This is a genomic window from Dactylosporangium roseum, assembly GCF_025264685.1.
GTDB classification, from domain to species: Bacteria; Actinomycetota; Actinomycetes; order Mycobacteriales; family Micromonosporaceae; genus Dactylosporangium; species Dactylosporangium roseum.
Genome location: NZ_CP073721.1, coordinates 2,907,632 through 2,965,302 on the forward strand (window position 1 = coordinate 2,907,632; position 57,671 = coordinate 2,965,302).

Genomic DNA, 57,671 nt, shown 5'->3' on the forward strand with positions numbered 1-57,671 from the left:
ACCAGTGTCGAGACGGCATGCCGGATCGTGGACCGCGCTCTTCAGGTTCACGGCGGAGTCGGCCTGACGCACGAACTGCCGCTCGAATACTGGTACCGCCAGACGCGCAGCATGCGCATCACCGAAGGAGCCCACGAGGTCCTGCGCTCCACACTCGGACGCAACCTCACGAGGAAATAGCCGCACCACCCGAACGCAGGTCGCCCGCCGGTAACGCCAGGACCGGGTCGACCGCCGCGAGCCCGCATGTGCGCGGACATCGCCGTCCGCTCGACGGGAACACCGACAACGACTCTCAATGGACACCGTACCACGGCCAGATCCCCGTCGGTGGTTAGGGCATCGTCGAGGACGAATCGGTGGCCGGCCGAGCCAGGGCTCGGCCGGCACATCGGGCACGACATGCTCGGCGGCGCCCGACCGGGTCAACAGAAGGAACTCGCACTCATGACATACATCTCAAGCTCGAAGGTCGTGCACAGCACCGACGACGGTGACGTGCCGTTCGCGCCGATGTTCCACTCCGGGACGTGGCAGGAGGGGCAGTCCGGTCGCCGGCTCGCCGTTCACGAACCGGCGACCGGGGTACTGCTCGGGCAGGTGCCGGACGCGACCGCCGCCGACGTCGCCGCGGCCTATGCGTCAGCCAAGCGCGCGCAGGTGGGCTGGGCCCGCATGGCACCGTCCGAACGGGGCAAGCTCCTGCACCGCGTGGCGGACGCCATCGAAGGCTCGCTGGAGGACCTCGCTCGGCTGGAGGCGACGGACTCCGGCAACCCTGTCACGGCAATGCGTCGCGACGTCGCCAAGGGCGCGGAGATCTTCCGCCACATGGCGGGCCTGGGCTATCTGCTCAAGGGCGAGGTCATCCCGATCTCGACCGAGGGACTTCACTACACCCGCCGGTATCCCTACGGCGTCGTGGCTCGGATCGTCGCCTTCAACCATCCGTTCCTGTTCGCGTGCGGGCGGGTCGCGTCGGCACTCGTGGCGGGCAACGCCGTGCTGCTCAAGCCGTCCGAGCACACCCCGTTCGCCGCCCTCGCACTCGCGCGGATCACCCAGGACATCCTTCCCCCCGGAGTGCTGAGTGTCCTCACCGGCGGCGCGGAGCTCGGTGCGGCGCTCACCTCGCACCGCGGCATCGAGCGGATCTCGTTCACCGGCAGTGTGCGCACCGCCCTGAAAATCTCGGAGCAGGCCGCGCGGAGCGGGCACGTGAAGTCCATGAGCTTCGAGCTCGGCGGCAAGAACCCGATGGTCGTCCTCCCGGACGCCGACCCCGAGAAGGTCGCCGCCGCGGCGGTGCGGGGCATGAACTTCATGGCGGTCCAGGGCCAGAGCTGTGGCTCGACGACGCGGCTGTTCCTGCACCGTGACATCGCGGCGCGAGTACTCGAGCACCTCGTGCCTCGGGTCGAGGCGATCCGGCTGGGGCGCCCGGACGACCCCGACACCGAGATGGGCTGTCTGATCAGCCATGAGGCGCGGGACCGTTGCCTCGGGTTCATCGAGCAGGGCGTCCGGGACGGTGCCCGCGTCCTCGCCGGTGGTTCGGTGCCCGACGACCCCGGCCTCGCAAGCGGGCCGTACCTCCGGCCGACGGTGCTGGTCGATGTCCCGGACACCTCTGTCTGCGCGACACAGGAGATCTTCGGACCGGTGCTGAGCGTGCTGGAGTGGTCCGACCTCGACGACGTCGTGGAACGCGCGAACTCCCTTCCGTACGGCCTGACCGCGGCGGTGTGGACCGACGACATCCGCAGCGCTCTGCGAGTCGCCGACGCCCTGGAGTCCGGCTACGTGTGGATCAACGACGTGGAGTTCCGTCACTACGCCGTGCCGTTCGGAGGCTGGAAGGACTCGGGTATCGGAGACGAGTACGGCCTGGACGAGCCGATGTCGTTCACCCGCAGCAAGACGATCGTCGCCACGTATTCCTAGTGCGGCCACCGGCGCGCGTGCGTCGGCGGCCGCGTGGATCACACCTTCGACAGGAGCTGTTGTACATGTCGCTCGAGATTCGCAAGATCGTCTCTGTCACCGAGGACCTGCACCGGGAGGGCGTTCGCGAGGTCGCCCCACCGACCCACTCGGCGATCGTGAGTGCGGTGATCCGCAACCCGTGGGTAGGCATGGGATTCGTCGAAGACCTCGACCCCGTGATCCAGGAGGTGGCACCGCGGCTGGCTCGGATCGTGGTGCCCGAACTCGTGCGCATCATGGGTGGCCCCGAGAACATCGAGGCCTACGGCAAGTCGGCGACCGTCGGCCTCGCAGGTGAGGTCGAGCATGCGTCCGCGCTCATTCACACCTTGCGGTTCGGCAACGTTCTTCGCGACCAGGCCGCCGGCACCAGCTTCCTGAGCTTCACGAACAAGCGCGGTGCGGCCGGCGCGACGATCACGATTCCCCTGGTGCACAAGACGGACCGTGCCGAGCGCTCGCACTTCCTGACCGTCGAGACGGTGGTCCCGGACGCGCCGATGGCCGACGAGATCGTGGTGTCGATCGCCGCGTCGTCGGCCGGAAGGCCGTTCGCCCGGATCGGCAACCGGCGCCGCGACGTCGAGGTCGGCGCGGTCTAGCCGGCACTCCTCGCAGTCCGGCCCATCAGCTCGTCCCGACCCGCTGAACGGAGGCGCAACATGTGGTTCGACACCGCGGGCTACGGTCCGTCGGCGGTCCGGTTCGCGATCGGGGCGTCGAGGCTCGTGTTCGGCGCGAACCATCTCGAAGACGCTGTCGACCGGTCGCATGCCTGTGCCGGTGACGCGGAAATGCAGCGCGCGCATCCTGTCCGCCAACGCGGCCGAGCTTTGCGCTGTGCAGGCACCGATGGGCCGAACGGCCGGGTTGGCCGTGATGGTCGCCCATACAGGAAGAGGTGACGGCGATGTCCGTGACTACCACTACGACGGCGGCGGGCGTGCCGCGCAACACGTCGACGCAGAGCAAGTACGTGAGCTACCTGCTCGCCACCCTCAGGTTCACGCTGTCGAGGATTCTGCAGGCGGTCGGCCTGGTGTTCGGTGTCGTCGCCGTGATGTTCGTCCTGATCCGCATGGCACCGGGGGACCCGGTGCAGGCGATGGTCGGTGACTTCCCCGTGCCCGACGAGTACCGGGCCCAGATCGAACGTCAGTACCACCTCGACGACTCCCTGCTCGTCCAGTTCCTCGCCTACCTCCGCAACATCCTGCGCGGCGACCTCGGGTACTCGTACGCGAGCCACCAGTCCGTGCGGGACCTCATCCTCGACCGCCTTCCCGCGACACTGCTGCTCACGGTCGCCGGTTTGGCGGCCGCGGCGGTCATCGGCATCGTGGTCGGGACGTGGAGCGCCGTGTCGAGCCGCCGCAGTACGAGGGCCTTCCTCGACACCACGGTCCTGTTCGGCTTCTCGATCCCGACGTTCTGGCTCGGCGAGATGCTGGTCCTGCTGTTCGCGCTCAAGCTCGGCTGGCTGCCGAGCGGCGGCATGTCCGACCCGCGCGCGGAGACATCCGGACTCGGGTCCCTGCTGGCGGTCGGTCCTTACCTCATCCTGCCCGCCGCGGCACTCGGCATTCGCGAGCTCGCCGCGACGGCCCGGATCGCGAAGGGCTCGACGATGGGAGTCCTCAGCGAGGACTACATCGTGACGGCGCGCTCGAAGGGCTTGTCGACCGCGGCGACGATTCGCGGGCACGTACTGCGTAACGCCGCGCTGCCGATCATCGCCTCGCTCGGCTACCGAGTCGGGCTCGCACTGGCCGGTGCGGTGACGATCGAGGTGGTGTTCTCGTGGCCGGGGATCGGCCGGTTGCTGTACCAGGCGATCATCGCGCGTGACAACAGCGTCGTCGTCGGCGTGATCCTCGTCATCGCGATCCTGGTGATCGTCGCCAACCTGCTCACCGAGCTGCTGTACCGCGTGATGGACCCACGTATCAAGGGAGCACGTCATGGCCGCTAGCACGAGCGCGCTCCGCGCTCCCCGGAAAGCGCGGCGGCTCGCGTGGGCCGGCAGTCTACGGTCCGGCTACGGTCTGGTCGGCTCGGTGACGCTCGGCATCCTGGTACTGGTCGCGGTCTTCGCCCCACTGCTCGCACCCGAAGACCCGCACGCGATCACGTCCGAGTTCCTCAGCCCGCCGTCGGGCGCCCACCTGCTCGGCACCGACCTCGTCGGGCACGACCTGCTCAGCCAGCTCGTCTACGGCGCTCGCGTGACGCTGCTCGTCGCGGGCACGGCCGCCGTGATCTCGTTCGGCCTCGGCGTGCTCGTGGGCAGCGTGGCCGGCTACTTCCGCGGCCCGGTCGACACCCTGCTGATGAAGGTCACCGAGTTCTTCCAGATCATCCCGAGCCTGGTGTTCGCGCTCGTCTTGGTCGCGCTCATGGGGTCACACCTGTGGCTGGTGACGCTCGCCATCGGTCTGACGATCTGGCCGCAGCAGGCGCGCATCGTACGAGCACAGTTCCTCACACTTCGCGAACGCGAGTTCGTGCAGGCGTCCCGGGCGCTGGGCTTCTCGGACCGGCACATCATCTTCCGTGAGATCTACCCGAACGCGCTCGGGCCGGTGTTCGTGCAGGCAACGCTCGACGTCGGGGTCGCGATCCTGCTCGAGACCGCGTTGAGCTTCCTCGGTCTCGGTGACCCCAACAAGGCGAGCTGGGGACAGATGCTCTTCGGTGCGCAGGCACACCTCGAGCGGGCCTGGTGGCTGGCCTTGTGGCCCGGCGTGGCGATCGCGCTCACCGTGCTCGCTGTCAACTTCGTCGGCGACTCGTTGAGCGAGTGGTTCAACGCCCGCTCGGACGTCGGTCGCGTCAGCCTGCAACGGCACAAGCCGTCCGTCCGCGCGGACCGGCCGAACGGCGGGCGACCCGACGTCGGTGCCGACGGCCGGTCCGCACAGGCCGAGTCCGCGCGGGCCGAGTCCGCACAGCCCGAGAACCCGTTGCTGCGCGTCGACGACCTCACGGTGCACCTGAGACGCGGTGCGAAGGTCGTCCGGGCCGTGGACCACCTCGAGTTGGCCGTGCGGCCCGGTGAGCGGGTCGGGCTCGTCGGCGAGTCGGGTTCGGGCAAGTCGATGTTCTCGCGGGCCGTCCTGCAGATGCTGCCCTCAGCGAACGTCGAACGGTTCAGCGGCGCCATCGAGCTCGCCGGCGTGGACCTGATGCGGCTGGGTGAGGACGCCATCAGGGGCGTCCGTTCACATGACCTGTCGATCGTCTTCCAGGATCCGATGACGTACCTGAACCCGACGATGCGGATCGGTCGTCAGATCGGCGAAGCCATGGCCGGGTGCACTGGGAAGGAGCGGCGCGAACGGGTTCGCGAGATGCTCACCGCGGTCGCCCTGCCCACGACCAACAAGTTCCTGCGTCAGTACCCGCATGAGCTCAGCGGCGGGATGCGGCAACGCGTCATGATCGCGATGGCGCTGGCCAGCCGGCCACGGCTGCTCATCGCGGACGAACCGACGACTGCCCTGGACGTGACCGTGCAGGCGCAGGTGCTGCGCACCATCGTGGCGGTACACGAGGCGCGGCAGATGGCCATGCTCATCATCACCCATGACCTCGCGATCGTCGCGGAGGTGTGCGACCGCGCGTACGTGATGTACGGAGGGCAGATCGTCGAGGAGGCGCCGGTCGGCCGGCTGTTCAGCGCGCCGCGCCACCCGTACACGCAAGGACTGATGGCCAGCATGCCGGGACGGGCGCGGCACGGCACCGGTGAACGGCTCAGGGGATCGGTGGTCGACCTGACGAACGTCCCGACCGGATGCCGGTTCGCGGCCAGGTGCAAGCTGGTCCACGATCGGTGCGCCGAGGCACCACCGTTGGTGCGCGTCGGCGACGAGCGGGTGCGCTGCTGGCTCTTCAGTGACAACTCCGAACGTCACGACCACGCCGACGGTTCGGCGAGGCAACTGGAAGACACCGGATCATGACGACACCACTGTTGCGGCTCGACAACATCTCGAAGACGTTCGAGCGCAGATCGATCTGGAGCGCCTCACGCACTCCCGCGTACGCGGTCCGGAACGTGAGTCTCGACCTGCACGAAGGACAGACCATCGCCCTCGTGGGCGAGAGCGGGTCCGGCAAGAGCACGCTCGGGCGGCTCGCGATGAACCTGATGAACCCCTCCGAAGGCGCCGTTCGGTTCCGCGGCCGCGCGGTCAGCGAGCTGTCGGCGTCCGGCCTCGCGGTGTTCCGGCGCACCATGCAGATCGTCTTCCAGGACCCGTCGGCGGCCTTCAACCCGCGCCGGACGGTGTACGCGACACTCGCACAGCCGCTCCAGCTACACACCGACGCGTCGGACGCCACGATCAGCAAGCGCGTCGACGAGCTCCTCGACACGGTGGGCCTCAACCCCCCGGCCGCGTTTCGAGACGCACTGCCGCATCAGCTCAGCGGTGGCCAGCGCCAGCGGGTGATGATCGCGCGGGCGTTGTCGGTCAACCCGACGTTCGTGGTCGCCGACGAGCCGTTGTCGGCGCTCGACGTCACAGTGCAGGCGCAGATCCTCGACCTCCTGCTGCTGCTGCAGCGTGAACGCGGCATCGGCTACCTGCTGATCACCCACGACCTCGCGCTGGTCGGAGAGGTCGCCGACCAGGTGGCGGTGATGTACCGCGGTCGCGTCGTCGAGTACGGACCGGCGGCGAAAGTCTGTGCCGCACCAGGCCATCCCTACACCCGGCTACTGATGGCCTCGACCCTCAGCGCGGATCCGGCCAACCGTCGGATCATCGGTGGCGGGCCGGTTCACCTGCCGATCCGCCCACCCGACACCGCAGGAAGTGGCTGTAGCTTCGCCGCCCGATGCCCTCTCGCGGAGGAGCACTGCGCGGTCGAAGTGCCCGTACTGCGGAGTAGCGGGGATCCCGAGACCCAGGTGGCGTGTCACGTCACCAACCGTGGCGCACAGCACGTCGCTCCTAGCGGTCCCCGCGTCGAACGTCACCAGATCGGCCAATGAGCAGCACCTTTCCGAAGAGAGGAATTCATGGCTACGCACTACAGGAAGTTACGCACACTTGCTGTCGCTGTAACCTTTGCGACACTGCTTGCCGGAACTGCGTGCACCTCTGGCAGCGGGGACGGTCAGAAGCAAGGCGCCGGCAAGAACACCCTCGTCGTAGCGATCAACGACGACCCGACCAACCTCAACCCGATCCTGTCGACGTCCCCGAGCACGATGACCGTGTCCAACGTCTGGGCAGAGGGCTTGTGGTACCTGGACGGAAACTTCAAGCCGGTGCCGGTGCTCGCCGAGTCGTGGGACATCGGATCGGGCGGCAAGGAGGTCACGCTGCATCTTCGCAAGGGTGTGACCTGGCATGACGGAAAGCCGTTCACCTCCGCCGACGTCGTCTTCACGCTCACCAACACGGCCAAGCTGTCCGCACGTGCGGGCTCCTTCCTGGCCGCGCTGGACTCCGTGAAGGCCGTCGACGAGAACACGGTGAAGATCACGCTCAAGCAGGCGTACGGGCCGATGTTCGCGGTGCTCGACGAGCGCATCCTGCCGATCCTGCCGGCGCATGCCCTGTCCGACGGCGACGTCACCAAGAGCGCGTTCAACACCGCTCCGATCGGCACCGGTCCGTTCAAGGTGACGGACTGGCAGCACGGCCAGTCGATCACCGCGGTGGCGAACCCTTCCTACTGGCAGAAGGGCAAGCCGAGCATCGAGAAGGTCGTCTTCAAGATCATCCCGGACGAGGCCTCGATGACCAACGCGATGCGCACCGGCGAGATCGACGTGATCGGGAACGCGATCCTCAACGGCAACACCAGCAAGACGCTGGCGGAGGCCGGAGTTCCGGTGACCAAGCTGCCCGGCACGCCGGCGCTCAAATACCTGTTCCCGAACACGAAGAACCCCATCCTCGCCAAGCCTGAGGTGCGCAAGGCGCTGTACGTCGCGATCGACCGGGCGGCGATGATCAAGGCCGCGTTCGAGGGCTACGCCGAGCCGGCGACCGGCATGATTCCCGACGCGTACGCGGCGCTTCGGGACGGCGGCACCAACTACGACACGCTGTTCGCGCACAACACCGAGGCGGCCGCGAAGATGCTCGACGAGGCCGGATACCCGGCCAAGAACGGCTCACGGTTCAAGCTGTCGCTGCTCTACTCGCCGTCGACGCACGGCGCGGAGAGCGTGGCCCAGATCATCAAGGCCAACCTCGCCAAGGTGGGGGTCACGGTCGAACTGCAGTCGCTCGACCAGCCGACGCTGCTCGCAAAGGTCTACAAGGACCGCACCTTCGACCTGGCGCACATCGGCTACTCGACGTACGAGGACCCGAACCTCGGCATCGATCGCGCGTACCGGTGCGACGACTCGGGCAAGGCGTACCAGAACCCGACAGGGTACTGCAGCGCCGAGCTGGACAAGCTGCTGACAGATGCGGCCGCGCAGGTCGAGAACCCGCAGCGGCAGGCGCTGTACCGGCAGGCACAGGCGATCGTGACGCGTGACCTGCCGGTCTTCCCCCTTGCGGTGGTCCCGAAGTACGAGGCGTACTCCAAGCGGATCCAGAACGTCGAGGCGGAGTTCGACTTCTTCGGCAGCGGCGACCCGACCTGGGCCCACGCGACGTTGAAGTGACCGGCTGAGCCTCGGGCCGCACGGTCGGGGTGAGTCTCGACCGCGCGGCCCGACAAGCCAGCACCAGCGATGAGCGAGCGACGAGTGAGTGGGGTTGACATGGCAGGCGAACGGCACGCCGAGATCTGCGGCGCAGGGCTCGCGGGTCTGACCACGGCTACCGTCCTGGCGCGGGCGGGGTGGTCGGTGTCGGTGCACGAGCGAGCCGACGAGATCCGCGAGGTCGGCGCAGGTATCTACCTGAAGAACAACCTGCTGTCCGTCCTGGAACACCTCGGCGTCGCCGAGCAGGTGCGCACCGGCGGTATCGTCCTCGAGCGGTCACAGATGCGTGACGGCCGCGGGGCGATCCTGCAGGACCACGACCTCGCGGACCATCGGCGCACCTGGATGTGCCCGCGGGAAAACCTCATCCGGGCCTTGGCCGGCGCCGCGCGGCAGGCGGGTGTCGAGGTGCGGCTGGGGTCACGGGTGGTCGCGGCGCGGCCCGAGGGCGTGGTCCGCAACGAGCGCGGTGAGACGTTCGAGGCGGACGTCGTCATCGCGGCCGACGGTGTCTCGTCGGCGGTCCGGGAGTCGCTCGGACTGACCGCGCAGTACCAGCGACTGGCGACGGTCGCGACACGATACCTGTTGCCGACGCGGAGTGTCTGGCCCGAGCCGATCACGGCGATGCACTGGTCGGGACGCCGGCGAGTGGGCGTGGCGGCCGCCTCGCGGGACCAGACGTACGTCTACATGATCTGTCCGACCGACGACGGCCGCGGCGTCACGGTACCGGTCGACGTCGCGAGCTGGAGTGCGTCGTTCCCCGCGCTGGATGCGATCTTCAAGGAGATCGAGCGCGGCGGGTCGGAATCGATCCAGCACCAGTACAACATCGTTCGATGCTGTCGATGGGTCGCCGGTCGGGTCGCGCTGGTCGGCGACGCCGCGCACGCGCAACCGCCGACGCTGGGGCAGGGTGGCGGTCTCGCGCTGGCCAACAGCTACGCCCTCGCCCAACACCTCGTGGGGAACCCCGGCCGGGACGTCACCGACGTCCTGCGGTCCTGGGAGCGCGAGTGCCGACCGCTCACCGACCGCACCCAGCGGTGGGCGATGGGGCTCGACCGCATCACGAACCGGTGGCCGACGGCGTTGCTTCCACTGCGCACGGGACTGCTGTGGGTGATGGGCCGGTCGTCGTTCATCCAAGGGCGCATGCGTGCCGCCGAACGATTCGACGGCACCGTCCGCACCGCGCGGGCGCGGCTGGGGTGAAGTGTTGAAGTTCGAGAACTCTGGAGCGGCTGAGATGGCAGTGTGGGACGAGTTCGTCGGGGACGCCGACAAGGCGATCTATGAGCGGGCGGGCATCGGCGCGCGGGTCGGCCGAGGTAGCCGGCCCGCAGTGATCATCATCGACGTCACCTACAGCTTCTGCGGCCCGGGTCCGCGGCGGCTGCCCGCCGCGGACCCCGGACCGGCGGATGAGGTGTCCGCGCATCATCACGGAATCGACGCGTGGGACGCCGTTCGCGCGACCGCCGACCTGCTCGTCGAGGCCCGGGCCAGCGCCGTGCCGGTCTTCTACACCGCCGGGATCGACTACCGTGCCGACGGTCGCGACGCCGGCCGATGGCGGGACAAGACCCCGCGCCTGGTATCGGACTCGGTCCGGCGAACCGAGGCCGGCGACTACTCCGGCAACGAGATCGTCGCGGAGCTACGTCCGTCGGACGGCGACTTCGTGATCCGCAAGGCGAAGCCGAGCGCCTTCTTCGGAACGCCGCTGCAGGCGTACCTCACCGACCACATGGTCGACACCCTGCTCATCTGCGGCGTGACGACGAGCGGCTGTGTGCGCGCGACCGTCATCGACGGGTTCTCGCACAACTACCGCGTGAACGTCGTCGAGGAGTGCGTGTTCGACCGCTGCCGGCCGGTCCACGCGATGAACCTGTTCGACATGGACCGCAAGTACGCCGACGTGACCTCCGTGGCATCCACCGTGGAGTACCTGCGGTCGTTGCGTGGCGGCGAGCATCCGGCGGACGCGTCGTGACCGGCCGACTGGGAGGGCACCGCCGATGACTGGTATCCCACAGGGATCGCCGGCGACGCAGCCGGTTCCGCTCGCGGGGCTGCGCGTCGTCGAGCTGGGCCGGTTCGTCGCGGCACCGTACGCCGCGCGGCTGCTCGGCGACCTCGGCGCCGACGTCGTGAAGGTGGAGGGGGTGGCCGGCGACCCGTTCCGCACGTTCGTGCAGGGCCGGCCGGGCGGTCTGAGCTCGAGCTTCACCGCGTTGAACAGGAACAAGCGCTGCCTGGCGGTGGACCTGTCGACCGAGCTGGGACGGCGCGCGGTCGCGGACCTCCTCCGCCGGGCCGACGTGTTCATCGAGAACTCCCGCCCGGGAACGATGGACAAGCTCGGCCTCGGCTACGAACAGGTCCGAGCCGACAATGCTCGGCTCGTCTACTGCTCGATCAGCGGGTTCGGCGAGACCGGTCCGTACGTGACCCGGCCCGGCTACGACATGATCGGCCAGGCGGTCAGCGGCATGGCGAGCCAGCTTCTGGACCCCGAGGCGCCCCAGGTCGTCGGCCCGAACCTCGCCGACTCGATCACCGGCCTCACGGCGGCGTACTCGGTGCTGGCGGCGATCCACGCGCGTGCCACGACGGGTGAGGGCCAGCGGGTGTCGCTCAACCTGGTCGGGAGCGCGCTCGCGTTCCTCGGCACCGAGGCACAGCGGTACCTGGACACGGGGGCCGTTCCCGGTCACCTGACCCGGCCTTCCAACTCGCTGTCGTTCGTCCTGCGGTGCCTCGACGACCGGCTGCTGGCGATCCACCTGTCGTCGCCGCCCAAGTTCTGGACCGGCCTGCTCGACGTCATCGCACGCCAGGACCTCGCCACCGACCCGCGGTTCGATACCCATCACCACCGGCAGGCCCACTACCTGGAATTGCGTGAGGTGCTGGCACCGATCATCGGGCAACGCACCGCCGCCGACTGGACGGCCGGGCTCGTGGCGGCAGGTGTCCCGTTCGCGCTCGTCAACGACATGCGCCAGGTGTTCGAGGACGAACAGGTCCAGGCGCTCGGCCTGCTGCAGACCATCGGTGCCGGTACGGGCGACGAGTTCGCGACGGTGGGTGTGCCGGCCCAGTTCAGTGCCAGCCCCACCGAGCCGATGCTGCCGCCGCCGCGCCTGGGCGAGCACAGCGTGCAGGTGCTGCGAGCGCTCGGGTACTCGGCTCGGACGGTCGACGCGGGCATCGAGTCCGGGTGCTTTCTGACGGCGAGCCCGGCCGCCGGCTCGACCAGTGCCGCGCCCTCCGTGGCGGTCGTCAACGGCTGATCGCCGTCGACCGCGGCCCGTGCCCGGACCGCGGCGCCGAGCGCGAGTTCGCGGTCGTCGGCGTCGATGGCGTTCACGTCGGCGGGGTGGGCGCTGCACCGCCCACCTGCGGCGCGGATCTCCTCAGCGACCCCTGTCGAGCTTGTGGGCGGTACGTCCGACGAGGTGCACGTTCGTACCCGTCTCGGCCAGGGTCAGGGGCGGCGGCCCGCCCATACCCTGGCCGGCGCCGACGATGACGGCGGTTCGGGTGGCTGCCGCATGACGGACGGATCGTGTCCGATCCTGGCGGCTCCGATCCAGCGCAGACAAGGACCGGCCGAAGCGCACGGGAGTCGGGCGACCAGTCTCATGATCTTGGAGCGTTTTTGCAGCCAGGAGTGCAAAAACGCTCCAAGATCATGAGCGGATGGGGTTGCCTCCGCGATGCGCGTCGAGGGCTCGCGACCGGCCGCCGGTGACGGTGAACGGACAGGGGCCGTAGTTTTTTCGTCAAGGCATCTACCGGCGGCACCGGTGCCGGACCCATCATCGGACGACTATGGGTTCGTACCCGCGGCTACGGGGGAGTGGGTGTCGTGGCGCTGAAGTCCGCCGAGCTCGCCAAGGTGCGGTCGGTCAAGACGATCCGCGTCTCGAAGGAATGAGGCCGACCGCCATGGTCGTCTGCCCCGAAGGCCGCGAGTCCGCCGCCCTGGACTACTGCGACGAATGTGGCGGCCGGATCGGCGCCGCGAACCCGTCCGCCACGTCGGCGAACGTCCCCGACGGGTCGTGCCCGGACTGCGGGACGCCGCGTGGAGGCCGGTTCTGCGAGGTCTGCGGACGCGATTTTGTGCTGGCAACCGGCGCGGCCGCCACCACGGGGGCGGCCCTCGAGGCCGCCGAACTGTCTCCCGGCCCGGTGGCGCCCCTGTCGGGGGTGGCAGTTCGTCGCCGTCGCCGACGCTGAGCACCACGGCCGGATCGGCGGCGAGATCCCCTTCCCGGCGTTCTGCCCCGATCGGCGGTTCGTCCTGACCGGGACCCGGCTGCTGACCGGCCGGCGCAGCCGGTCCCGAGGCATCGAGCCGGACGTCGACCTGTCCGGCCCGCCGGAGGATCCGGGCGTCTCGCACGCCCACGCCATGCTGCTGGCCGGGGCGGACGGTGGGTGGAGCGTCGTCGACCTCGGCTCGGCCAACGGCACCTATCTCAACGACGGCACCGACCCGATCGAGGCCGACCGGGCGCACCCGCTACGCGGCGGGGACCGGCTCCACATCGGCGCGTGGACCACGCTGATCCTCCAGGCGGCTGCCGGATCGTCAGGAGCGCGACCGTAGGGACGGCGCGCGATCGGGACCGTCGAGCAGCGTCACGGTGAGGCCCACGGAAGTCACCGTTGCGACCTGAGGCGGATCACCCGGCATCGCTCGGCGGTGGGGTGCGCATCCACCGCTGGCCGCGGCCGAGCAGCGCGCCGAACGCCACCGGCAGCGTGGCGCTGACCACCGCCGAAACCACGCTTCCTGCGAGCGGTAGGAGGGTAACCGTCATGGCTGCCGCGAGGGTGGTCATTGCCAGGGCGGCCCACCGAGCCGTGACGAGTGCCGCGCAGAACGCCGCTGTCGTGGCCATGACGAGGATCCGGGCGGCGCCGTTGTGGGCGGGGACGAACGCGCCGGCCGCCACCGCGCCCGTGACGAGGGTGAGACAGCCGGCGAACGCACCATGATGGGACACAGACCTATCGCAGCAGGCCGCGGCGGCTCCGCCAAGGCGCCTTGACGATATCCATACGGTCAGCACGCCGCGGCGGCCGGGAGTTTCAGCAGGGAGACCTTGGCGCCCGCCGGAACCGACGGTGCCGACACGCTGTCGGGCGGTCCCGGTAGCCGGCAGGCAGAAGGCAATGACAACCGGCAGCGGTGTCGTCGTACACCTTGACCGCCTTTAGGTGCCGCGACGCCGCCGAAGGTGACGGTCCTGACGCGCCAGCTTATACCCCCTGGGGTATATTGGCGCCGGAGGCGAACGTATGCCCCATAAATACCCCCCGGGGTATAGTGGGAGGAGGTGTGTGATGACCGTCCGCGAGATCAATGTCAGGGAGCTGCGGGCACTCGGCAGCCGGTGGCGCGCAGGCATGGCTGAGGGCCGGCAACCGGTGGTCCAGGGTGCCGACCGCCGCTGACGCCGGCGGCAACGCCCGGCAACAACGAAAGGTGACAATCGGAATGACGATCGACGTGGAGGTCGTGGAGACCTCGTCCCTGGGCGACCGCAGCTACCTGGCCCATGACGGGCAGGTGGCGGTGGTGGTCGACCCGCAGCGCGACATCGACCGCGTCCTGGCGCTGGCCGGCCGGCTCGGCGTGCGCATCACGCACGTGGTGGAGACCCACCTGCACAACGACTACGTCTCCGGAGGGCTGGCCCTCGCGAAGGTGGCGGGCGCGGCGTATCTGGTGGCGGAGGCCGACGAGGTGGCCTTTCATCGGGTGGCGGTGACCGACGGCGACGAGGTCGTCGTCTCGGAGCGGATGCGGCTGGCCGTGGTGGCCACGCCGGGACACACGTTCCACCACCTGTCGTACGTGCTGCGCGGCCCCGACGGGCCCGTCGGGGTGTTCACCGGCGGGTCGCTGCTGTTCGGGACCACCGGCCGCACCGACCTGCTCGGCAAGGAGTATGCCCATACCCTGGCCCGGCACCAGCACGCCTCCGCCCGCCGGCTGGCCGACCTGCTGCCCGACGGCGCGCAGGTGTGGCCCACCCACGGGTTCGGCAGCTTCTGCTCGGCCACCCAGTCCGACGCGTCGGAGTCCACCATCGGCCGGGAGCGCTCCGCCAATCCGGCGCTGCGGCTGGAGGCCGACGACTTCGTCACCACGACACTGGCCGGGCTGGACGCCTACCCCGCGTACTACGCGCACATGGGCGCCCGCAACGCCGACGGCGCCGGCCTGATCGACCTGACCCCCGTCCAGCCCGCGAACGCCGACGAGCTGCGCACCCGGATCGCCGCCGGCGAGTGGGTGGTGGACCTGCGCTCTCGCAAGGCGTTCGCCCGCCAGCACCTCACCGGCACGCTGAGCTTCGGCCTGGACGGGCCGATGTCCACCTGGCTGGGCTGGTTGGCCCCGTGGGGCGCCCCGATCACGCTGTTGGGGGAGTCACCGGAGCAGGTCGGCGACGCCCAGCGCGAACTGGCGCGGATCGGCATCGACCGCCCCGCCGCCGCGGCCACCGGCGCCCCGGAGCAGTGGGCCGGCGACGACGCCGCCCGGCTGGGCGAGCTGGCCACCGCCACCTTCGCCGACCTGGCCGCCGCCCGCACCGGTCGTCCCCCGCATGGGCTGCCCGCCCCCGACGTCGTGCTCGACGTGCGCATGGGTAACGAATGGCGCGCCGGCCACGTCGACGGCGCGGTGCACATCCCGCTGCCCGACCTGCCGCACCGCCTCGACGACGTGCCCGGCGGGGTGATCTGGGTGCACTGCGGATCCGGCTACCGGGCCGCGGCCGCCAGCAGCCTGCTCGTCCGCGCCGGCCGCCGGGTCGTACACATCGACGACGCCTACGCGAAGGCCGCCGAGGCGGACCTGCCCATCGTCACCATCGACAAGGAAGACGCCTGATCGTGGACAGCACCACCAGCATCCTGCCCGCCGACGACCTGCGCCACCTCGTGGAATCCGGCGGCGCGCCCCGGCTCGTCGATGTGCGCACCCCCGGCGAGTTCGAGACCGCCCACATCCCCGGCTCCTACAACGTCCCCCTCGACCTGCTGCGCGAGCACCGCGACGAGCTGCGGGCCCACCTCGACGAACAGGTCGTCCTGGTCTGCCGTTCCGGACAGCGCGCCAGCCAGGCCGGACAGGCCCTCGCCGCGGCCGGGCTGCCCAACCTGCGCGTGCTCGACGGCGGGATGACGGCGTGGCAGGCCGCCGGCGGGCCGGTCAGCCGCGGCCGGGCCCGATGGGACATCGAACGCCAGGTCCGGCTGGTCGCCGGCTCGATCGTACTCGTCGCGGTCCTGCTCACCGTGGTGGTGCCGCCGGCGAAGTGGATCGCCGGGCTCATCGGCGCCGGGCTGACCTTCGCCGCGCTGTCGGGCACCTGCGCGATGGGGATGCTGCTGGCCAAGCTGCCCTACAACCGAGGACCCCGCACCGACCTGGACAGCGTCATCCGGGCGTTGGCCGCCGACCGGCCGTGACCGTCACGACGTCGTCCACCGCCACGGCCGGGCGCACCGGCCGCGGCGGTGGACGCACCCCGAAACCGGCCGTCCACACCCGGCAAGCCGCCGCCGGCGACGAGATGGTCCCGCGCGAAGGTCCACGATGATCGCCGCACTCGGACTGGGTGCCCTGATCGGCATCCTGCTCGGGCTGCTCGGCGGCGGCGGCTCGATCCTGGCGGTACCGGCCCTCGTCTACGGCGTCGGGCTGCCGCTGGACGCCGCGGTGCCGACCTCCCTGCTCGTGGTCGGGATGTCCGCGGCCGCCGCCGTGCTGCCCAGGCTGCGCGCCGGACAGGTGCGCTGGCGCGTCGCCACCGTTTTCGGCGCCGCCGGCGCGGTCTCGGCGTTCGCCGGCGCCGCGGTCAACCGGCTGCTCGACCCCCGGATCGTGCTGATCGGGTTCGCGGTCATGATGGTCGCCGCCGGGATCCGGATGCTGCGCCGGCAGGGCGGCAACGGCGGGGACTGCGCCCTGCCCGGCGGCGGGGTGAACTGGCGCGGCTGCCTGCCCAAGTCCGTCGCCGCCGGCGTGGTCGTCGGGTTCCTCACCGGCCTGTTCGGCGTCGGCGGCGGATTCCTCATCATCCCCGCCCTCGTCCTGCTGCTCGGCCTGCCGATGACCGTCGCGGTCGGCACCTCTCTGGTCATCATCGTGATCAACTCGGTGGCCGGCTTCGTCGCGCACGCCGGCGACACCACTGTCGACTATGGGATCGCGGCCGGTTTCACCGCTGCCGCGATCGTCGGCTCGCTGGTCGCCGCCCGCGTCGCCGCCCGGCTGCCGGCCGCCCGGTTGCGCCGCTGGTTCGCCTACCTCGTCTTCGTCGTCGCGGCCTTCGTGGTGGTCCAGGTCCTGCTCCACCCAGCCGCCGGATGAGGTCGTCGCGCCCGGTCGGACGGTCACGAGCGGGCGTGGGGGCGTGACCACCGCCAAGATGCATGGAGGCCGGCGCGATCGACGGGGTCCGGCGCATCCCGCGACCCGCCGCAGCCTGATGCCGGACGCGGCCGGGACGCTCAGCCTGGGGCAATCCCGGGTTCGCCGGACAGCAGGTCCGCACGCACCTGCCGGCCGCGCTCGTCAGGTCGCGTCGTCAGGCCAGGGACAGGAACAGCTTCTCCAGTTGGGCGACGTCGACGGTCGACTCCCGGTCGCCCGCCTCGGCGGTGACGCACTGCCGCAGGCCGGTTGCGATAATCTTGAAGCCGGCCCGGTCGAGCGCCCGCGACACGGCCGCGAGTTGGGTGACCACCTCCGCGCAGTCCCGGCCGTCCTCGATCATCGCGATCACGCCGCGGATCTGTCCCTCGGCACGGCGCAGCCGCTTGATGACGTCGCCAAGGGCGTCCTGGTCGATCTGCATGCCCGCTCCTTACGCCGCTCTGCCGTCCACGATACCCCGTGGGGTACGCCGCTCGGCGTGCCGGCGGTCACCGCAGGGTAAGGCCGACCCGGGGCGGCTGGACGAGCGTGTTGTGCACGGTGCAGTGAGAGGCGACCGCCTGCAGCGCCGCCCACCGTTCCCGGACCGGAGCGGGCCAAGGCCACCCCGGGTGTGCTACCGCGAGACTGCGGTTACAGCGGGGGCCGGGAACGTATTCGGAACTGGTCGGGGTCCCGCGGCAGGGATGAGCGGCGTGGACCGGCCTCCGGAGTCGAGCTGGGCAAGTCTGTCCTGGTCGGCGGTTACCGCCCGCTGAAGATGGAGTGTGGCATTGTCATGCCGACGTTCCAAACGCCCGCGTCGACGATTTCGAAGATGCGGAGGTCGCCGGCGAGACTGCACACCAGGTAGGCGTCCTCGGCGGGCAGGTCGTGCTCGTCCGCGAGGATTTCGATCATGGCTCGGGTGGCTTTGCGGGCGCCCTCCATCAGGTCGGTGTCGATGCCCATCGTGCCGTAGTGGCCGTCGGTCCCGTCGGCGGTGAGCGGCTGGGCCGGGACGGTGAACCGCGGGGCGCTGATGGTTCGGTTGGAGAGGGTGAACCTGAGCGTGGCGGTCATGTCGGTTTCCAGGGCGTTGACGCACACCTCGCCGTCGCCTTGGGCCGCATGGGGGTCGCCGCAGGAGAATATCGCGCCGTCGCGCAGGACGGGCAACCGCAAGGTTGAGCCGACGACGAGGTGCCGGGTGTCGATGTTGCCGCCGCCCTGGTGCGGCGGGAATGGTGAGGCGTTGGTGATGGTGCGTTCGAGCGTCGCCATCACCCCGAGGAAGGGGCGGATGGGGATGTGGACGCCGGCGGCGATCTCGGTCGTCGGTGCGGTGAGGTCGAAGTAGCGCAGAAAGGGTTTGTCGGCGAACTCGGGTAGTAGCCCGAGGCCCGGCAGGACCCCGCACCAGCCCCAGCTCCCGGGCTTCAGCTCGAGTACGTCGATGGCGAGGGTGTCGCCGGCCCGCGCTCCGGCGACGTGGATCGGTCCTTGGAGATGGTAGAGGGTCGCGGGGTCGAGGTGTGTCGTGCTGAAGGGTTGTCCGTGGCGGATCTGTTGGTGGCCGGCCATGCGCAGGTCGAAGTGCACGATGTCGCCGGAGTTGATGGTGAGGGCCGCGGGCAGGGTCGCGTCCCATTGGTGGTGGACGATGCTCGGGTCCATGAGGTGCTCGGCCATGGTGGTCTCACACCCGTACGCCGGTCGAGAAGGTGGGGCCTCGGTTCAGGGCCGTGGCGAGCGCGTCGAGGGCGTTGGCAAGTGTGGGGAGGTCTCGGGCGTTGCCCAGGCAGAGGCGCACGCCGCGAGCGAGTTCGCTCGGGGCGTTGGTGGCGTCGACGTGGAAGAACGAGGTCGGTCCGATCTGGATGTCGAGCTTCGCGGCTGTCGCGATGACCTCGGTGGGGGTCCATGGGTCGTGCAGTCGCAGCCAGGCGTGCAGGCCGGCGGTGCGTACGGCGCGGACCGCGGCGCACGTGCCCAGCCGTTGGTGTGCGGCAGCGAAGCGCCTCCGCATTTCCTGGCGCTGCCAGTCCAGCATCTGCCCGGCGGTGCCGTCGGTGAGCCAGCGGCGGGCGATGTCGATCGCGACGGGTGCGGGGTTGAAGACGCTGGCGCGGACGAGGGCGCCGAGCCGATCGGTGAGGTGGGCAGGGGCGGCGACGGCACCCCAGCGCAGTCCTGGGGCGAGCGTCTTGGACAGACTGGTCAGGTGCAGCGTTCGTTCCGGGGCGAGCGCGGCGAGCGGTGTCGGGCGTTGCTCGGCGGGGGCGAGCAGCCCGAACACGTCGTCTTCGATGAGGTGCAAGTCGTGGTGGCGGGCGATCCGCGCGATCTCGCGGCGCCGTTGTTCGGGCAGGGTGATGGCGGTGGGGTTGTGGGCGGTCGGCATCAGGTACAGCGCTGCCGGGCGGATCTGTGGTGTGGTGGTGCTCGCGCAGGCCTCGTCGAGGGCGGCCGGGTCGATGCCGTCCTCGTCCATGGCTACGCCGCGGAGTCGCAGGCCGAGCATCTGGGCGGCGGTTTTCAGTCCTGGGTAGGTGAGCTCTTCGGTCAGGAGCAGGTCGCCGGGTTTGAGCAGGGTGCTCAAGGCGAGAAGGATCGCGTGCTGGCCGCCGTGGCAGATGACGATCTGGTTGGGGTCGAGTTGCAGCCGGCTGTGGGCGAGCCAGGCGGCCGCCGCTTGGCGGTCCGCGGTTTGGCCGATGTCGGCTTCGTAGCCGAGCAGGTTGGGCAGGCTGGGGTCGTCGGCGGCTCGGCGCAGTGCGGCGCGCAGGTGGTGTTCGTGGTCGCCGCGGGCGGGTGCGTTGACGGAGAGGTCGACGTGGGTCGGGATCGTCGCGGTGTCCGCCTGAGGCTGGCGCAGGGCGGGAAGGCCGCCGACGAACGTGCCGCGGCCGGTGGTGCTGGTGATGAGGCCACGTTGTTCCGCTTCGCGGTAGGCGCGACTGACGGTGGGCACGGCGACGTGCAGGTGCGTGGCGAGCGCGCGGTGGGTCGGCAGCCGATCGCCTGCGCTGAGGTGACCGGCGGCGATCGAGTCGGCGATCGAGTCGGCGATGCGCTGGTACATCGGCGTGTCGCGGTCGTCGTGGTCGCGTGCCAGGTCCAGTTGCGTCTGCAGGAGTGCCGCCGGCGCCGTTGTGGTTGAACGGGCGGGAGTCGTCATCCGGGTCACAGATCGATCATGACGCTTGTGCGTGGGCGAGTACAGCACACGGCGACCTTGCCGGGCGTCACGGGATCCATGGGTTCGATGACGTAGTCGACCTGCCCGTCGTCGATGCGGGCGACGCAGGTGTTGCACAGCCCGGTCCGGCAGGAGGCGTCGGGGCGCAGGCCCGCCTGTTCGGCGCAGGCGAGGAGGCTGAACGTGTTCTCGCGCCAGGCCACGGTGATTCCCGAGCGGGCAAACGTGACGAGGATGGGCCGTCCTTCGCTGTCGACGGCCTCGGAGCCGGCGTCCTGGTCGTCGGGGTCGCCGAACAACGAGCTCGCGGCACCGAAGAATTCGTAGTTGACCTGGCCTTGCGGCACGCCGAGTCCGACGAGCCCGGCGGCGATGTCGGCCATGAACCGGGTCGGGCCGCACAGGTAGAAGTCCGCATCCAGGTCCGGCACGATCTGCTGCAGGGTTTGCGCGGTCAAGCGGCCCGCGGCGTCGTAGTCCCTGCCCTGTATGTCCTCGGCTCGGGGTCGGCTGAACAGGAGGTGACTGTGCAGATGAGGTCGGTCGGACACCAACTCGCGCACGCGTTGGCCGAAGGTGAGTTCCCGCGAGGACCTGGCCGCATGGACGAAGTAGGTCTTGCGCGGGTCCGGGGTGCGGGCACCGTTCGTCGGGTCGGCGGTGGCGAGATGTTCGAGCATCGCCATCATGGGTGTGATCCCGATTCCGGCGCTGACCAGCGCCACGGGACGCCGGCCCGGTCGCAGCACGAACTTGCCGCGCGGCGCCCGAGCGGTGATGGTCGCGCCGACGGCGACGTTGTCGTGCAGGTGTGTCGATGCCAGCCCGGGCGGGACGTCATCGCGCCCCTCGGGGGACGGTTCGCGCTTGACCGCTACGCGGTAGCCCGACGAGTCGGCGGTGCGTTCGGCGATGGTGTAGGTCCGCACGACCGGCTGCTCGCGTCCGGGAACGTCCAGGACGAGGGTGAGGAACTGGCCGGGCTCGAAATCGGGTAGCCGCTCACCGGCGGGGTCGACCAGGTCAAATGCCACCACCTCCGATCCGTACGGCGTGCGCGCCGTCACCAGCAATGGACGGTCACCGCTCCACGAGCGTGCCTGGGCGGCGGCCCTGTCGAGCAGCCGGGTGAGCTTGGCCCGCACCAGCTCCGGCAGCACCGTTGCCTGGAGAACACGTCCGACCAGGGCCGGGTCGGGTTCGTCGGAATGCAGGACCGCGGCCAACTGGGCCACGGTGAGCTCGTCCGGGCCGCGCCGCACCAGTTCGATGCCGTCGCCGGCGCGCACGTCACCCGGTTGGAGAACCTTGCAGAAGAAGCCGACGCGACCGCTGCGCATGTACCGCACGGGCATGTCGTCCTGACCGAGACGCACGGCCATCTTCCGGCACGGAATCCGTGGCTGGGTGACCGCCAGCAGAGCAGAGCCGACCCGGAGCAGGTCGCCGACGCGGATGTCGGCTTCGGCGGGACCGTCGATGGTGAGCTGTTCACCGAACATGCCCGGGGCAAGCTCGCGGCCCAGCTCCTCGCTCCACGCGTCGTAGTGCCGCCGTTGGTAGCACAGCACCGCCCGGTCCGGATCGTCGGCGTCATCGACATGATCGTCTCCGGCCAGACCGCCCACCTCGATCCGCCGGACCTGGTCGGTCGGGGTTTTCACGAACCCGCTGACGATCGTGTCGCCCTGAACGCGCATCGGCGCCGCCGCTCCGGCGTTGACCGACAGCACCGCACCATAGTCACCCATGCCGCGAGCGTACTGTTACAAAGGTAGAACTCTCAACTTATGTAATATGACAATCTAGTTTCCGTCGAGTGTGGGCCGGTGGCACCAGGTAGGGCAGGGAGGCGTGGCCGGACCCAGGCTCAGGTAGAACGGTCCGGGGAACCGCGCCCGCAGCCGTGCGGCACCGGCCGCGAGCGCAGCGGGTCGCCTGGCTGACCTTCCGGGCCGTACGCGACCCGCGTCAAGACTCCAGTCTTCCCGGACGGGGTGATCCGGCCAGTAGGGGCGGCCGCCTCGATCAGGAGGCGTCGAGCATCCGCCGAGCCAGTTCGCCGTACTGCTCGCCGATCTCCTGCGGCGTCCACGCGCCGTCCCCGCGGTACCACCGAGCCACGTCGATGCCGAGGGACAGCAGGGCGAGGGCGGCCATCCCCGGGTTCGTGACCCGGAACCGGCCGGCGTCGACGCCGGCCCTGATGAGGCCGCGGACCGTCGCCTCGATCTCGCGCCGGATCCGGGCGATCTCCTCGGTATGCTCCGGCGCGAGCGCGGCCATCTCGTACTGCACGACCCGGGCGTGGATGTGCGCGCGGGCATGCCAGGCCGTGTACTGAACTTCGCGGCTTACATGATCATGGAGTCTCGAGGAACTCAGGAAAGCCGGTCGAGCCTCCGTGGAAGACCCAAGCGGGGGAAAAGGCCGCGTTCGCCGAACCAGGTGATGGCCGACACGAGGTCCCCCTCAAGGGCGAGGACGGTCATTCCATAGCTCTGCGCGATCCCAGATTGGGAGTCGGGCAGGTAACAGCCGAACGCGGGCTGGCCGTTCACCCGGGTGGCCACCAGTCGCAAGCGGCCACCGAGCAGTGGGGCACGGTGGCGGAGGAAGGCCGCGATGGCGGCAGGGCCCTGGTACTCGTGGGGCTCGGGTGGCATCGTGAGCCAGGCGTCGTCCGTCAGGAGAGCGACGACGCCGCCGATGTCGCCGTTTTCGAGTGCGGCGACGAAACGGCCGACCACCTCGCGTTCACGTGGGGAGCGCGGTAGCGGCGCGCCGCCGCGGTTCGGGGCGGGTCGGCCCGCGTCGAGCGTCGCCCGGGCACGCTGGAGGCCAGCTTTGACCGACGCCTCGGTGGTGTCGAGCATGGCTGCCGCCTCGGCCCGGTGGTACCCGAGGACGTCGCAGAGCACGAGTACCACCCGCTGGCGCGGTGGCAGGCGTTGGAGTGCCGCGATGAACGCCAGCCCGACCGCCTCCACGGTCTCGTACCGGACGTCCGGGCCCGGCGCGGTCGAGGGAACGCCGTCGAGCAGGACGTCAGGGTACGGCTCCAGCCAGATCGGTTCGCCGCGGCGGGTCGGCTCCGGCAATTCGACCATCGGTTCGGACGGGGACGGCCGGCGCCTGCGGTCGCGCAGCGCGTTGAGACACCGATTGGTCGCGATGCGATACAGCCATGCGCGCAGCGAGGCCCGCCCCTCGAAGTCCTCAAGCCCGCGCCAGGCGGCCAGCAGTGTCTCCTGGAGCGTGTCCTCGGCGTCCTGCAGCGAACCGAGGATGCGGTAGCAATGCAACTGGAGCTCGCGGCGGTGCGGAGCGACGAGCTCCCCGAACGCCGCCTCGTCGCCCGAACGGGCGCGAGCGAGCATCTGCTCGGTCAGGTGCTCGGTCCGCATGGCCACAGCCGTGCCTCTCGCTTCTGGTCCATCACAGGTTTCGTCCATCACATGCGATGACACCGAACATATGCGAAGAGGACCGGTCCGTCTCCCCGCTCGGCGGTGTCTCGACTGATGACCGGGCACACGAGCCGAACACGGAGGTTCTACGATGGCGAGCCAGTTGATCGACGAGTACCGCCGCACCAGCCACGAGATCTCACAGGCCATCGCGCCCGGCTGGGAGCGTCGGCGAGCGAAGTTCGAGGCGGCCGTGGCCCCGGTGCGCGAGTGGATGGTCCGCGAGTTGGCCCCCCGACCCGGGGGGACGGTGCTCGAGCTCGCTGCCGGGGCGGGCGACACCGGCTTCGAAGCCGCCGAGGCGCTGGGCGACGACGGCCGGCTGATCTCGACCGACTTTTCCGCGGCGATGTTGGACGTCGGCCGCCGCCGGGGCGCCGAACTCGGAATCCGAAACGCCGAGTTCCGGGTCATGGACGCCGAGCACCTCGAACTCGACAGCGGCTCGGTCGACGGCGTCCTCTGCCGGTTCGGCTACATGCTCATGGCCGATCCCGCTGCGGCGCTGGCCGAGACGCGCCGGGTGCTCCGCCCGGGCGGGCGCCTGGCGTTGGCGGTGTGGGACGCACCCCAGCGCAATCCGTTCTTCACGGCCGTCGTCGCGGCCCTCGCCAACGGAGGTTTCCTGCCGCCCCCGCGCGAGGACGTCCCGAACCCGTTCAGCATGGCGAACCCGGCCCACACTCAGACCCTGCTCCAGGCCGCCGGGTTCGGCGCGGTCAAGGTGGACCAAGCCCGGGTCGAGTTCCGCTTCCGCGATATCGACGACTATGTCAGCTTTATGGCCGACACCGCCGGTCCCCTCGCCGTCGTACTGCGGAAGCTGTCGGAACAAGACCGCAGGACCGTTGCGGCCACGCTCGAAGATGCCTTCGGCACCTTCGCCACCGATGGCGGCTACACGGTCCCTGGTGCCGCTCTCGTCGCGGCCGCGAGCTGAGCGGCCCGAAGCGCTGAACGAGCACGCTGATCGCGTCTCCGCTCATCCCACCGCGCACCCGCCGCGGCTCACCAGGCGATCATCGGCCGGGACGCGCGGAGGTGCCCTCATGGCGCCGGTGCTAACGCCGAACGACATTCATGGAGTTTCCCGCATACCTCACCATTTACAGTGGTCGAATGCGGTCCATCTCCGTCAGCGCGGCCATCGTCCTGTTGGTCGTGGGCATCGGGGATTTCATCGTTGCCGGTACATGCCGTCGCCGTGCCGCAACGGCGCAGAGCGTGGGTGAGCTGTTCGGGGCGTTGGAGTTCGACCGCGATGCCCATCGAGTGGCGCTGGTGGTCGTGGGAACTGCGCTGGTGGTCGTCATGGTGTCGATGCGGCGAGCGCCGCTGTGGTGTCTGCTGCTCTGGGGCGCGTTCGTTGTTCGGGTGGGCTTCGGGTACACGCTGGCCCCGGACTCGCCCGGGGGAGAACAGGCGTTGCTGGACGCTGCCGCATCGCCGACGGCGGGCATGCGGCGCGAGGTGCTCGGTCAGTTGGATTCGATCGTTCCGGTTGCGGTGGATGGTCTGGGTCTGGTGCTGCTCGTGGGGGCAGCAGCGGGGCACCTGTTCGTCTTCGTCCTCATGTGGAGAGTCCGCGAGTCGCCATAGCCGCAGAAGGTAGCGCTCGATCTTCGCGTCGAACGCGACCCGGTCGATCCGCGCCGCAGGGTACGCCTGTTCGACTGGCCGTGGTTGTCGAGGGTGGAGACGGCGTTCTGACCGCGCTTCCTGAGTGTCAAAGGGCGCGGAGGATGTCCTCCACGCGGTCCTTCGCGTCGCCGAAGAGCATCGCGCTGTTCTCCCGGAAGAACAGGGGATTCTGCACGCCGGCGTAGCCGGAGGCCATCGAGCGTTTGAACACGATGACGTTGTCGGCCTCCCAGACCCTGAGCACGGGCATGCCGGCGATCGGGCTGGCGGGGTCCTCGGTGGCCGCGGGGTTGACCGTGTCGTTGGCCCCGATGACCAGTACGACCGAGGTGCGCGCGAAGTCGTCGTTGACCTCGTCCATCTCCAGGACGATGTCGTAGGGCACTTTGGCCTCGGCGAGCAGCACGTTCATGTGACCCGGCAGGCGGCCCGCCACGGGATGGATACCGAAGCGGACGTTGACACCCTTCTCACGCAACCTGCGGGTGAGCTCGGCGACGCCGTGCTGCGCCTGGGCGACCGCCATGCCGTACCCGGGGGTGATGATCACGGAGTCGGCGGTGGCGAGCAGCTTGGCGACCTCCTCGGCCGTGACCTCCCGGTGCTCGCCGTAGTCGGTGTCGTCGGCGGGTCCGGCCTCGGCGCCGAAACCACCGGCGATCACGGAGATGAAGGACCGGTTCATCGCCTTGCACATGATGTACGACAGATAGGCGCCGGAGGATCCGACGAGGGCGCCGGTGACGATGAGCAGATCGTTTTCGAGCAGGAAGCCCGAGGCGGCCGCGGCCCAGCCGGAGTAACTGTTGAGCATTGACACGACCACCGGCATGTCGCCCCCGCCGATGGAGGCGACCAGGTGCCAGCCCAGGAGCAGGGCGATCACGGTGACGACGATCAGCAGCCATAGCTGCGGCTCAATCACGAACCAGGCCGTGAGCACGCCGAACGCGGCGAGCGCACCGAGGTTGAGGATGTTCTTGCCCGGCAGCATCAGCGGGTTGGACTTGATCCGGGCGGACAGCTTCAGGAAGGCCACGATCGAGCCGGTGAACGTCACGGCGCCGATGAAGACGCCGATGAACACCTCGGCGCTGTGGATCCCGAGCAGGTCCTGGCGGCGCAGCAGCTCGGCCTCGGCCCCGCCCAGGGCGGCCTCCACGTGCAGGTACCCGTTCCACCCGACGAGTACGGCGGCGAGACCCACGAAGCTGTGCAGCAGCGCGATGAGCTCGGGCATGCCGGTCATCTCGACCTTGCTCGCGCGGTACAACCCGATCGCGGCGCCGATGACGGTCGCCACAATGAGCAGCGTCAGACCGAGTCCGCTGATCTCGCCGACGACCGCGAGCGCGATGGTCGCCGCCAACGCCAGGGCCATGCCGGCGATGCCGAAGGTGTTCCCCGCCTTGGCGGTCTCGTGCTTGGACAGACCGGCCAGTGCCAGGATGAAGAGCAGGGCGGCGACGATGTACGCCGCCTGGGCAGCCGTTTCGACGGTCATCAGTTCAGCTCCTGGAGAACATGGCGAGCATGCGGCGCGTCACCGCGAAGCCACCGAAGACGTTGATGCTGGCCAGCAGGATCGCGATGAACGACAGCGCGGTCACGACGGTGTCACCGTGTCCGAGCTGCAGCAGGGCGCCGACGACGATGATCCCCGAGATCGCGTTGGTCACCGACATCAGCGGCGTGTGGAGGGCATGGTGCACGTGTCCGATCACGTAGTAGCCGATGATGATCGCCAGCGCGAAGACCGTGAGATGACCCCGCAGCGCGGCGGGCGACAGCGCCACGACCAGGAACAGCGCGGCCGAACCAGCCCCCGCCAGCGCCAACCGCCTGGGCGCCGAGACCGGTCGCTGCTGGCGAGGTTCGACCGGGGCGGTCGCCTGAGGGGCGGCGGCCGGGGCCACCGACACCGGTACCGGCGGGGGTGGCCAGGTCAGCTCGCCGTCGCGGACGACGGTCATCGAGCGCTGCACGACATCGTCGAAGTCCAGGACGAGCTGTCCGTCCTTGCCGGGGGTCATCAGCTTCATCAGGTTCACCAGATTGGTGCCGTAGAGCTGTGACGCCTGCGCGGGCAGCCGCCCCGCCAGGTCGGTGTAGCCGATGATCGTTACGCCGTTGCCGGTGACGACCGCCTCGCCCGGAACGGTGCCCTCGACGTTGCCACCGTTGGCGGCGGCCATGTCGACGATCACGCTGCCCGGTCGCATGCTGGCCACCATCTCGGCTGTGATCAGCCGAGGCGCCGGCTTGCCGGGGATGAGCGCCGTGGTGATGATGATGTCGACGTCCCGGGCCTGCTCGGCGTACATCTGGGCAGCGCGCTGGTTGTAGTCGTCCGACATCTCTTTGGCGTAACCGGTCGCGGAGACCTCCACGTCGGCGGTCTCGATGGACAGGTACTCGCCGCCCAGCGACTTGACCTGATCGGCTACCTCCGGCCGCGGATCAGTCGCCCGTACGATCGCGCCCAGGCTGCCGGCGGCACCGATCGCCGCAAGGCCGGCGACACCCACACCAGCGACAAGCACCTTGGCCGGAGGTACCTTGCCCGCCGCGGTCACCTGCCCGGTGAAGAACCGGCCGAACACATGCGCCGCCTCCACCACCGCCCGATAGCCCGCGATGTTGGCCATCGACGACAGCACGTCCAGCGACTGGGCTCGCGAGATCCGGGGTACGGCATCCATCGCCAGCGCCGTGATCGGTCGCCGGGAGAGGTCCGCGACCAGGTCCGGGTTCAGGCGCGGATGCAGCATGCTGATCAGCACGGCGCCCCTGGACAGCCGGTCTAGCTGCCCGGTCGACGGCGCGTCGACGGCGAACACGATGTCCGCCTTCAACGCCTCACCGATCATCGCGCCCGCCTCGACGTACGCATCGTCCGAAAACGAGGACAACAGACCGGCGCCGGCCTCCACCACCACCTCGTAACCCAGCTTGACCAGCTCCACCACCGTGGCCGGCGTCGCTGCCACGCGCGTCTCGCCTGAGCGCGACTCCCTGAGCACACCGATGATCATCACGAGCTCCGCAGTTGAGGATTGAAGGTGAGGATATAGAGCGACGGGCCGTCGGTACGTTCCCTCGACGAGCGCCCCGCTCGGATCTTGTTGGCGTCGAGCGATTGTTACCTGCCGCGACGCCGAATTTGAAGATAATCAACGTCACATCGTGCGGCGGCCCCGGGGGATTGATGTCTCACGGACAACGGATTGTCGGGCCGGTTCGCGAGGATACATGTGTCGTTGAGCGACCCGGCTCGGCCAAGGAAGCGTGCCACGTCGACTGACGAGCCGACACCGTCAGGTGTCCACAGGTGACGGCCGGTCCGCAGCGGAAACCGGGTGCGACGGCACGGGGTGGTCGGCCTCCACGACCGCCGCAGTTGTGATCTGCGCGCCTGTTGGACACAGAATTGGTCGGCCATCCCGATTCCGCAAGCTGACGAAGGACACCGTTCGGCGGTGTGCTGTCGCAAGTGCCGCATCAGGGCCGGCGACACCGGCTGCCAGCGGCGATGTACGCGTCGTCCAGGCCGGGGTTGCTTCGGCCTCGTCGTGTCGCCGCTGTACTGCGCTCACGCCGAGGTGCAGCTAGTTCGCTACGGCAGGGCCTGCGGGGCAATCTCGCAGGCCCTGCCCCAACCGGAAAGAAGCCACGTGCCGACTTCTGTGCGTATTGTGTGGGCGGATGCGCACTGCTGCTGTGTGCGGCGTCGGGCCTTCTGGGATGGCGCCTCGCCTCCCGGTCGTTGTCGCAGCGGCTGTCGGCGAGCGCCGGGGACGGTGTGGCCCGGCTGGCCCGCACCGGTGCCCGGTTGACCTGGATCGTCGCCATCGTATTCGCCGCGCTCGCGGTCATCGCCCTTGTCGGCAGCGCCAAGGTTGAGCTGATCGCGGGGCTCGCCCTGCTGGCGGTGCTCCTTGTAGTCGCGTGTGTGGCGGTGGTGATGGTCGCCCGGGCCGGCGCGGGGCGTGACTCGGCCCGCCGGTGAAGGGCCGAGGAAGCCGGCGCTGATCAGGCGTCCGCGACTGCCGGTTTCCACTGCGGACTGACCGCCCCTGCGCACAGGTGGCGGTCTCGGCTCGCCAGTCGACGTGAAAGTCTTCCTTGGCGAAGCCGGGTCGTCCAACGGCACGCGGGTCCTCGCGGACCGGCCCGACAATCGTCATCCCATAAGCCCGATCCGCGTCGACCTGACTGTCGAGCCGCACTCGATCGGTCGGGGTGCGGGCAGGTGTGGGCCCGCGATGGTGGCATCTGTGCGGGTGCCACCGCCGCGGCGCGTGTCGGATCCGGATGAGCCTCGTGCGCTCAGCAGCAGCCGGTCGCTGCGGTCGCCGGCTGGTCGTCCTGGATCCCGCAGGCGCAGTCACCTTCCTGGCGAGCCTTGTCGAGGGTGTCCGCGTCGCCCTTGACGACATAGACCTCCCACGGCTCGGCGCCGGGGCCATGGACCCACACCTTGTCCTGCAGTGCGTAGCAGCAGGCGGTGTCGGTCTCCTCCAGGGTGACCAGGCCCGACTCCCGCAGGCGGCTGGCTGCGGCGGCCACCTCGTCGGTGCTGGACACCTCCACGCCCAGGTGGTCCATCACGGTGGGCTGGCCGGCGTCGCCCTCGATGAGCACCAGCTTGAGTGGCGGCTGTTCGATCGCGAAGTTCGCGTAGCCGGGACGGCGCTTGGCCGGTTCGGCGCCGAACAGCTTCGAGTAGAACGCCACCGACCCTTCCAGGTCGGACACGCGCAGGGCGAGTTGGACGCGGGACATCCCGCACCTCCTTGACTAGATGGGTGTCTAAACAGCAGCTTGCCACGCTGACTAGACATGCGTCAAACTAGACGAGTGTCAAGACAAGAACCGTCGGTGCTCGCCAATGATGCCGCCTGCTGCACGCCGATGGTCACCGAGGCGCTCACCGAGGATGCCGCCGTCGACCTGGCCAGAGGCTTCAAGGCCCTCGGCGACCCGGTCCGGCTGCGGCTGCTGTCGCTGATCGCCGCTCGCGCCGGCGGCGAGGTGTGCGTCTGCGAACTGACCGATGCGTTCACCCTGACCGGCCCGACCATCTCCCACCACTTGCGGGTCCTGCGCGAGACGGGCCTGGTCGACTGCGAACGGCGCGGCACCTGGGTCTACTACCGGGTCGTACCAGCCAGGCTCGCCGTCCTGTCCCAACTCCTCGACGTCTCGCCCGTGGCCGCCGGCACGCGGGCATGAGCTGGCCCGCCGGGACCGGCTTGCTGGTAGCCGCTGTGGTCGGCTAGGGATCGCCGCGACCCGGCTCTCGCCCCATCGGGTCGGGCTGCGTTTGCTGGAGAACACCCGCTGCCAAGGCCACGCTAGACCACCGGAGGCGGGTAGGACGGCGGTGTGCCACGCGACGGGTGGGGTTGACTCTCCCATCGTGGGAGACACGATGGTTGGCGGCGTGCCCGACGAGGATGCCGTCTTGTTGAGTATCGGCGAGCTGGCGGCGCGGACCGGTTTGTCGGTGAAGTTGATTCGTCACTGGTCCGACATCGGCGTCGTGCCGCCGGCCAGCCGCAGCGCGGCTGGATACCGGCGCTACGACACACGAGCGGTGGCCCGCCTCGAACTTGCCCGGACCCTTCGTGAACTTGGGTTAGGCATGGCGGCGATACGGGATGTCCTCGACGGCGAACACAGTGTGGCCGAGGTGGCCGCACTGCACGCTGACGCGTTAGCGGTGCAGATACGCGCCCTGAGGGTGCAACGTGCGGTGCTGCGGTCGGTCGCCGACCGTGGTTCCACAACCGAGGAGCTTGCCGTCATGACGAAGCTGGCACGGCTGTCCGCCGCGCAGCGCACCGCGATCATCCATCAGTTCGTCTCCGACGTGCTCGGCGACCTGAACGTCCCCGGGTACCGGGAGGACCTGTTGGCCGCCACCCCGGATCTGCCCGACGAGCCCACCGACGAGCAGGTCGACGCCTGGCTCGAACTGGCCGACCTGCTCGACGATCCCGAGCTGCGCACCGCGATGCGCCGCATGGCGGAGTACGCCGCGCGGCACGCCCCAGGTCGGCACGACGACCACGAGGTGCGGGCGGTCCAGCAGGTGACCGACTTCTGGGTGCGGCGGGTAACCGAGGCGATCGACGCCGGTATCCCCGCGGACTCGCCGCTGGCCGACTCGATTGTGACCGATATCGTCGGTGCCTGGCTGCCCACCCAACCGGGCAGCGACCTGCGAGACCGCGGTGACGGCGAGCACGCGCGCAGCCGGCTGCTCGAGCAACTGGAGATCGCCGCCGACACACGCGCGGAACGGTACTGGCAACTGCTGTGCATCATCAACGGCGCGGCCGTACGACCGAGCCTGGCCCCGGCCGGGCAGTGGCTGATGACCGCGCTGCGCGCCAACCCCGCACCGCGTGTCCGCGCCGCGAGCATCGATGCCGCCCTCGGCGAAGCCACCCAGCCCGACCCGGTAGGAGTTCTGAACGCCTACGCCCGGGTCCTGGCCGAGGTAGACACGATCGTGGCCACGGTCACCGCCGATCGCTTCGACGACCCCACACCCTGCGCCGACTGGAACGTGCGTGCCCTGCTCAACCACCTGGTCTACGAGAACCTGATGTGGACCAGCCTGGCCAACGGCAACCCCCGAACCGACTTCACCGCCGACCACCTCGGCGATGAGCACGTGGCCGCATTCCGCGCATCAGCCCAAGGCGCGCTGACCGCCTTCCGCCGACCTGGCATGCTGACGCAGCGGTACGGGCCGGCCCCAGGGTGGCGGCTCGTCGAGCAGGTCGTCATCGAGATGCTTGTCCACGGCTGGGACCTGGCCAAAGCAACCGGTCGGCCCACCGACCTCGCCCCCGACATCGCCGCCACGACCCTGGCCACGGTCCACAAGATCTACGGAGAGCTGCCCCGAACACCAGGTGGCTCGTTCGCCCCTACCCAGCCGGTCCCGGACCGGGCGAGCACCACCGACCGCCTCGCCGCGTACCTGGGCCGAAACGTCGACTGGACTCCCCACGACTGATCGTTGGGACCTCGCTCCTGCCAGGCTCGCGTCCGCTCCTGCCCGGCATCACCTGAACGACTTGCCGGGGCCCGGGATGTCGAGCACCCTCTGTCTAGGCACGCCGCCACCCATGGAGAGGTGACGGAGCGTTACGAATGAGGCATGATGCGTAGATGCACGATCAATTGGTCGTAAGGCGTTCGCTGATTGCGCTAGCACTGTTATCGTTCGCCGCTCTGATTGGCGCAGGCGGCCTCTATCTTGCTCACCGGGGGCTTGATAACGCAGATAAGATCGCAAGCGTAGGCAGCTTCCTTGTCGCCCTTGTGGGCCTTCTTCAACTGATCGAGCCGGGTCGACGACTGTTGATTTGGCTACGCCGAGGGCCTGGGAATCACGACGTTCCCAGCCTCATCGATGGCATCCCCGGCGCCGCACCTCCCGTGAATCCGAAATTCACCGGGCGGGCGGAGCAACTTGCTGAGCTCACGCGAGCATTGAAGCAGGACGGGCGGGTGGCAGTTGAAGGAATCGGCGGTGTCGGGAAGACCGAACTCGTAGCCAAGTATGTCGAGATGTCAAGGGGCCGCTACAAAAAAATCTGGTGGATTCGCGGTCACAACGACGAGGTTGCATCCTCTGACGTCGACGCGATTGCCTGCACTATTTCGGATGCGGAAACGCCGCGTGCGCGACTGGCGGCCTATTTCGACCTGCTACGAACCGAACGTCGATGGCTGCTGGTCATCGATGACGTCGGCTCGGAGACGACCGTCGCACCCTTCCTTTCGAGCTCCCTGGTGGGACACGTAGTCGTCACCAGCCGGCAGCGCATCGGCCTGGTTCGGGCGAGTATTACCCTGAGCGACTGGGACACGCACGAGGCGATTGAGTTTCTACGTCTGACACTGACGGCAGATGAAAGCAGCCTGGACAGCTTAGCTGCAAGACTCTTCTTCGTGCCGTTGGCCATCTCTCAAGCGGCAAACTTTATTCAGGTTACTGGCATTTCGATACAAGACTTCCTCCAACTTTTCGAAGCGCAGAAGGGAAAGATGCTCGCTGCTGGCAGGGCTTTCAACAGGACCGACACCGTGGCAACCATGTTGCATATTTCCGTTAAGGCTGCCGAGAGCGCGGAGCCCGGCTCCACCAAGTTGCTCCGGATGTGTAGCTTGTACGCTGTAGGGGCAATTCCCGCAGAGTTGCCGCATGCGCTCGGGAGCACCCGATTCAAAGGCGGCTTCGGTCTCCCAAGCCCCGTAGCTGTCCGATTCCGGCGACGACTCCGCGATCCCCTGTCCTACTCCAAGTGGATCGAATCTCTCGCAAGGCAGAGGCTGATCTCGACTGACGCGGGCAACATTGTCATCCATCCCCTAGTCGCAGAGATCGTGAAGAGCGGCCTCACGAAGAAGCAGCTAAGAGAATTGACCTATTTCGGTGCTGTCGGGCTGGTTACCCTCATTTCCAACACGAGCGAGCCTGAAGCAAGGGCCCGACTCTGGCAGACCCTGCTCCCACACGTGGTGGCGATCGGGGATCTTGCTCGGGAACTGAGGCCCCCGTTCGCTGGAACAAACTTCGCGGCCCGAGTGACCTGGTATGCATGGCGTGAAGCGTCGTTGCTTCTCTCGGCAGCCAGCCGGCAGGTGTATGAAGACCATGAGAATAACGAAGGTGAGCGGCTCGCAAGCTTAAGCCTGGAGTTGGCCGAGAAATGCTATGCCCCATCGATGGCTTTCCGTGGAGCCGGTGCCCCCTATTCGTGGTACGCCATGACCAAGGCTCTTGAGGCATGTGCGGCATATGCATACCGAAGAAACGACTTCTCTTTATCCAAATCCTTGCTGATCCGTGCGCTGAAATGCACTCACCACCTCCATCCCCAGGGCAGGGCCGCCATCATCACCGGGCTGGCCAGCACCGAAATCCGACTAGGCGATATTGAAAGCGCCTCAGCCCTGCTCGAGAAGGAGTTGTCGTCGCTCCGTCGAAAGTTGCCGGACTCCGATCCGGCATTGAAAGATCTTCTAGTTCTCGACGAAGAGATCCGCGGCCGCACCTGAAGAGTAACCGCCCGGGAAAATCTTACTCCAGGGGCTGCCGCCGATGCCGGCGGCGCTGCTCATCGTCAACCTCGGGGCGCCGTTCCGCATCCGCGGCGGCACCGACATCGAGACGGCCCAGTACGCCGACGGCTGCGTGGTCACCATGCCCACCCGCGCGTTGGAGTTCGGCTACCCATTCCGGACCCGGTCCGTCGGCGTGCACTTCAGGCCGTGGGGCCTGGCGCCGTTCCTGCCGATGCCCGCGGCCGAGCTGTGTGACCGGCCGGTGTCAGCAGCACTCATCTGGCACAGCGGTTCAAGGAGCTCATCGGCGTCACGCCGAAGCGGCTGGCCCGTACCTACCGCTTCAGCGCCACCGTGTTCGCGATCGACCCCGCCGGGCCGATCGACTGGGGCGACCTCGCCGGTGGCGCGGGCTACTTCGACCAGGCCCATTTCGGCCACGAGTTCCGGGCGTTCACCGGGTTGACGCCGACCCGGTACGTCGAAGTCCGGCGGCGGTTCCTGCGCGAACATCCCGGCCACGTGTTTGACGGCTGGCCGCTGCCGGCCGATTGATTTCTTACAAGAGCGGCAGCTCACGACACGCTACTTTGGGGGTACTCAAGCAGAGGAGCGCCCCGTGGGCAAGGTGGTCATGTACAGCTCGGTGTCGGTGGACGGCTTCGTCGCGGACGAGAACGACCAGCCCGGACCGCTGTTCGACTGGTTGTCCGGCGGTGACGTCCCGTTGGACGACAGCGGCGAGCTGAAGGTGTCGCAGACGTCCTACGACTACACCCGGCCGTACTGGGACCAGATCGGCGTCACGATCGTCGGCCGCCACGTCTTCGACCTGACGGACGGCTGGGACGGAAAGCCGCCGGGCGGGATCGACCACGTGGTCGTCGTGACGCACCGGCCGGCGCCCGAGGGCTGGAACCGGCAAGCGCTACTTCGGGTCGGTCGACGCGCAGCACCTGTTGGAGGATCCCGACGTGGTGATCCAGGGCGACCGGGTGCTTCACCTGCGCTACCGGGTGCGCCGTTGACCGAGCCAGGACGAACCGCAGGGCGCTGAGCTGCCACCCGAGGTCGGTATGCGCTGCCCGCGGTAGGTAGCGATCTCCCCGCCGGTCCAGTTTGTTCTACAGTTCGTGACCATGCGCCGCATCGCCCTCCTGGTCGTCGTCACGGTGTTGCTCGCCGGGTGCTCCGCGCCCGCCGGTACCGATGGAAATCTCACCGACGGGTGGGAGGTGCCGCCCGCGCCGTCCGTGCCGGTGCCCGCGATCGGGACGTGTCTCGCCACGGGTGGGAACGTGGCGTACAACGACAAGGGCGATCCTGCGGCTACGCCGGTCGACTGCGGCACACCGCACAAACTCGAGGTGGTGCGGGTTGCCCGGTTCCCCGACGATGCGCAGCCGCCGGCCTGGGGCAGCCCGGCGATGCGGGCCGCATACGCCGACTGCGGGAAGGCCGCCAGCGGATATCTCGGTGGCGACTGGCATACCGCGTGGCTCTTCGTGCACGTCGGCCGGCCCTCCAGCGCCGCTTGGGCAGGCGGTGCCCGGTCCTACGTGTGCGGCGTCGCCGAGTTCGAACGTACCGACTGGGCCAGCCCGGCGGTCGAGCGGATCGGCTCCCTGAAAGGCTCGCTGACCGGCCGCCCGCCACGGTGCGCGACGCTGATCGGCAACCAGCCGGACAAACAGGGCTTCTACCTTCGCATCGCCGGCGAGCGGCGCACCGACTGCAACGAGGCGCACGACGCCGAGCTCGCCGCGGTCTTCGAGCTGCCCGACGGCGCATACCCGAGCTGGCAGGCGCAAGGCGACTACCTGCTGCCCCGCTGCATCACGGCGGTGACGGCCCTGCTCGGGCTGTCCCGGCAGGCCTTCGACCGGCGCGCCGAGTTGTGGGTGCACTTCACCTGGCTCGACGACCAGAGCGAGTGGCAGGCCGGCGAGCGCGCCAGCCTCTGCTACGTCACGGTGCCCATGGCCCACAAGGTCCGCGGAAGCCTGAAGGGCGTTGGCGCTGGACCGCTGCCGTACTGATCCAGAACCTCACCAGGTGGCCGTACGGCATGGGGCGGCAGCCGGGAGAGACCGGCACCTTCGCCCGGCCGGCCGATCCGTTCCGGGCCAGGCCGGAGCACCACCCGACGGGTGACCCCTGCCAGACTCCTCGCCGCCGCGGCCGTCGTGTTCGCGCTCGCCGGCTGCGGCTCGGACCCGAAACCGAACACCGACGGTGTGCACGCGGTCGTCGCGTCTCCGTCGGAGTTGCCGAGCCCCAGCCCGTCACCGTCGCCGAGCCCGTCGGTGGCCGTGCCGAGCGACGCCGCCGTGCCCGGTGCCGGCGTGCCGACGCCAGCGCGGACCACGACGAAGGCGGCCCCGCCGAAGACCACGAAACCCGCCGCACCGAAGACGACGAAGCCGGCGTCCGTGTACTACGCCAACTGTGCCGAGGTGAAAGCGGCTGGCAAGGCGCCGCTGTACCGGGGGCAGCCCGGCTACCGGTCGGGCCTCGACCGTGACGGTGACGGGAAGGCCTGCGAGAAATGATGCTGTCGTCGGCATGGGTGCGGACATGAGCATCATTTTCGACTCGCAGTGCTGGACCTGCCGGCACTGGCGATCCGGCCTCGAGTCTCCGAGCGACACCGGTCCCGGGTTCTGCTCGGCGTTCCCCGCCGGGATCCCGCGAAAATCCTTACCTGCGGAGCGGGCCGCCGTAAGCCGTGGCCGGACGACAACGGTGTCCGGTGGTGACCGTGTTGCAGTACGCGGAGCATCTGACCGACCGGCAGGCCGCTGAGGCGGTACGTACGCGTATCGCCTGGAAGTACTGCCTGGGGCCGGACCTGGCCGATGGAGGAGACGGCGTCCGGTGCGGAGTCGCTCGTCCGACGAAGGATGTACCCGGAATCGGCACCGTGAAGGATGAAGAGGGACCGAACCCCCGCCATGCTGGGTCGAGCCGAATTCATGGGGGGTTGCCGATGGATGTGTCGACGACGGACGGGCAGGTGGCCGAGACCGGCCGGACGCACAAGCCGGCAGGACGGCTGATGCTGTTGGATGTCCTGCGCGGAGTCGCGATCCTTGGCACGCTGGCCACCAACGTCTGGATCTTCACCCACCCGGCCGCCGAATACGGCGTGCTGATCGACACCGCCGACATGGCGGCCCTTGCCGACAACCCGTTCGAGACCGCGTTCCGGTTCCTGGCCAACGGCAAGTTCCTGGCGATGCTCACGATCCTGTTCGGGGTCGGTCTGGCGATCCAGCACCGGTCGGCTCTCCGGCGAGACGGGCGTTGGCCCGGTCGGTACCCGCGGCGCGCCGCGCTCCTGTTCATCGAGGGGACCGCGCACTTCCTGCTGGTGTTCGCCTTCGACGTTCTCATGGGGTACGCCGTCGCCGCGATCGTGGTGGCCTGGCTGCTGGCCCGCTCCGCCCGGGTGCAGGCCGTGGTGATGTGGGTCAGCGGCGGACTGCACCTGGCGCTGATGCTGCTCGGCACCGCCGTTCTGCTGGCCGCCCCGGCTCCGGTCACGGAGGCCGATCCGCGCCTCGCGCGGCTGTTCACCGACGGCAGCTACCTCGACCAGGTCCGCTTCCGGATGGACAACGCGCTGTTCCTGCGAGCCGAACCGATCATCACGTTCGGCCTGTTGGTCTTTCTCTTCCTGCTGGGCGTGCGGCTGTTCCGCGCCGGCGCCTTCGACGCCGGCGCGACCGGCCGCCGGATCCGCCGGCGCATGCTCGTGCTGGGGCTGGGCGCCGGCCTGCCGCTGAACCTGGCCACCACATTGGGCGGCGCGGACCTGTTCCTGGTCGACCGGTACGTGGTGCCGCCCTTGGTCACCCTGGGCTACCTCGGCCTGATCGGCACCCTGCTGGACCGCCTCGCCCGACCCGGACCCGTCACCGCCGGCCTGACCGCGGTGGGCCGCACCGCACTCTCCTGCTACGTGCTACAGAACCTCGCCTGTGCCGCGATCTGCTACGGCTGGGGCCTCGGGCTCGCCGCCGCGCTCGCCGACGCCCGCCCCTGGTGGATCTTCGGACTCTGGGCAGGTGCCTCCGGGGTGCTCGCCCTGGCTGCCTCGCTGTGGCTGCGCCGCTTCCGGCAGGGCCCGCTGGAGGCACTGCAACGGCGGCTGCTGAACGCTGGCACGGCAGGCACCGCCGGGCACGCGTAGCGGCCGGCACACGTGCTCCAGGTCACCTCGAGGTGGTTGGGCAGGATTGGGTACCGACGGCGCCGGACGGGTTGACTATTTCGGGTCAGCCCGAAATAGTGATGCTGTGCAGGTCGTGGAGAGCGAGATGGACGAACTCCTCCGCGCTCTCGCCCACCCGGCCCGGCGCAAACTGCTGCGCCTGTGCTGGCGGACGGCGCGGCCCGCCGGTGCGCTGTCGACGGCGCTCGGGCTGGCCCCGGCGAGCACCTCCGAGCACCTCAAAGTGCTGCGCAAGACGGCCCTGCTCGTGTTGCACAAGCAGGGCACGTTGCGTTACTACCAGGCGAACCCGGCCCGGGTGGCGCAGCTTGGTGCCTGGCTGCTGTCCTTCGACGACTCCTGATGGGAGCACTGTGATGACAAGTCCGATCGTGCACTTCGACATCCACGGCGGCGACGAGCCGGGGCAGCACCGGTTCTACGCCGAACTGTTCGGCTGGCAGGTAGCAAGCCAAGGCCCGGGATACGCGCTCGTCCAGACCTCCGAAAATGGTCTCCACGGCGCGCTCGTCGACGCCGACGCGCCCAGCGTCTCCATCGGGATCGCGGTCGAAGACCTGGCCGCGGCGCTCGACCGGGCAGTCGCGCTCGGCGGGACGGTGAAGATGCCACCCACCAACAACGGCTGGGTGACCAAAGCCCAGGTCGCCGATCCCGCCGGCAACCCACTGACGCTGATCCAGCGGTGACCGCCCAAGGGGCGGCGAAAATCGCGTAGCGAGAAGACGGTGGCCGGCGCGGGCACAAGCAGTTCATCCACGCCCGGTTGCCGCCACGCCGGATGCTACGTTGGTGAATATCGACCAAGATCTGTGTCGAAGGCCTCGCCGGGCTGCCGGACCGGCCCCGCGGCGGCCGGCTCCGGCTGGGCGGCCCCGGCCTCGGCGACCCCATCCGACGGCTCCTAACCACCCCGAAGGCCTGGACCACCGCTCGGATCTGGCGGGCGCTCGAACGGCCGACATGAGCCCGCGCACCATCTACCGCCCCGGGTGCGAGCCGTCATGCGCCCGCTCGCGTGCTGGCGCTCGACGGTGGACCTGCTGCCGCCCTCTGCGGCGCTGGCCAGGCGTTGGTGGAGTGCGGCCAGCTTGTCTGCCGTCGATGGCCGGGTGGGTCGGCGGAGGGCCGGTCCGGTACTCGTAGGGTGAGTACCTCGCCGCCCGAGACGCGGGCCGGATCGGCCGCCCATCGCCGTTGCTGAATGTGTGCGAAGTGAAGAAACTGTGCAGATGGTGATCGAAAACCTCAGACGCCGGCACGGCATCATAGCGATGGTTTCGCGTATGCAGGAAGACTGATCCACGTTGACGCGAGCTGATCCGGAGTTGGTGTGATGTCGCGCCGAAACGGAGATCACGAGCCGAACAAGTGGGCGGGACTCGCGGCGCTCCTCGCGGGGTTCTTCGTCATCCTGCTTGATGCCACAATCGTGGCGGTTGCGAGTCCGAGCGTCCAGGATGATCTCAAGCCGGATGTCTCCGGCTTGTTCTGGGTCACGGCCGGGTATCTGTTGGCCTTCTCCGTCCCGCTGCTCATCGCCGGCCGACTCGGCGATCGGTACGACCCCAAGCGTGTCTTTCTCGCAGGAATGGGCGGTTTCGCCGTCGCCTCGGCGTTGTGCGGACTGGCCCCCTCGGTGGGCTGGCTCATTGCCTTCAGGGTTGCCCAGGGACTCGCGGCGGCGGCGATGACTCCGCAGCCGCTCACGCTGATCCGCCGCCTTTTCTCCGCCGACGAGCGTGGACGTGCCCTCGGCGCCTGGGGCTCGGTCGCGTCAGCCGGCACGCTACTCGGCCCGACTCTCGGGGGCCTTCTGACGGCGTCCCTCGACTGGCGCTGGATCTTCTGGGTCAACGTCCCGGTCTGCGCCATCGCAATTCTCATGGGATGGCGATGGATCCCGAGCAGTCCGGTGCACGCGACCCAGTTGGACCTGCTCGGAGCGGTCACCAGCGCGATCGGTCTCGCCGGTCTCGTCTGGGCACTGCTTGCCTGGCGCAGCGTCGCAATGCCGGCCATTGTCATCGCTGTTGCTGTCTCGGTGATATTGCTGGCCTTGTTCGTCTTCCATGAGCGGCGCATGGGTGCTGTGGCGCTGGCCCCGTTGAGGCTCTACCGGTCGCGGGGCTACCGCACGGCGAGCGTCGCGATGGCGGCTCTCGGCACCGCCGTCATCGCGATGGCGCTACCTACCATGCTGTATCTACAGGAGACGCGAGGCCTCGGGCCGATGGAGGCGGCACTGGTGATGGCGCCGGACGCTGTCATCGCCGCCGCGTTGTCCCCCGTGGGCGGCCGATGGGTCGACCGCGTGGGGTCTCGCCGACCGGCGATCACCGGAATGGCGTTGCTCGCGGCAAGTCTTGTCATCATCGGGCTCGTTGTCACCCTGAACCCGCATCCCTGGTGGGCGGCGCTCGGCGCCGCGGTGCTGGGTGTCTCCAACGCCGTGGCCTGGTCGCCCCTGTCGGTTGCCGCGATGGCGTCGGTCGACTCGGGAGTGGCTGGTGCCGCCTCGGGGATGTACAACACCGTCCGCCAGGCGGCGGCGGTGGCGGGTGTCGCGGTCATCGGAGCAATCCTGGCCGGCCTGGGGCAGCGGCCGACTCTCGCCTTCGGTGTCGTTTTTACGTTCCTGACTGTCATAGCGATCATCGGCGTCATGGCCGCATCCGGTCTGCCCAAGAGCTCGGCCGGAGATGACTCGGATCCTGGCACGGCGGCGGGTCCGGGAGCGGGAGACGAGTATCCAGAAGCCATCGATCACGTGGCGAAGGACGCTCAGCCCCAGTGATCACCGGTGCGTTGCACGCCGTCGTGGTTACCTCAGCATGTCCGCACCGACCTCGGGCCGCCCGCAACCGGCGGTGGGCCCTGTTCCCGCCCCATCCGCTGCTCCACGTGACGGCCAGCTCGATACGAGACTTCCCGCCGATCTTCTTGAAGATCTTGCGCAGGTGGAACGCCACGGTGTGCCGGGACGGGAACATCTGCTTGGCGACCTGGGCGTCGGTAAGGCCCTCCGCAACCGGTTCGGCCACGGCGTACTCGGTGTCGGTGAGGACCGGGACCTGGCTGCTTGGCCAGAATCTGGCCGATGCCATGGAGTTGTCACGGCCGCGCAGCTTGCTTCGGACCCGGGACGAGTCGCGTGGAGAGCCGGCCGCGTTCAGAGGGGGACTTCCAAGCTGCCCACGGCATGTCCGTCGCTGTCGGTTGCCTCGATCGTCAGCAGGGAGGCGTTGGCCGGGACGTTTGGTTCGTAGTGGCGGTGCACGCGCCAGTCTGTACCGGTGCCTCCCGCGCCGCCGCTGACCATGTGGTAGCCGGTGCCGAGGTCATCCCGGAGGCGAATGTTCACGTCTAAGAGGCGGTGGCCCCGTGGCAACGGTGGGCTGAGTGTTGCTTCACCGCTGCGGCCTTCGCGGCGTGCGGCCGCCCACTCGTCGAGTTTCGCTTCCTGCGCCCGACGATGCTGTTCGGCCTCGGCGGTCGGCATTGCGACGACATAGAGATCGACGCGGTTGGTCCACAGCTCGACGCTGGTGAGCACGAACGGCATGCCGTCGACCTGTGCCAGTGGTTGCGCGACGGCCAGGACCCGTGGCAAAGCAGGATCGGCGAGCGGTTCGAGTTGCATGCGGCCCGGCGGGCGGACATCGAATTGAGCGCGCCGTCGAGCGGCCTCGACGGCCTGTTCGAGGCGTTGCCGGGCGTCGGCGTGTGCGGTGTCGTCAAGCACGCCGCAGTCGTGCAGCGCGGCGAGCTGTCCCCGCAGTTGGTCGGCGTCGTTGCTGTAGGCCAACGATTCCCGGCCGAGTGCCGGCGTGAACACGGTGGCCAGCCACTGTTCTGCATCCATGCTGTCGAGTCTGGCGCAATGACCGCGCCGGTGGGTGCCGCATGCGGGGTTACGGCGCATCTCCCGGTTCGCGGCCGGTCGGGGTGTCTTCACGCTTGCCGAGTTCGGTGCGGAGCCCGGCCTTGAAAAGGGCTCATTGACCCTCGTCGCGCGGCGACCCGGACGACTGTTGCTCCGACAGGAAGGCGAGGCCATTTCGCATGCGCAGCTCCTCCTCGCCGGTCTGCTCGATCCGGCCGGCCGCGTAGCGCAGGATCGGCGGGGCCATCAACGATGTGGTGATGGCGACCAGCACGACGATCGTGTACGAGGCCACGTTGAGCACGCCCAACCGTAGGCCGGCCATGGCGACCACCACCTCGACTACCCCGCGGGCGTTCATCCCGGCGCCCAGCGCGAGGGCCTCCCACCGGTTCAGCCCGCTGGTCGCGGCGCCGATGTAGGCGCCGACGAACTTGCCGGCGATGGCGACGACCAGCACGACGAGGCCGGTCAGCAGCACCACCGGGCGCCCCAGCGTAGTGAGGTCGATGCGCAGGCCCGCGGTGGCGAAGAAGAGCGGCCCGAAGACTGCGAACACCGACGTACGCAGGGGGGCGAGCCGCTTGTTGACAGGGACTCCGCTGGTACCGATCAGGATGCCGCCGACGAAGGCGCCGAAGATCGCCTCGAGGCCCAGCGCCTGGGTAGCCGCGGCGGAGCCGAGCACGACCACCGCCGAGACCGCGATCGGCGGCCCGGTTTCGTCTCCGGCCATCGACCAGGCCAGCGCCCGCCTGACGAGCGGCCGGCCGACGAGGACCGCGGCCAGGATCACCAGGAGCAACCAGAGCAGGGACAGCCCGACGTCCCGCGCGCGGAGCGCACCGGTGGCCATCGCGGACACGATCGAGAGCATGAACCAGCCCAGCGCGTCGTCGACCATGCCCGCGCCCAGCGTGAGCTGGCCGACGTTGCGGTGCAGCAGGCGCATGTCGGCGAGAGTCTTCGCGATGACGGGAATCGCGCTGACACACATCGTCACACCCAGGAACAGTGCGAACGTCTCCCGGTCGCCACCACCGGAGAGGACGTCGGCGGGCAACAGGTAGCCGAGGCCGACGCCCAGCCCGAGCGGCAGCAGGAAGCCGGCGGCGCTGATGCGCACGGCGGTGCCGCCGCGGCGCCGGATCATCGGCAGGTCGATGTCGACGCCGGTGAAACCGACGAGCAGCAGTACGCCGAGCTGACCGGCCGCGTCGAGCAGGTGGTACTGCTCGGCCTGTGGCGGGACGAGCCATCGGGAGAACGAGGGCAGAATCTGGGCGAGTACGGTCGGTCCGAAGAGCACACCGGCGCACAGTTCGCCCACGATGGCGGGAAGGCCGATCCGCCGAGCCAGCCTCCCGAGCAGCAGCGCGGCGAGAACCAGCACCGTCACCTGCAGCAGGAAGAGGGAGAGCGGCCGGGCCCCGAGCGGCGCGATCGGGGCAGCCAGGATGACCTCAGAAGTCGACACGGCGGCGAGAGTCCTTCCTCATCGCGGGAGAGCCCGATCGGCGTCCCGCAACGGCGGCCTGCGCAGAGGTTCCGGCAGGCGATCAGCTTCGGCGCCCGCCGGTGGTGCCAGCCGCAATGTCTCCGCGATCGTTCGCGCGCCCCGTGGAATCAAACCTGAGGTGCGTTAGAACCGGAACCTCACGATCCTGCTCGATCGTTTCAAGCCCGGCAGGAGGTTCAACAGGCGATACGTGCGGCGTATGTTCGGGGGTGCCTTGGCCATGAGCACCGGTGCGTCGTACATCGGCGCCTCGTCGACGTATTCGAGCCGCGGGTGCCAATCGGCCAGCGTGGCGGGGTCGTTGAAGCCGCAGTTGAACTGGGTGTCGTATTTGCGCAGCATGGGGTTCCACTTTGAGCTGCGCCACGCCCAGACCGACACCGTGTCGATCTGTATTTGTCCGGTGGGAAAGGCGTCGATGCCGCTCGTCACAAGCCGCCGGGCCTCGGTCTCGGTCAGATAGGGCACCAGTCCCTCGGCGATCATCAGCAACGGGCGGCCTCGGGGGATGCGTTCCAGCCAGGTCAGGTCGGTGACGCTCGAGCCGATCTGGGTGTAGTGCTCGCGCGGCGGCAGGAATCGTTTCCGCAGTTCGATCACGGCGGGGTAGTCCAGGTCGTACCAGTCGACGGTGGCCGGCGGGTCGATCCGGTGGACCCGTGCGTCGAGCCCGCAGCCCAGGTGCAGCACCACCGCATCAGGATGATCGGCGAGGAAGCTTCGGGCCCAGTCATCGTGAGCCTTGGCGCGCACCACGGCGACGAGGCCCATCTGACTGGTGCCGGATCTGCCGTTGTCATAGTCGGGGTCGAGGCGGCGCATCACCCGCTCAGCGTATTGATCGCCGAGGATCGGGTCCGGAAGCCGGTTGTCCAGTGCTTTGGCCTTGAGGACAGGGGTGAGTGTCTTCTGCGCTCCGACGAGCTCAGTGTCTTTCACGACTCCCAATCCCTTGAAGCAGGAGGACTCCGCTACGCGGCTCGATGCTACCGCCGTGAACCGTCGCCGTGCCGGGTCTGGTCAACGCGCGGCGGCGCGGCTTGGGCGCGTGGTCCGGCCTCCACTCTATCGGGGCTCGAAAAAACCGTCACCGCCCTTGGGAGCTTCGTATCGCCGCTATTCGGCTATACGGGTTTGATAAGTCCACCGGAAGATCACCGCGTCGTTGGTGACAGCCTCCACCGGCTCCCTTTCAAAATGCTCGTACCCATTACCGTGCAGGACCTTGATCCGGTCGGTCTCCCGGGAGACGCGGCAGGTTCGCAGCTCGATGGGAAAGCTGTCCGGACCGCCCTTGAGAATGGCCTCGACGACATCAGTTCCAACCGGAGACGACTCCCTCATCACACGACCTCCGTCAGCGTCCTATGGGCTTTCGGTCACGATTGACCGTAGCGAGATCACGTCGGTCGGACCACCCTTAATGACCCCCTAACGACCGAAACCGCCCTTGACCGGCGGCGGGCAGGCGGTTTCCCGAAATAGGAGGCGAGCAATGCGGACAGGTTACTCTCGATAGGGCTTTGGCTGAGTGGCGGCCGCGTTCGTGATGACGGTCTCCGGTGGTTGGCCGGGAGCATTGTGGGCGGCGCGCGAGCATCGCCTCGGACCCGGCCGCCCGGACGAGGCTAGCTCGCCTTTAGCTCAGTTGTCGACGCTGTGGGTGCGACGACGGATGCCGACATTTCGAGCTGACTCAAGGTCCAGGGGTCACCATGACACGCAACGCAGAGCTGTTGTTCAACCCATTCGAGCCGGGCTTCGCCGAGGATCCCTACCCGGCCTACCGGAAACTGCGTCAGGCGGAACCGGTGCACGAGTCGCCCATCGGTGTCTGGCTGATCAGCGGTTACGCGGACGTAATGGCGGTGCTGCGCTCGCAACTCTCCGTCGATCCTCGCAACATCCAGGACGGGCCGTTCAGCGTGCGGCTCATCGAGGGCCGGGCCCTGTCCATGCTCGACCGCGACCCGCCGGATCACACCAGGCTGCGCTCGCTGGTCGCGAAGGTGTTCACGCGGCGCTCGATCGCCGCGCTCGAGCCGCTCGTGACCGGCCTCGTCGACGACGCGCTCAACCGCATCGCCGTCGACGGGCGGGCAGACCTGGTCGACGCGCTGGCGTTTCCGCTGCCGTTCGAGGTGATCTCGCGCATGCTGGGCATGCCGCGGACCGACACGGCGTACATCCGCGACCTGAGTGGCAAGATCGTCCACACCCTCGACGTCGTCGCGGACGAGCAGGAGTTCCGGGAGATCGAGCGGGCGACGGCCGAGCTCGACGCGATCGTCGCCGACGCGATCGCGTGGAAGCGCACCCATCCCACATCCGACCTGCTCACCGCGCTGGTCGAGGCGGAGGACCAAGGCGACCGGCTCTCGGACGATGAACTGATCGCCCAGGTGGAGCTGCTCTTCGTCGCCGGGCATGAGACCACGGTGAACCTCATCTCGGGTGGGGTTGAGGCGCTGCTGCGGCATCCCGCGCAGCTCGCCCTGCTCCGCGACACTCCGGACCTCGCCCCCAACGCGCTGGAGGAACTCCTCCGCTTCGTCAACCCTGTGCAGCAGAGTCGGCGGATCACCATCAAGCCGTGGCCCGTACGCGACGGCCGGGTGATCCCACCGGGAACCTTCGTCATCGCGATGCTCGCCGCGGCCAACCATGACGAGTCGTTCTGGGGGCCGACCGCCGAGCAGCTCGACATAACCCGGCCGAACGCCCGGCAGCATCTGGCATTCGGCGGCGGTCCGCATCATTGTCTCGGTGCCGCGCTGGCCAGGCTCGAGGGCCGGATCGCGGTGACCAGGCTGGTGCAGCGGTTTCCGGGTCTCGCCTTCGACCCCGCCCAGGAGGTGACCTGGAACGGCCGGATCAGCCTGCACGGCCCGGCCCGGCTGCCCATTGTGGTGTAACCGCCGGACGCTGCTAACGGGAAACTCCGTAAGCGCTGGCATGCCCGGACAGAACGGCCCGCTGGGCATCCTGGAGAGCTTGGCACGGCTCCAAGCCCAACTCGTCACGAAGCAGCCTCCGGACCGACCGATATACCGCAAGGGCGTCGGCCTGACGATCGCAGCGGTGCAGCGCGAGCATTAGCTGACCATAGAACTCTTCGTGCAGCGGGTACTCGGAAACAACCGCATGAAGCCGCCCGACGACCTCGTGATGGCGGCCGAGCCTGAGCTTGGCGTCGACCAGCAGTTTGATGGCCTCCAGGCGCTGCTCCTCCAGCCAGGTCATGAAACCCTTGAGGATCGGACCGTTGCCCAGGTTGGCCAGCACCGGGCCACGCCACAACGCCAGTGCCGCCTCGAAGCATTCGGCGGCTTCATCGTCGCACAGCCGCCGGGCGTATCCGCGGCCCGTCTCGATGAGCCGCAGGAAGGCGTGGGAATCGAGCTCGTCGGATCCCATGCGGAGCATGTAGCCGGGTGCCTCCGTGATGACCGGGCTGGCCGGCCCAGCGGGTTCCCGCAGAAACTTGCGAAGTTCGGAGATATAAACGTGCACGCCCGCGGCCGCCCGACGAGGAAGGGACTCTCCCCAGAGCTCGGTCATCAGCTCGCTGGCCGCCACGACGCGGTCAGAACGGATGAGGAGGGCCCCGAGGACGACCTCCACCTTCTTTGCGCTCAGCGACCGGCTGCGACTGGAGTCGATCACCCGCAGTGGTCCCAGGATTTCATACTTCACTCAGATCTCCGCCCCGTTCTCGGATGCTGCGATGTGCCCTTGCGCTCCCGCTGAATAAAGGTTTCCGCCTTCCCGCGGCCCTCCACTTTCTGCGAATGCAGAGCATCCCTATATGCGGAGCGTGGACCATTTGCCGCCCAGGGTGACTGTAAAGAAGCGATCAATGTGGGGGAACCCCGCACCATCCCCTACACCCCTATGTCCGCGGCCGGCGCCGGGCGTGCGCCGTGAGCCGGAGGCAGCTCAGGAGCGGACCGTGGTGAGGAAGCTCCCTCGGGTCGGCTCGATCGACCGCGCGGCCGGCGTGCAGCGTTTGGTGCTGCTTTAGAGCCGCCGCCGACAGTGGGACGGCGGCGCGGACCCGCGGGAACGTCCGCAAATGGTGCTCTGCCGGAAGTGGACCCGGGCTCTGCCGGACCGCACTGATTGCTGGGTGGACCTCGAATGGCGACTGAACAGCAGCTAGTCGATTACCTGAAGCGGGTCGCGGCGGATCTGCATGACACGCGGCAGCGTCTCCAGGAGGCCGAGGAGCAGAACTCCGAGCCGGTGGCCGTGGTGGGCATGGCGTGTCACTTTCCCGGCGGGGTGTGCTCCCCGGAGGGCCTGTGGGAGCTCGTCGCCGAGGGCCGTGACGCCATCGGTCAGTTCCCCGAGAACCGCGGTTGGGACCTGGAAAACCTCTATCACCCGGACCCCGCTCACCCCGGCACGTGCTACATGCGCGAAGGTGGTTTCCTCGACGAGGCGGACCAGTTCGATGCCGCCTTCTTCGGGATCAGCCCGCAGGAGGCGCTCGACGCCCACCCCCAGCAACGGATGCTGCTGGAGACGACGTGGGAACTTCTGGAGCGGGCCGGGATCGACCCGGCCTCACTCAAGGGCACCTCGACCGGAACCTATGTGGGTACGGCCACCACCGGCGGCGGCATGCGCGGCAAGGAAGCGGTCGAGGGCTATGCCGGGAGCGCGCCGAGCGTGCTCTCCGGCCGGATCGCCTACACGCTCGGGCTGGAAGGCCCGGCCCTGACGGTGGAGACGGCCTGCTCGTCGTCCCTGGTGGCGATCCATCTGGCGGCACAGGGTCTGCGTCAGGGCGACTGCACGCTCGCCGTGGCCGGTGGCGTGACGGTGATGGCGACGCCCGAAGTGTTCACCGGGTTCTCGCGGCAGCGCGGGCTGGCTCCCGACGGCCGGTGCAAGCCCTTCTCGGCTTCCGCCGACGGCACGGGGTGGGGCGAGGGTGTGGGCCTGCTGCTGCTGGAGCGGTGGCAGGACGCCCGCCGAAACGGTCACCGGGTGCTGGCGGTCATTCGTGGCTCGGCCGTCAACCAGGACGGCGCGAGCAATGGCTTCACCGCACCGAACGGCCCTTCGCAGCAGCGGGTGATCCGGCAGGCGCTGGCGAACGCGCGCCTGTCGGCGTCCGAGGTGGACGCGGTGGAGGCGCACGGCACGGGCACACCCCTCGGCGATCCGATCGAGGCCGACGCGCTGCTGGCGACCTACGGGTGGGACCGGTCGCCCGACCATCCGCTCTGGCTCGGATCGGCCAAATCCAACATCGGGCACACGCAGGGCGCCGCCGGCGTCGCCGGGGTGATCAAGATGATCATGGCGATCCGGCACGGCAGCCTCCCGCCCACGTTGCACGTCACCGAACCCACCCCGCACGTCGACTGGTCCGCCGGCACGGTGCGACTGCTGACGGAGGCCCGGGAGTGGCCGCGGACGGGCCGGCCGCGCAGGGCGGGAGTCTCCTCCTTCGGCATCTCGGGCACGAACGCGCACGTGATCGTCGAGGAGGCCGAGGAGCAGACACTGGCCGAGACCTCGGGGCCGGCCGATGTGGTGCCGTGGGTGGTGTCGGCGCGAAGCGAGGCGGCGTTGCGGGAGCAGGTCAGGCGCCTGGTGGAGTTCGTGGGGTCCGCCGCCGGGGTGTCGCCGGTCGACGTGGGCTGGTCGCTGCTGCGGTCGCGGTCGCTGTTCGAGCATCGGCTGGTGGCGGTGGGGTCGTCGGGTGCGGAGTTGGTGGGCGAGCTCGAGGCCGGGCTGGACGGCATCGTCCCGGCCCCGCGGGGCGAGGGTGAGGTGGTGTGGCTGTTCAGCGGTCAGGGCAGCCAGCGGGTGGGGATGGGCGCGGGGCTGTATGGGCGGTTTCCCGTGTTCGCCGAGGTCTTCGACGAGGTGTGTGGGCTGCTGGATCCGTACCTGGAACGTCCTTTGCGGCAGGTGGTGTTCGACGGGCCGGCCGAAGCGCTGAACCACACCACCTACGCGCAGGCCGCGCTGTTCGCCGTCGAGGTGAGCCTCTCGCGGCTGCTGATGTCGATGGGTGTGCGTCCGGGCGTGGTAGCGGGCCACTCCGTCGGCGAGGTGGCCGCGGCGCACGTGGCGGGCGTGCTGGATCTGGCTAGTGCGTGCCGGCTGGTCGGGGCCCGGGCCAGGTTGATGGGGGCCCTGCCGGCAGGGGGCGGCATGTCGGCGATCCAGGCCGAAGCGGCGGAGCTCGTCCCGACCCTGCCCGACGGTGTGAGCGTGGCGGCGCTGAACGCGCCGGACAGTACCGTGATCTCGGGACCGGCGGAGCTGGTGGCGCGGGCCGAGGCCGAGTGGCGCGGCCGGGGCCGCAAGACCAGGAGACTGAGCGTCAGCCACGCCTTCCACTCGGCGCTGATGGACCCCATGCTGGACGATTTCGCCGCCGCCATCGCGGACATCTCGTTCCGCGACCCGGTGATCCCCATGGTCAGCACGCTTACCGGCGAAGCCGGCGAGCCGCGGATCACCACGCCCGGCTACTGGGTGCGGCAGGTACGCGAGCCGGTGCGGTTCCATCCGGCCGTCGCCGCCGTCGCGGACCAGGCTCGGATGTTCGTCGAGATCGGGCCGGATCCCGTGCTGGCCGTCGCCGTACAGCGCACTCTCGACGACGCCGGCGCCCTGGCCCTGCTCAACGAGCGGCAGAACGACGTCGTCAGCTTCGGCCGTGCGCTCGGACACCTGCACGCCGCCGGCATCGACGTGGACTGGAGCTCCTGGTTCGACACCGACACCCCGCCTCGCATCGTCGATCTCCCCACCTACCCCTTCCAGCACCAGCGGTTCTGGCCGTCCGGCTGGCAGCAGGACGGCGATGCGGCGGCGCTCGGCCTGAGCCCGGCGCAGCATCCGCTGCTCGGTGCGGCCGTGAAGCTGGCGGGTGGCGGCACCTTCCTGTTGACCGGCCGGATCAACGGCTCGGCCGGCTCGTGGTTGTACGACCACGTGGTGGCCGGGACGCCGGTGGTGGCCGGTGCGGTCCTGGTCGAATGGGCGTTGCGCGCCGCCGACGGCGTCGGCTGCGCGGCCATCGACGATTTCACCCTGCGGGCGCCCGTCGTGCTGCCGCGTACGGGTGGTGTTCGCATCCAGGTGGTGGTTGGTTCCGCCGAGGAGGAGGACGGCCGCCGGGACGTGCAGGTGTACTCGCAGCCGGACGGCGAGGCGGCGGGCGACGAGTGGGAGTGGCACGCTTCCGGGCTCCTCAGCCCGCATCCGGCGCCCGATGACCCGACGACAGGTGACGTGCCGGACGGGGCATGGCCGCCACCGGGCGCCGAACCGCTGGAGACCGCGGGCCTGTACGAGCGTGCGGCGCGGGCCGGGTACGAGTACGGCCCCGCGTTCCGTGCGGTGCGCGCGGCGTGGCGGCACGGGGACGACCTGCTGGCGGAGGTGGAACTGCCCAACACGGCCGGGCCGGAGGACGGGTTCGGCATCCATCCGGTGCTGCTCGATGCCGCGCTGCACCCGGCGCTGCTCGCCGACCGTTCCGACGGCGGATCCGGCGACGGAGAAGTCTGGGTTCCCTTCGTCTGGAACGGCGTGTCGCTGCACGCGGTGGGGGCCACGACCGTGCGGGTGCGCCTGTCACCCCAGCGGGACGGGGAACGGCGGGCGCTGCGCCTGGACGTGACCGACCCGACCGGCCAGCCGGTGCTGCGCGTGGCGGAGCTGTGGATGCGGCCAAGCGAACGCCGCCGACTCACCGCCGCGGCACCGGGGACCGCCAACGGTCTGTTGACTTTGGACTGGATGCCGCTACCGCCGGCCGGGACCGATACCGAAAGCATCGCCGTCCTGGGGCCGGAGCCGGCGCACCCGGAACTGGCCGCGACGGTGCGCCGAGCCGGGCCGCCACCCCGTTCCGTGGCGCTCGCCGAGGTCCGCGGGTCCGAGCATGGTGACGCCGCCGACGACGCGCGGGCCACGGCGGAACGCGTGCTGGAGACAGCCAAGGCGTGGCTGAGCGAACCGGAGCTGACCGACGTCCGGTTGGCCTTTGTCACCCGGGGCGGGCTCGTCGCGGCCGGGGTGTGGGGACTGGTCCGCAGCGCCCAGGTCGAGCATCCGGGCCGTTTCGTGCTCGTGGACGTCGCCGGAGCCGGCGTGCCGGACGCCGGGGTGGTCAACGCCGTCCGGCGGGCGCTCGACGCGGGCGAGGAACAGGTGAAGGTGGACGGCGACCAGGTGCTGGTGCCCCGGCTCACCCCGGTCGCGGGCGAACCCGGAGACGCCGAGCCGGCGCCCGACGCGGCCGGGACCCTCCTGGTGACCGGCGGAACCGGCATGCTCGGCGGGCTGGTGGCCGAGCACCTCGTCCGGCGCGACGGCGTGCGCCGTCTGCTGCTGCTGTCGCGGCGAGGCGCGACCGCACCCGGCGTGGCGGAGCTCAGCGAGCGGCTGACCGCCGCGGGCGCGCACGTCGACGTGGCGGTGGCCGACGTCGCCGACCGGGAGGCGCTGGCACGGGCGCTCGCGGACATCCCGGCCGAGCATCCGCTCACCGCGGTGATCCACGCGGCCGGGGTGCTCGACGACGCGATTCTCACCTCCCACGATGCGCAACGCCTGGAGCGCGTGTGGCGGCCCAAGGCGCTGGGTGCCTGGAACCTCCACGTCCTGACCCGGGACCTGCCGCTGCGGTCCTTCTGGGTCTTCTCCTCGGCCGCCGGCGTCATCGGCAGCGCCGGGCAGGCGGGCTACGCGGCGGCCAACGCGTTCTGCGACGCCCTGATGGCCCATCGCCGCGGCCTCGGCCTCCCGGGCATGGCCGTGTCCTGGGGCCTGTGGGCGGGCACCGGCGGCATGGCCGCCCGGCTGACCGCCGCCGACCTGGCCCGGCTGCGCGGTGTGCGTCCGCTGTCGGCCGAGCGCGGCCTGGCGCTGCTCGCCGCCGCCCGGCGGCTCGATCGAGCCGAGGTGGTGGCGGCCGACATCGACGTCGCCGGCATGGCGGCCGACGAACTGCCCCCGGCGCTGCGCCGCCTGGCCGGGCGCACCCGGCGGCGGGCGGCGGCGGACGGCGGTGCGGCCGGTCTGACCGCGCGGCTGGCGGGGTTGGACGCCGACGCCCGTGCCGACCTCGTCGTGGGCATCGTCCGCCGGCATGTCGCGGCCGTTCTCGGCCACGCCTCCCCGGACGAGGTGCCCGCCGACACCAACTTCGAAGGGCTCGGGTTCACCTCGCTGACGGTCCTGGAACTGCGCAACCGGCTCGGCACGGCGACCGGGCTGCGCCTACCGGCCACGCTGGCCTTCGACTATCCGACCCCTCGGTCGTTGGCACGGTATCTGGCCGCCCGGCTGGACGGCGGAAACGCTCAGGCCGCGCCCACCCGGACGGCCGTGCGGGCGACCGATCCGATCGCGATCGTGTCGATGGCATGCCGCTATCCGGGCGGGGTACGAACGCCCGAAGACCTGTGGGAGCTGGTGTCCTCGGGGCGGGACGCGATCGGCGAGTTCCCGTCGAACCGCGGCTGGGATCTGCAACGGCTCTTCAGTCCCGACCCGGACCGGCCCGGCGCCAGTGCCACGCGCGAAGGCGGATTCCTCTACGACGCCGGGGAGTTCGACGCCGCGTTCTTCGGCATCGGCCCCCGCGAGGCGCTGGCCGCCGATCCGCAGCAGCGGCTCCTGCTCGAGGTCGCCTGGGAAGCGCTCGAACGCGCCGGCATCCTCCCGGCCTCGCTGCAGGGAACATCGACTGGCATCTACGCCGGCGTGATGTACCACGACTACGCCAGCGGCGCGGCCGACGAGGACGCCACGCTGGAAGGCTATGTGATGCCCGGCATGGGCAGCGCGATCCCCGGCCGGGTCGCCTACACCTTCGGCCTGCAGGGCCCGGCCGTGACGGTGGACACCGCGTGCTCGTCCTCGTTGGTGGCGATCCACCTGGCCAGCCACGCACTGCGGCAGGGCGAGTGCGACCTCGCGCTCGCGGGCGGCGTCACCGTGATGGCCACCCCCGGCCTCTTCCCGGGGTTCTCGCGGCAGCGCGGGCTGGCGCCGGACGGCCGCTGCAAGGCGTTCGCGGCGTCCGCCGACGGCACGGGATGGGGCGAGGGCGTCGGCCTGGTGCTGCTGGAGCGGCTGTCGGACGCGCGGCGCAACGGCCACCGGGTGCTGGCGCTGGTCCGGGGCAGCGCGGTCAACCAGGACGGCGCGAGCAACGGCTTCACGGCGCCGAACGGTCCGTCGCAGGAGCGAGTGATCGGGGCGGCGCTCGGCGCCGCCGGTCTCAGGGCGTCCGACGTGGATGTGGTGGAGGCGCACGGCACGGGGACGACGCTGGGTGACCCGATCGAGGCCCAGGCCCTGCTGGCCACCTACGGACAGGACCGCCCCGGCGACACGCCCCTGTGGCTCGGCTCGATCAAATCCAACATCGGGCATACCCAGGCGGCCGCGGGTGTCGCCGGGGTGATCAAGATGGTGATGGCGATGCGGCACGGGCTGGTTCCGGCCTCGCTGCACATCGACCAGCCGTCGCCCCACGTGGACTGGGCTTCGGGGCGGGTGCGCCCGTTGGTGGAGTCCGTTGCGTGGCCCGCGACCGGCCGTCCACGCCGGGCAGGGGTCTCCTCCTTCGGCGCCTCCGGCACGAACGCGCACGTGATCGTGGAGCAGGGCCGGCCGGAGGCCCCCGAACCGGCGGCGGTACCGGAATCGGCGTGCGTGGTGCCGTGGGTGGTGTCGGCGCGAAGCGAGGCGGCGTTGCGGGAGCAGGTCAGGCGCCTGGTGGAGTTCGTGGGGTCCGCCGCCGGGGTGTCGCCGGTCGACGTGGGCTGGTCGCTGCTGCGGTCGCGGTCGCTGTTCGAGCATCGGCTGGTGGCGGTGGGGTCGTCGGGTGCGGAGTTGGTGGGCGAGCTCGAGGCCGGGCTGGACGGCATCGTTCCGGCCCGGCGGGGCGAGGGTGAGGTGGTGTGGCTGTTCAGCGGTCAGGGCAGCCAGCGGGTGGGGATGGGCGCGGGGCTGTATGGGCGGTTTCCCGTGTTCGCCGAGGTCTTCGACGAGGTGTGTGGGCTGCTGGATCCGTACCTGGAACGTCCTTTGCGGCAGGTGGTGTTCGACGGGCCGGCCGAAGCGCTGAACCACACCACCTACGCGCAGACCGGGCTGTTCGCGGTACAGGTCGCCATGGCACGGCTGTTGGCCGGGACGGGCGTGACACCCGCCGCGGTTGCCGGGCACTCGGTTGGCGAGATCGCGGCCGCGCACGTCGCCGGTGTGCTCGACCTCCCTGACGCCTGCCGGCTGGTGGCCGCTCGCGCCACCTTGATGGGAAGGCTGCCGGCGGGCGGTGCGATGGCCGCGATCCAGGCCGGAGCGGCGGAGCTCGACGGCACCCTGCGGGACGGGGTGAGCGTCGCGGCGCGCAACACCGCCGACACCACGGTGGTGTCGGGTCCGGAAGCATTGGTCGCCCAGGTCGAGGCGCGGTGGTCCGGGCGGGGACGCCGGACGAAGCGGCTGAGCGTCAGCCACGCCTTCCACTCGGTGCTGATGGAGCCGATGCTGGATGACTTCGCGGCCGCCATCGGTGACATCGTGTTCCGCGAGCCGACGATCCCGTTCGTCAGCACGCTGACCGGGGAGAACGACGAACGACAGGTCGCGACACCCGGCTACTGGGTGCGGCAGGTGCGTGAGCCCGTACGCTTCCAGGAGGCCGTCGCCGCCCTCGCGGTCCGGGCGGGAACCTTCCTGGAAATCGGGCCCGACCCGGTGCTGGCCGTGGCGGCCGCGCAGACCGCCGAGGGCGCGCGGACGCTGGCCGTGCTGGACGGCGGGCAGCCCGACGCCGTCGCGTTCGGACGGGCCCTGGGGCAGTTGCACGCGGGCGGGCTGGACGTGGACTGGAGTCCCTGGTTCCCGGCCGACCCCGCGCCCCGCGTCGTCGACCTGCCCACGTATCCCTTCCAGGGACGCGACTACTGGCTGGCCGCCGTCCAGGGAAGCTCGGGAGACCCCGTTCGCCTCGGCCTGGACCCGGCCCGCCACCCGCTCCTCGGCGCGGCGATACGGCTGGCCGGCGCCGACACCTACGTCCTGACCGGGCGGGTGCCCGGAGCCGGCGACGGGAGCTGGCTCGGCCAGCACCGGGTTCTCGGCACCGTTCTGCTGGCGGGAACCGTCCTGGTCGAGTGGGCCCTCCGGGCGGCCGACGAGGTCGGCTGCTCCGGCGTGGAGGAGCTGACCTTGCGGGCGCCGTTGACGCTGCCCGCCTCCGGCGGCCTCCCGATTCAGGTCGTCGTGGATCCGGCGGAGGCCGACGGCCGCCGGCCGGTGCGGATCTACTCCCGCGCCGAGGCTGGATGGGTCTGCCACGCCGAAGGCATATTGACGCCGGAAGCACCCGGCACGGCGGAACTGCTCGGCGGTCAGTGGCCCCCGGCAGGCGCCGAACCGATGACGGTGGACGGCTTCTACGAGCGCGTCGCGGCCTCCGGCTACGAGTACGGGCCCGCGTTCCAGGGCATGCGGGCGGCCTGGCGCGACGGCGCCGACCTGCTGGCCGAGGTTGTCCTTCCCGAGGCGGCCGGGCAAGCGGCCGGATTCGGCCTCCACCCGGCGCTGCTCGACGCCGCGCTGCACCCGGCGCTGCTCGCGGGGACGGCCGGCGGCGAGAGCGCATACCTCCCGTTCGCCTGGAGCGGGGTCTCGGTCTGGGCGAAGGGAACCACGAGCGCGCGGGTCAGGCTCTCCCCGGTCGGGTCGGACGGGCTCAAGGTGACCGTTACCGATACCGCCGGATCACCCGTGTTCGGGGTCGAGCACCTCGTGCTGCGCCCGGTCGATTCCAGGCAGTTCCGCACCCGCGCTGCCGGCGGCCTCTTCGTGGTCGACTGGGTGCCGGTTTCGGATCCGGTTGGGGTTGGTGTTGATGATGTGGTGGTGGTTGAGGTGGGGGTGGTGGGTGAGGCGTTGGGGGTGGTGCGGGGTTGGTTGGGGGGTTCGGATGGTCGGGGGTTGGTGTTGGTGACTCGTGGGGCGGTGGGTGGGGTTCCGGATCCGGATGGGGCGGCGGTGTGGGGTTTGGTGCGGTGTGCGCAGTTGGAGCATCCGGGTCGGTTTTGGTTGGTGGATTTGGAGGTGGGGGTTGATGTTGGTGTGGTGGCGGGGTGTGTGGTGGAGCCGCAGGTGGTGGTGCGTGGTGGTCGGGTGTTGGTGCCGCGTCTGGTGCGTGGTGGTGGGTGTGGGGAGTTGGTGGGTGGGGTGGGGGAGCGGGCGTGGCGGTTGGGGGTGGGGGGTGGTGGGTCGTTGGAGGATGTGTTGGTGGTGGGTTGTCCGGAGGTGTTGGGGCCGTTGGGGAGTGGGGAGGTGCGGATTGATGTGCGGGCGGCTGGTGTGAATTTTCGGGATGTGTTGGTTGGTTTGGGTGTGGTGTCGGGGGTTGGTGGGATTGGTGGTGAGGGTGCTGGGGTGGTGGTTGAGGTTGGGTCGGGGGTTTCGGGGTTGGTGGTTGGTGAT

General features: G+C 69.5%; 44 protein-coding genes and 5 pseudogenes (2 of these 49 running past the window's edge). 33 read left to right on the plus strand and 16 right to left on the minus strand.

What is annotated here, in order from left to right:
• The 11 genes from Drose_RS14050 to Drose_RS14100 form a co-directional block, all read left to right on the plus strand.
• Nucleotides 1–180, plus strand: the 3' portion of a protein-coding gene (locus tag Drose_RS14050) for an acyl-CoA dehydrogenase family protein (RefSeq protein WP_260728633.1). Its footprint begins 987 nt before the window's first position; only the last 180 of its 1,167 coding nucleotides appear in the window; the start codon falls outside the window, past its left edge; its stop codon occupies nucleotides 178–180.
• 267 nt (nucleotides 181–447) lie between these two features.
• Nucleotides 448–1,944 (plus strand): aldehyde dehydrogenase family protein, encoded by a 1,497-nt coding sequence (locus Drose_RS14055; RefSeq protein WP_260728634.1) that lies wholly within the window; start codon nucleotides 448–450, stop codon nucleotides 1,942–1,944.
• Nucleotides 1,945–2,009: 65 nt separating this feature from the next.
• Nucleotides 2,010–2,588 carry an amino acid synthesis family protein gene (locus Drose_RS14060; RefSeq protein ID WP_260728635.1) on the plus strand — a complete coding sequence of 193 codons (579 nt, stop codon included), beginning with the start codon at nucleotides 2,010–2,012 and terminating at the stop codon, nucleotides 2,586–2,588.
• A 308-nt stretch (nucleotides 2,589–2,896) separates the two neighbouring features.
• A complete protein-coding gene (locus Drose_RS14065) occupies nucleotides 2,897–3,958 on the plus strand; it encodes an ABC transporter permease (RefSeq protein WP_260728636.1) in 1,062 nt (353 codons plus the stop codon).
• Nucleotides 3,948–5,951 carry a dipeptide/oligopeptide/nickel ABC transporter permease/ATP-binding protein gene (locus Drose_RS14070; RefSeq protein ID WP_260728637.1) on the plus strand — a complete coding sequence of 668 codons (2,004 nt, stop codon included), beginning with the start codon at nucleotides 3,948–3,950 and terminating at the stop codon, nucleotides 5,949–5,951. Before Drose_RS14065 ends, Drose_RS14070 begins: the two co-directional genes overlap by 11 nt.
• Nucleotides 5,948–6,988: an oligopeptide/dipeptide ABC transporter ATP-binding protein gene (locus Drose_RS14075; RefSeq protein ID WP_260728638.1), complete on the plus strand. Its 1,041-nt coding sequence runs from the start codon at nucleotides 5,948–5,950 to the stop codon at nucleotides 6,986–6,988. The genes Drose_RS14070 and Drose_RS14075 overlap by 4 nt, the downstream gene beginning before the upstream one ends.
• 27 nt (nucleotides 6,989–7,015) lie before the next feature.
• Nucleotides 7,016–8,626 (plus strand): ABC transporter substrate-binding protein, encoded by a 1,611-nt coding sequence (locus Drose_RS14080; protein ID WP_260728639.1) that lies wholly within the window; start codon nucleotides 7,016–7,018, stop codon nucleotides 8,624–8,626.
• 99 nt (nucleotides 8,627–8,725) lie between these two features.
• A complete protein-coding gene (locus Drose_RS14085; RefSeq protein ID WP_260728640.1) occupies nucleotides 8,726–9,889 on the plus strand; it encodes an FAD-dependent oxidoreductase in 1,164 nt (387 codons plus the stop codon).
• 34 nt (nucleotides 9,890–9,923) lie between these two features.
• Nucleotides 9,924–10,673, plus strand: coding sequence for an isochorismatase family protein (locus Drose_RS14090; RefSeq protein ID WP_260728641.1), 750 nt, complete (start codon nucleotides 9,924–9,926; stop codon nucleotides 10,671–10,673).
• A 25-nt stretch (nucleotides 10,674–10,698) separates the two neighbouring features.
• On the plus strand, nucleotides 10,699–11,976 hold the full coding sequence (locus Drose_RS14095) for a CaiB/BaiF CoA transferase family protein (protein ID WP_260728642.1): 1,278 nt from the start codon (nucleotides 10,699–10,701) through the stop codon (nucleotides 11,974–11,976).
• Nucleotides 11,977–12,809: 833 nt separating this feature from the next.
• Nucleotides 12,810–13,301 carry an FHA domain-containing protein gene (locus Drose_RS14100; RefSeq protein WP_260728643.1) on the plus strand — a complete coding sequence of 164 codons (492 nt, stop codon included), beginning with the start codon at nucleotides 12,810–12,812 and terminating at the stop codon, nucleotides 13,299–13,301.
• Between the two features lie 76 nt (nucleotides 13,302–13,377).
• Here Drose_RS14100 and Drose_RS14105 read toward each other — a convergent pair whose 3' ends face one another.
• Nucleotides 13,378–13,701 carry a hypothetical protein gene (locus Drose_RS14105; protein WP_260728644.1) on the minus strand — a complete coding sequence of 108 codons (324 nt, stop codon included), beginning with the start codon at nucleotides 13,699–13,701 and terminating at the stop codon, nucleotides 13,378–13,380.
• Nucleotides 13,702–14,195: 494 nt separating this feature from the next.
• Between Drose_RS14105 and Drose_RS14110 the strand changes: the two genes are divergently transcribed.
• From Drose_RS14110 to Drose_RS14120, 3 genes are all read left to right on the plus strand, one after another.
• Entirely contained in the window at nucleotides 14,196–15,599 is a 1,404-nt protein-coding gene (locus Drose_RS14110) for an MBL fold metallo-hydrolase (protein WP_260728645.1), read from the plus strand.
• A gap of 2 nt (nucleotides 15,600–15,601) precedes the next feature.
• Complete coding sequence (locus Drose_RS14115) at nucleotides 15,602–16,180, plus strand: rhodanese-like domain-containing protein (protein WP_260728646.1); 579 nt, start codon at nucleotides 15,602–15,604, stop codon at nucleotides 16,178–16,180.
• Between the two features lie 127 nt (nucleotides 16,181–16,307).
• A complete protein-coding gene (locus Drose_RS14120) occupies nucleotides 16,308–17,084 on the plus strand; it encodes a sulfite exporter TauE/SafE family protein (RefSeq protein WP_260728647.1) in 777 nt (258 codons plus the stop codon).
• Between the two features lie 217 nt (nucleotides 17,085–17,301).
• Here the strand turns inward: Drose_RS14120 and Drose_RS14125 are convergent, their stop codons facing one another.
• From Drose_RS14125 to Drose_RS14150, 6 genes are all read right to left on the minus strand, one after another.
• Nucleotides 17,302–17,571, minus strand: coding sequence for a metal-sensitive transcriptional regulator (locus Drose_RS14125; protein ID WP_260728648.1), 270 nt, complete (start codon nucleotides 17,569–17,571; stop codon nucleotides 17,302–17,304).
• Nucleotides 17,572–17,894: 323 nt separating this feature from the next.
• On the minus strand, nucleotides 17,895–18,821 hold the full coding sequence (locus tag Drose_RS14130; protein WP_260728649.1) for an acetamidase/formamidase family protein: 927 nt from the start codon (nucleotides 18,819–18,821) through the stop codon (nucleotides 17,895–17,897).
• A 7-nt stretch (nucleotides 18,822–18,828) separates the two neighbouring features.
• The gene (locus Drose_RS14135) at nucleotides 18,829–20,310 is read right to left on the minus strand and encodes an aminotransferase-like domain-containing protein (RefSeq protein WP_260729715.1); all 1,482 of its coding nucleotides are present in this window, start codon (nucleotides 20,308–20,310) and stop codon (nucleotides 18,829–18,831) included.
• Nucleotides 20,311–20,315: 5 nt separating this feature from the next.
• Nucleotides 20,316–22,082 carry an MOSC domain-containing protein gene (locus Drose_RS14140; protein WP_260728650.1) on the minus strand — a complete coding sequence of 589 codons (1,767 nt, stop codon included), beginning with the start codon at nucleotides 22,080–22,082 and terminating at the stop codon, nucleotides 20,316–20,318.
• Between the two features lie 277 nt (nucleotides 22,083–22,359).
• Nucleotides 22,360–22,629 carry a hypothetical protein gene (locus Drose_RS14145; protein WP_260728651.1) on the minus strand — a complete coding sequence of 90 codons (270 nt, stop codon included), beginning with the start codon at nucleotides 22,627–22,629 and terminating at the stop codon, nucleotides 22,360–22,362.
• A gap of 83 nt (nucleotides 22,630–22,712) precedes the next feature.
• Nucleotides 22,713–23,738, minus strand: a complete 1,026-nt coding sequence (locus Drose_RS14150; RefSeq protein ID WP_260728652.1) for an RNA polymerase subunit sigma-70 — start codon at nucleotides 23,736–23,738, stop codon at nucleotides 22,713–22,715.
• 154 nt (nucleotides 23,739–23,892) lie between these two features.
• Between Drose_RS14150 and Drose_RS14155 the strand changes: the two genes are divergently transcribed.
• Nucleotides 23,893–24,741, plus strand: a complete 849-nt coding sequence (locus tag Drose_RS14155) for a class I SAM-dependent methyltransferase (protein WP_260728653.1) — start codon at nucleotides 23,893–23,895, stop codon at nucleotides 24,739–24,741.
• A gap of 179 nt (nucleotides 24,742–24,920) precedes the next feature.
• Nucleotides 24,921–25,400, plus strand: coding sequence for a hypothetical protein (locus Drose_RS14160; protein WP_260728654.1), 480 nt, complete (start codon nucleotides 24,921–24,923; stop codon nucleotides 25,398–25,400).
• A 127-nt stretch (nucleotides 25,401–25,527) separates the two neighbouring features.
• Here Drose_RS14160 and pntB read toward each other — a convergent pair whose 3' ends face one another.
• Both pntB and Drose_RS14170 read right to left on the minus strand, forming a co-directional pair.
• Entirely contained in the window at nucleotides 25,528–26,946 is a 1,419-nt protein-coding gene (gene pntB, locus Drose_RS14165) for a Re/Si-specific NAD(P)(+) transhydrogenase subunit beta (protein ID WP_260728655.1), read from the minus strand.
• Nucleotides 26,947–26,950: 4 nt separating this feature from the next.
• Nucleotides 26,951–28,432: a Re/Si-specific NAD(P)(+) transhydrogenase subunit alpha gene (locus Drose_RS14170; protein ID WP_260728656.1), complete on the minus strand. Its 1,482-nt coding sequence runs from the start codon at nucleotides 28,430–28,432 to the stop codon at nucleotides 26,951–26,953.
• A 776-nt stretch (nucleotides 28,433–29,208) separates the two neighbouring features.
• Here Drose_RS14170 and Drose_RS14175 point away from each other — a divergent pair.
• Nucleotides 29,209–29,451 (plus strand): hypothetical protein, encoded by a 243-nt coding sequence (locus Drose_RS14175; protein ID WP_260728657.1) that lies wholly within the window; start codon nucleotides 29,209–29,211, stop codon nucleotides 29,449–29,451.
• A gap of 320 nt (nucleotides 29,452–29,771) precedes the next feature.
• On the opposite strand, the gene Drose_RS14180 is transcribed toward Drose_RS14175, so the two are convergent.
• Entirely contained in the window at nucleotides 29,772–30,227 is a 456-nt protein-coding gene (locus tag Drose_RS14180; protein WP_260728658.1) for an ArsI/CadI family heavy metal resistance metalloenzyme, read from the minus strand.
• Between the two features lie 57 nt (nucleotides 30,228–30,284).
• On the opposite strand from Drose_RS14180, the gene Drose_RS14185 reads away from it, so the two are divergent.
• The 14 genes and pseudogenes from Drose_RS14185 to Drose_RS14240 all read left to right on the plus strand — a co-directional run bounded on the left by Drose_RS14185 (nucleotide 30,285) and on the right by Drose_RS14240 (nucleotide 41,566).
• Entirely contained in the window at nucleotides 30,285–30,677 is a 393-nt protein-coding gene (locus tag Drose_RS14185; protein WP_390891386.1) for an ArsR/SmtB family transcription factor, read from the plus strand.
• Between the two features lie 91 nt (nucleotides 30,678–30,768).
• A complete protein-coding gene (locus Drose_RS14190; protein ID WP_260728659.1) occupies nucleotides 30,769–32,475 on the plus strand; it encodes a TIGR03086 family metal-binding protein in 1,707 nt (568 codons plus the stop codon).
• Nucleotides 32,476–32,630: 155 nt separating this feature from the next.
• Nucleotides 32,631–34,526 (plus strand): NB-ARC domain-containing protein, encoded by a 1,896-nt coding sequence (locus Drose_RS14195; protein WP_260728660.1) that lies wholly within the window; start codon nucleotides 32,631–32,633, stop codon nucleotides 34,524–34,526.
• Nucleotides 34,527–34,569: 43 nt separating this feature from the next.
• A pseudogene (locus Drose_RS38755) lies at nucleotides 34,570–34,737 on the plus strand (AraC family transcriptional regulator); the annotation flags it as partial.
• Between the two features lie 98 nt (nucleotides 34,738–34,835).
• Complete coding sequence (locus Drose_RS14200; RefSeq protein WP_260729717.1) at nucleotides 34,836–35,087, plus strand: helix-turn-helix domain-containing protein; 252 nt, start codon at nucleotides 34,836–34,838, stop codon at nucleotides 35,085–35,087.
• 64 nt (nucleotides 35,088–35,151) lie between these two features.
• Nucleotides 35,152–35,560 (plus strand): annotated as a pseudogene (locus Drose_RS14205) (dihydrofolate reductase).
• Between the two features lie 111 nt (nucleotides 35,561–35,671).
• Nucleotides 35,672–36,571, plus strand: coding sequence for a septum formation family protein (locus tag Drose_RS14210; protein ID WP_260728661.1), 900 nt, complete (start codon nucleotides 35,672–35,674; stop codon nucleotides 36,569–36,571).
• Between the two features lie 111 nt (nucleotides 36,572–36,682).
• A complete protein-coding gene (locus Drose_RS14215; protein WP_260728662.1) occupies nucleotides 36,683–37,084 on the plus strand; it encodes an excalibur calcium-binding domain-containing protein in 402 nt (133 codons plus the stop codon).
• A 200-nt stretch (nucleotides 37,085–37,284) separates the two neighbouring features.
• Nucleotides 37,285–37,398, plus strand: a pseudogene (locus Drose_RS14220) (transposase); the annotation flags it as partial.
• A 123-nt stretch (nucleotides 37,399–37,521) separates the two neighbouring features.
• Nucleotides 37,522–38,727, plus strand: coding sequence for a DUF418 domain-containing protein (locus Drose_RS14225; RefSeq protein WP_260729718.1), 1,206 nt, complete (start codon nucleotides 37,522–37,524; stop codon nucleotides 38,725–38,727).
• 127 nt (nucleotides 38,728–38,854) lie between these two features.
• A complete protein-coding gene (locus tag Drose_RS14230) occupies nucleotides 38,855–39,112 on the plus strand; it encodes an ArsR/SmtB family transcription factor (protein WP_260728663.1) in 258 nt (85 codons plus the stop codon).
• 13 nt (nucleotides 39,113–39,125) lie between these two features.
• The gene (locus tag Drose_RS14235; protein WP_260728664.1) at nucleotides 39,126–39,458 is read left to right on the plus strand and encodes a VOC family protein; all 333 of its coding nucleotides are present in this window, start codon (nucleotides 39,126–39,128) and stop codon (nucleotides 39,456–39,458) included.
• Between the two features lie 128 nt (nucleotides 39,459–39,586).
• Nucleotides 39,587–39,730 (plus strand): annotated as a pseudogene (locus Drose_RS38760) (IS630 family transposase); the annotation flags it as partial.
• Nucleotides 39,731–40,105: 375 nt separating this feature from the next.
• On the plus strand, nucleotides 40,106–41,566 hold the full coding sequence (locus Drose_RS14240; protein ID WP_260728665.1) for an MFS transporter: 1,461 nt from the start codon (nucleotides 40,106–40,108) through the stop codon (nucleotides 41,564–41,566).
• 169 nt (nucleotides 41,567–41,735) lie between these two features.
• Here the strand turns inward: Drose_RS14240 and Drose_RS39040 are convergent.
• From Drose_RS39040 to Drose_RS14260, 5 genes and pseudogenes are all read right to left on the minus strand, one after another.
• Nucleotides 41,736–41,876: pseudogene (locus tag Drose_RS39040) on the minus strand (hypothetical protein); the annotation flags it as partial.
• Nucleotides 41,877–41,941: 65 nt separating this feature from the next.
• Nucleotides 41,942–42,634 (minus strand): hypothetical protein, encoded by a 693-nt coding sequence (locus Drose_RS14245; protein WP_260728666.1) that lies wholly within the window; start codon nucleotides 42,632–42,634, stop codon nucleotides 41,942–41,944.
• 133 nt (nucleotides 42,635–42,767) lie between these two features.
• The gene (locus Drose_RS14250; RefSeq protein WP_260728667.1) at nucleotides 42,768–44,132 is read right to left on the minus strand and encodes a cation:proton antiporter; all 1,365 of its coding nucleotides are present in this window, start codon (nucleotides 44,130–44,132) and stop codon (nucleotides 42,768–42,770) included.
• Nucleotides 44,133–44,297: 165 nt separating this feature from the next.
• Complete coding sequence (locus Drose_RS14255) at nucleotides 44,298–44,999, minus strand: class I SAM-dependent methyltransferase (protein WP_260728668.1); 702 nt, start codon at nucleotides 44,997–44,999, stop codon at nucleotides 44,298–44,300.
• A 291-nt stretch (nucleotides 45,000–45,290) separates the two neighbouring features.
• The gene (locus Drose_RS14260) at nucleotides 45,291–45,518 is read right to left on the minus strand and encodes a DUF5988 family protein (protein ID WP_260728669.1); all 228 of its coding nucleotides are present in this window, start codon (nucleotides 45,516–45,518) and stop codon (nucleotides 45,291–45,293) included.
• A 371-nt stretch (nucleotides 45,519–45,889) separates the two neighbouring features.
• Between Drose_RS14260 and Drose_RS14265 the strand changes: the two genes are divergently transcribed.
• Nucleotides 45,890–47,089 carry a cytochrome P450 gene (locus Drose_RS14265; RefSeq protein WP_260728670.1) on the plus strand — a complete coding sequence of 400 codons (1,200 nt, stop codon included), beginning with the start codon at nucleotides 45,890–45,892 and terminating at the stop codon, nucleotides 47,087–47,089.
• Nucleotides 47,090–47,102: 13 nt separating this feature from the next.
• On the opposite strand, the gene Drose_RS14270 is transcribed toward Drose_RS14265, so the two are convergent.
• On the minus strand, nucleotides 47,103–47,870 hold the full coding sequence (locus Drose_RS14270) for an AfsR/SARP family transcriptional regulator (protein ID WP_260728671.1): 768 nt from the start codon (nucleotides 47,868–47,870) through the stop codon (nucleotides 47,103–47,105).
• Nucleotides 47,871–48,314: 444 nt separating this feature from the next.
• On the opposite strand from Drose_RS14270, the gene Drose_RS39335 reads away from it, so the two are divergent.
• On the plus strand, nucleotides 48,315–57,671 hold the 5' portion of the coding sequence (locus Drose_RS39335; RefSeq protein ID WP_260728672.1) for a type I polyketide synthase. It continues 2,007 nt past the right edge of the window; the window shows 9,357 of its 11,364 coding nt (coding positions 1–9,357); its start codon is at nucleotides 48,315–48,317; its stop codon lies off the right edge, out of view.

Coding starts and splice junctions, on each gene's coding strand:
- Drose_RS14055 (WP_260728634.1), top strand. CDS start 448: ATGACATACATCTCAAGCTCGAAGGTCGTGCACAGCACCGACGACGGT.
- Drose_RS14060 (WP_260728635.1), top strand. CDS start 2,010: ATGTCGCTCGAGATTCGCAAGATCGTCTCTGTCACCGAGGACCTGCAC.
- Drose_RS14065 (WP_260728636.1), top strand. CDS start 2,897: ATGTCCGTGACTACCACTACGACGGCGGCGGGCGTGCCGCGCAACACG.
- Drose_RS14070 (WP_260728637.1), top strand. CDS start 3,948: ATGGCCGCTAGCACGAGCGCGCTCCGCGCTCCCCGGAAAGCGCGGCGG.
- Drose_RS14075 (WP_260728638.1), top strand. CDS start 5,948: ATGACGACACCACTGTTGCGGCTCGACAACATCTCGAAGACGTTCGAG.
- Drose_RS14080 (WP_260728639.1), top strand. CDS start 7,016: ATGGCTACGCACTACAGGAAGTTACGCACACTTGCTGTCGCTGTAACC.
- Drose_RS14085 (WP_260728640.1), top strand. CDS start 8,726: ATGGCAGGCGAACGGCACGCCGAGATCTGCGGCGCAGGGCTCGCGGGT.
- Drose_RS14090 (WP_260728641.1), top strand. CDS start 9,924: ATGGCAGTGTGGGACGAGTTCGTCGGGGACGCCGACAAGGCGATCTAT.
- Drose_RS14095 (WP_260728642.1), top strand. CDS start 10,699: ATGACTGGTATCCCACAGGGATCGCCGGCGACGCAGCCGGTTCCGCTC.
- Drose_RS14110 (WP_260728645.1), top strand. CDS start 14,196: ATGACGATCGACGTGGAGGTCGTGGAGACCTCGTCCCTGGGCGACCGC.
- Drose_RS14120 (WP_260728647.1), top strand. CDS start 16,308: ATGATCGCCGCACTCGGACTGGGTGCCCTGATCGGCATCCTGCTCGGG.
- Drose_RS14125 (WP_260728648.1), bottom strand. CDS start 17,571: ATGCAGATCGACCAGGACGCCCTTGGCGACGTCATCAAGCGGCTGCGC.
- Drose_RS14130 (WP_260728649.1), bottom strand. CDS start 18,821: ATGGCCGAGCACCTCATGGACCCGAGCATCGTCCACCACCAATGGGAC.
- Drose_RS14135 (WP_260729715.1), bottom strand. CDS start 20,310: ATGACGACTCCCGCCCGTTCAACCACAACGGCGCCGGCGGCACTCCTG.
- Drose_RS14140 (WP_260728650.1), bottom strand. CDS start 22,082: ATGGGTGACTATGGTGCGGTGCTGTCGGTCAACGCCGGAGCGGCGGCG.
- Drose_RS14150 (WP_260728652.1), bottom strand. CDS start 23,738: ATGCGGACCGAGCACCTGACCGAGCAGATGCTCGCTCGCGCCCGTTCG.
- Drose_RS14155 (WP_260728653.1), top strand. CDS start 23,893: ATGGCGAGCCAGTTGATCGACGAGTACCGCCGCACCAGCCACGAGATC.
- Drose_RS14160 (WP_260728654.1), top strand. CDS start 24,921: ATGCGGTCCATCTCCGTCAGCGCGGCCATCGTCCTGTTGGTCGTGGGC.
- pntB (WP_260728655.1), bottom strand. CDS start 26,946: ATGACCGTCGAAACGGCTGCCCAGGCGGCGTACATCGTCGCCGCCCTG.
- Drose_RS14180 (WP_260728658.1), bottom strand. CDS start 30,227: ATGTCCCGCGTCCAACTCGCCCTGCGCGTGTCCGACCTGGAAGGGTCG.
- Drose_RS14185 (WP_390891386.1), top strand. CDS start 30,285: ATGCGTCAAACTAGACGAGTGTCAAGACAAGAACCGTCGGTGCTCGCC.
- Drose_RS14195 (WP_260728660.1), top strand. CDS start 32,631: ATGCACGATCAATTGGTCGTAAGGCGTTCGCTGATTGCGCTAGCACTG.
- Drose_RS14210 (WP_260728661.1), top strand. CDS start 35,672: ATGCGCCGCATCGCCCTCCTGGTCGTCGTCACGGTGTTGCTCGCCGGG.
- Drose_RS14225 (WP_260729718.1), top strand. CDS start 37,522: ATGGATGTGTCGACGACGGACGGGCAGGTGGCCGAGACCGGCCGGACG.
- Drose_RS14230 (WP_260728663.1), top strand. CDS start 38,855: ATGGACGAACTCCTCCGCGCTCTCGCCCACCCGGCCCGGCGCAAACTG.
- Drose_RS14235 (WP_260728664.1), top strand. CDS start 39,126: ATGACAAGTCCGATCGTGCACTTCGACATCCACGGCGGCGACGAGCCG.
- Drose_RS14240 (WP_260728665.1), top strand. CDS start 40,106: ATGTCGCGCCGAAACGGAGATCACGAGCCGAACAAGTGGGCGGGACTC.
- Drose_RS14245 (WP_260728666.1), bottom strand. CDS start 42,634: ATGGATGCAGAACAGTGGCTGGCCACCGTGTTCACGCCGGCACTCGGC.
- Drose_RS14260 (WP_260728669.1), bottom strand. CDS start 45,518: ATGAGGGAGTCGTCTCCGGTTGGAACTGATGTCGTCGAGGCCATTCTC.
- Drose_RS14265 (WP_260728670.1), top strand. CDS start 45,890: ATGACACGCAACGCAGAGCTGTTGTTCAACCCATTCGAGCCGGGCTTC.